General features: G+C 34.5%; 52 protein-coding genes, 3 pseudogenes and 1 riboswitch (1 of these 56 only partly in view). Of the genes and pseudogenes, 17 read left to right on the forward strand and 38 right to left on the reverse strand.

Going from position 1 to position 57671, the window contains the following annotated elements; translation table 11 throughout:
- Window positions 1–212: 212 nt before the first annotated feature.
- Genes NSS97_RS17705 through NSS97_RS17715 form a run of 3 tightly spaced genes read right to left on the reverse strand, consistent with a single transcriptional unit; the run spans window position 213 to window position 3194 of the window.
- The gene (locus NSS97_RS17705) at window positions 213–1121 is read right to left on the reverse strand and encodes an iron-hydroxamate ABC transporter substrate-binding protein (RefSeq protein WP_002014213.1); all 909 of its coding nucleotides are present in this window, start codon (window positions 1119–1121) and stop codon (window positions 213–215) included.
- A gap of 21 nt (window positions 1122–1142) precedes the next feature.
- On the reverse strand, window positions 1143–2159 hold the full coding sequence (locus tag NSS97_RS17710; RefSeq protein ID WP_044438880.1) for a FecCD family ABC transporter permease: 1017 nt from the start codon (window positions 2157–2159) through the stop codon (window positions 1143–1145).
- Window positions 2160–3194, reverse strand: a complete 1035-nt coding sequence (locus tag NSS97_RS17715) for a FecCD family ABC transporter permease (protein WP_044438883.1) — start codon at window positions 3192–3194, stop codon at window positions 2160–2162.
- Window positions 3195–3470: 276 nt separating this feature from the next.
- On the opposite strand from NSS97_RS17715, the gene NSS97_RS17720 reads away from it, so the two are divergent.
- Window positions 3471–4235 (forward strand): DUF817 domain-containing protein, encoded by a 765-nt coding sequence (locus NSS97_RS17720; RefSeq protein ID WP_002142605.1) that lies wholly within the window; start codon window positions 3471–3473, stop codon window positions 4233–4235.
- Window positions 4236–4357: 122 nt separating this feature from the next.
- Here NSS97_RS17720 and NSS97_RS17725 read toward each other — a convergent pair.
- The 3 genes and pseudogenes from NSS97_RS17725 to NSS97_RS17735 form a co-directional block, all read right to left on the reverse strand.
- Window positions 4358–5394, reverse strand: a pseudogene (locus tag NSS97_RS17725) (DUF4003 domain-containing protein).
- 279 nt (window positions 5395–5673) lie between these two features.
- A complete protein-coding gene (locus tag NSS97_RS17730) occupies window positions 5674–6129 on the reverse strand; it encodes a DinB family protein (RefSeq protein ID WP_002033453.1) in 456 nt (151 codons plus the stop codon).
- A gap of 215 nt (window positions 6130–6344) precedes the next feature.
- On the reverse strand, window positions 6345–7424 hold the full coding sequence (locus NSS97_RS17735) for a transposase (protein WP_341113649.1): 1080 nt from the start codon (window positions 7422–7424) through the stop codon (window positions 6345–6347).
- Between the two features lie 401 nt (window positions 7425–7825).
- Between NSS97_RS17735 and NSS97_RS17740 the strand changes: the two genes are divergently transcribed.
- Window positions 7826–8314 carry a DinB family protein gene (locus NSS97_RS17740; protein WP_044440046.1) on the forward strand — a complete coding sequence of 163 codons (489 nt, stop codon included), beginning with the start codon at window positions 7826–7828 and terminating at the stop codon, window positions 8312–8314.
- Between the two features lie 287 nt (window positions 8315–8601).
- On the opposite strand, the gene NSS97_RS17745 is transcribed toward NSS97_RS17740, so the two are convergent.
- Window positions 8602–9489, reverse strand: coding sequence for a LysR family transcriptional regulator (locus tag NSS97_RS17745; protein ID WP_341113653.1), 888 nt, complete (start codon window positions 9487–9489; stop codon window positions 8602–8604).
- A 122-nt stretch (window positions 9490–9611) separates the two neighbouring features.
- Here NSS97_RS17745 and NSS97_RS17750 point away from each other — a divergent pair, with 122 nt between their 5' ends.
- The gene (locus NSS97_RS17750; RefSeq protein WP_044440039.1) at window positions 9612–10577 is read left to right on the forward strand and encodes a quinone oxidoreductase family protein; all 966 of its coding nucleotides are present in this window, start codon (window positions 9612–9614) and stop codon (window positions 10575–10577) included.
- Between the two features lie 76 nt (window positions 10578–10653).
- Here the strand turns inward: NSS97_RS17750 and NSS97_RS17755 are convergent, their stop codons facing one another.
- From NSS97_RS17755 to amyS, 5 genes are all read right to left on the reverse strand, one after another.
- Window positions 10654–11106 carry a hypothetical protein gene (locus NSS97_RS17755; RefSeq protein WP_044440036.1) on the reverse strand — a complete coding sequence of 151 codons (453 nt, stop codon included), beginning with the start codon at window positions 11104–11106 and terminating at the stop codon, window positions 10654–10656.
- Between the two features lie 361 nt (window positions 11107–11467).
- Window positions 11468–12178 (reverse strand): histidine phosphatase family protein, encoded by a 711-nt coding sequence (locus NSS97_RS17760; RefSeq protein ID WP_044440034.1) that lies wholly within the window; start codon window positions 12176–12178, stop codon window positions 11468–11470.
- A gap of 160 nt (window positions 12179–12338) precedes the next feature.
- Entirely contained in the window at window positions 12339–12863 is a 525-nt protein-coding gene (locus NSS97_RS17765) for a GNAT family N-acetyltransferase (RefSeq protein ID WP_044440032.1), read from the reverse strand.
- 6 nt (window positions 12864–12869) lie between these two features.
- Window positions 12870–14771, reverse strand: a complete 1902-nt coding sequence (locus NSS97_RS17770) for an endonuclease MutS2 (protein WP_044440030.1) — start codon at window positions 14769–14771, stop codon at window positions 12870–12872.
- A gap of 531 nt (window positions 14772–15302) precedes the next feature.
- On the reverse strand, window positions 15303–16844 hold the full coding sequence (gene amyS, locus NSS97_RS17775; protein WP_044440028.1) for an alpha-amylase: 1542 nt from the start codon (window positions 16842–16844) through the stop codon (window positions 15303–15305).
- A gap of 216 nt (window positions 16845–17060) precedes the next feature.
- Here amyS and NSS97_RS17780 point away from each other — a divergent pair, with 216 nt between their 5' ends.
- Both NSS97_RS17780 and pepF read left to right on the forward strand, forming a co-directional pair.
- Complete coding sequence (locus NSS97_RS17780; protein WP_341113660.1) at window positions 17061–17852, forward strand: arylamine N-acetyltransferase family protein; 792 nt, start codon at window positions 17061–17063, stop codon at window positions 17850–17852.
- A 118-nt stretch (window positions 17853–17970) separates the two neighbouring features.
- The gene (gene pepF / locus NSS97_RS17785) at window positions 17971–19758 is read left to right on the forward strand and encodes an oligoendopeptidase F (RefSeq protein ID WP_044440014.1); all 1788 of its coding nucleotides are present in this window, start codon (window positions 17971–17973) and stop codon (window positions 19756–19758) included.
- Between the two features lie 48 nt (window positions 19759–19806).
- On the opposite strand, the gene NSS97_RS17790 is transcribed toward pepF, so the two are convergent.
- From NSS97_RS17790 to NSS97_RS17825, 8 genes are all read right to left on the reverse strand, one after another.
- Window positions 19807–20853: an agmatine deiminase family protein gene (locus NSS97_RS17790; RefSeq protein WP_044440012.1), complete on the reverse strand. Its 1047-nt coding sequence runs from the start codon at window positions 20851–20853 to the stop codon at window positions 19807–19809.
- Between the two features lie 96 nt (window positions 20854–20949).
- On the reverse strand, window positions 20950–22692 hold the full coding sequence (locus NSS97_RS17795; RefSeq protein WP_341113662.1) for an amidohydrolase: 1743 nt from the start codon (window positions 22690–22692) through the stop codon (window positions 20950–20952).
- An 81-nt stretch (window positions 22693–22773) separates the two neighbouring features.
- The gene (locus NSS97_RS17800) at window positions 22774–23595 is read right to left on the reverse strand and encodes a MerR family transcriptional regulator (RefSeq protein ID WP_044440008.1); all 822 of its coding nucleotides are present in this window, start codon (window positions 23593–23595) and stop codon (window positions 22774–22776) included.
- Window positions 23596–23639: 44 nt separating this feature from the next.
- A complete protein-coding gene (locus NSS97_RS17805) occupies window positions 23640–24617 on the reverse strand; it encodes an agmatine deiminase family protein (RefSeq protein ID WP_044440055.1) in 978 nt (325 codons plus the stop codon).
- A gap of 229 nt (window positions 24618–24846) precedes the next feature.
- Window positions 24847–25779, reverse strand: a complete 933-nt coding sequence (locus tag NSS97_RS17810) for a bestrophin family protein (protein WP_002087673.1) — start codon at window positions 25777–25779, stop codon at window positions 24847–24849.
- A gap of 178 nt (window positions 25780–25957) precedes the next feature.
- Window positions 25958–26377 carry a phosphate-starvation-inducible protein PsiE gene (gene psiE / locus NSS97_RS17815; RefSeq protein WP_002165314.1) on the reverse strand — a complete coding sequence of 140 codons (420 nt, stop codon included), beginning with the start codon at window positions 26375–26377 and terminating at the stop codon, window positions 25958–25960.
- Between the two features lie 176 nt (window positions 26378–26553).
- Entirely contained in the window at window positions 26554–27717 is a 1164-nt protein-coding gene (locus NSS97_RS17820) for an agmatine deiminase family protein (RefSeq protein ID WP_044440005.1), read from the reverse strand.
- A 285-nt stretch (window positions 27718–28002) separates the two neighbouring features.
- The gene (locus NSS97_RS17825) at window positions 28003–29130 is read right to left on the reverse strand and encodes a serine hydrolase domain-containing protein (RefSeq protein WP_016120598.1); all 1128 of its coding nucleotides are present in this window, start codon (window positions 29128–29130) and stop codon (window positions 28003–28005) included.
- Between the two features lie 261 nt (window positions 29131–29391).
- On the opposite strand from NSS97_RS17825, the gene NSS97_RS17830 reads away from it, so the two are divergent.
- Window positions 29392–29619: a hypothetical protein gene (locus tag NSS97_RS17830; protein WP_341113666.1), complete on the forward strand. Its 228-nt coding sequence runs from the start codon at window positions 29392–29394 to the stop codon at window positions 29617–29619.
- Window positions 29620–29713: 94 nt separating this feature from the next.
- On the opposite strand, the gene NSS97_RS17835 is transcribed toward NSS97_RS17830, so the two are convergent.
- Window positions 29714–30940 carry an MFS transporter gene (locus tag NSS97_RS17835; protein ID WP_044439999.1) on the reverse strand — a complete coding sequence of 409 codons (1227 nt, stop codon included), beginning with the start codon at window positions 30938–30940 and terminating at the stop codon, window positions 29714–29716.
- Window positions 30941–31052: 112 nt separating this feature from the next.
- Between NSS97_RS17835 and NSS97_RS17840 the strand changes: the two genes are divergently transcribed.
- Window positions 31053–31904 carry a LysR family transcriptional regulator gene (locus NSS97_RS17840; protein ID WP_044439997.1) on the forward strand — a complete coding sequence of 284 codons (852 nt, stop codon included), beginning with the start codon at window positions 31053–31055 and terminating at the stop codon, window positions 31902–31904.
- Window positions 31897–32406 carry a DUF3916 domain-containing protein gene (locus NSS97_RS17845; RefSeq protein ID WP_044439995.1) on the forward strand — a complete coding sequence of 170 codons (510 nt, stop codon included), beginning with the start codon at window positions 31897–31899 and terminating at the stop codon, window positions 32404–32406. Before NSS97_RS17840 ends, NSS97_RS17845 begins: the two co-directional genes overlap by 8 nt.
- A gap of 120 nt (window positions 32407–32526) precedes the next feature.
- Here the strand turns inward: NSS97_RS17845 and NSS97_RS17850 are convergent, their stop codons facing one another.
- Window positions 32527–34143 carry an FAD-dependent oxidoreductase gene (locus NSS97_RS17850; protein WP_341113670.1) on the reverse strand — a complete coding sequence of 539 codons (1617 nt, stop codon included), beginning with the start codon at window positions 34141–34143 and terminating at the stop codon, window positions 32527–32529.
- A 533-nt stretch (window positions 34144–34676) separates the two neighbouring features.
- Here NSS97_RS17850 and NSS97_RS17855 point away from each other — a divergent pair.
- The 5 genes from NSS97_RS17855 to NSS97_RS17875 all read left to right on the forward strand — a co-directional run bounded on the left by NSS97_RS17855 (window position 34677) and on the right by NSS97_RS17875 (window position 39238).
- Window positions 34677–35021 (forward strand): ArsR/SmtB family transcription factor, encoded by a 345-nt coding sequence (locus NSS97_RS17855; RefSeq protein ID WP_002033417.1) that lies wholly within the window; start codon window positions 34677–34679, stop codon window positions 35019–35021.
- Between the two features lie 18 nt (window positions 35022–35039).
- Window positions 35040–36038, forward strand: a complete 999-nt coding sequence (locus NSS97_RS17860) for a zinc-binding dehydrogenase (RefSeq protein WP_107886540.1) — start codon at window positions 35040–35042, stop codon at window positions 36036–36038.
- A gap of 177 nt (window positions 36039–36215) precedes the next feature.
- Window positions 36216–37682, forward strand: coding sequence for a protein adenylyltransferase SelO (locus NSS97_RS17865; RefSeq protein WP_016127388.1), 1467 nt, complete (start codon window positions 36216–36218; stop codon window positions 37680–37682).
- 276 nt (window positions 37683–37958) lie between these two features.
- Complete coding sequence (locus tag NSS97_RS17870; protein WP_107886538.1) at window positions 37959–39053, forward strand: response regulator aspartate phosphatase; 1095 nt, start codon at window positions 37959–37961, stop codon at window positions 39051–39053.
- Entirely contained in the window at window positions 39050–39238 is a 189-nt protein-coding gene (locus NSS97_RS17875) for a Phr family secreted Rap phosphatase inhibitor (protein WP_000592011.1), read from the forward strand. The genes NSS97_RS17870 and NSS97_RS17875 overlap by 4 nt, the downstream gene beginning before the upstream one ends.
- 47 nt (window positions 39239–39285) lie before the next feature.
- On the opposite strand, the pseudogene NSS97_RS17880 reads toward NSS97_RS17875, so the two are convergent.
- The 5 genes and pseudogenes from NSS97_RS17880 to NSS97_RS17900 all read right to left on the reverse strand — a co-directional run bounded on the left by NSS97_RS17880 (window position 39286) and on the right by NSS97_RS17900 (window position 42976).
- A pseudogene (locus NSS97_RS17880) lies at window positions 39286–39495 on the reverse strand (hypothetical protein).
- 350 nt (window positions 39496–39845) lie between these two features.
- The gene (locus tag NSS97_RS17885; protein WP_044439986.1) at window positions 39846–40451 is read right to left on the reverse strand and encodes an FMN-binding negative transcriptional regulator; all 606 of its coding nucleotides are present in this window, start codon (window positions 40449–40451) and stop codon (window positions 39846–39848) included.
- Between the two features lie 245 nt (window positions 40452–40696).
- On the reverse strand, window positions 40697–41044 hold the full coding sequence (locus tag NSS97_RS17890; protein ID WP_000415340.1) for a DUF4260 domain-containing protein: 348 nt from the start codon (window positions 41042–41044) through the stop codon (window positions 40697–40699).
- A 6-nt stretch (window positions 41045–41050) separates the two neighbouring features.
- Window positions 41051–42442: an FAD-binding oxidoreductase gene (locus NSS97_RS17895; protein WP_341113674.1), complete on the reverse strand. Its 1392-nt coding sequence runs from the start codon at window positions 42440–42442 to the stop codon at window positions 41051–41053.
- A 135-nt stretch (window positions 42443–42577) separates the two neighbouring features.
- Entirely contained in the window at window positions 42578–42976 is a 399-nt protein-coding gene (locus tag NSS97_RS17900; protein WP_044439983.1) for a DUF2871 family protein, read from the reverse strand.
- 254 nt (window positions 42977–43230) lie between these two features.
- Between NSS97_RS17900 and NSS97_RS17905 the strand changes: the two genes are divergently transcribed.
- A complete protein-coding gene (locus NSS97_RS17905; RefSeq protein WP_044439982.1) occupies window positions 43231–43734 on the forward strand; it encodes a GNAT family N-acetyltransferase in 504 nt (167 codons plus the stop codon).
- Between the two features lie 35 nt (window positions 43735–43769).
- Here NSS97_RS17905 and colA read toward each other — a convergent pair whose 3' ends face one another.
- Entirely contained in the window at window positions 43770–46685 is a 2916-nt protein-coding gene (gene colA, locus NSS97_RS17910) for a collagenase ColA (RefSeq protein WP_341113676.1), read from the reverse strand.
- Between the two features lie 203 nt (window positions 46686–46888).
- On the reverse strand, window positions 46889–47566 hold the full coding sequence (locus NSS97_RS17915) for an MgtC/SapB family protein (protein WP_002066498.1): 678 nt from the start codon (window positions 47564–47566) through the stop codon (window positions 46889–46891).
- 313 nt (window positions 47567–47879) lie between these two features.
- Here NSS97_RS17915 and NSS97_RS17920 point away from each other — a divergent pair, with 313 nt between their 5' ends.
- Window positions 47880–48398 carry a GNAT family N-acetyltransferase gene (locus tag NSS97_RS17920; RefSeq protein WP_088293380.1) on the forward strand — a complete coding sequence of 173 codons (519 nt, stop codon included), beginning with the start codon at window positions 47880–47882 and terminating at the stop codon, window positions 48396–48398.
- Between the two features lie 200 nt (window positions 48399–48598).
- Here the strand turns inward: NSS97_RS17920 and NSS97_RS17925 are convergent, their stop codons facing one another.
- From NSS97_RS17925 to NSS97_RS17945, 5 genes are all read right to left on the reverse strand, one after another.
- Window positions 48599–49507, reverse strand: coding sequence for a VOC family protein (locus NSS97_RS17925; protein WP_107886535.1), 909 nt, complete (start codon window positions 49505–49507; stop codon window positions 48599–48601).
- Window positions 49508–49582: 75 nt separating this feature from the next.
- A complete protein-coding gene (locus NSS97_RS17930) occupies window positions 49583–50374 on the reverse strand; it encodes an amino acid ABC transporter substrate-binding protein (RefSeq protein WP_002066495.1) in 792 nt (263 codons plus the stop codon).
- Window positions 50375–50385: 11 nt separating this feature from the next.
- Window positions 50386–51147 (reverse strand): amino acid ABC transporter ATP-binding protein, encoded by a 762-nt coding sequence (locus NSS97_RS17935; RefSeq protein WP_341113679.1) that lies wholly within the window; start codon window positions 51145–51147, stop codon window positions 50386–50388.
- Window positions 51148–51166: 19 nt separating this feature from the next.
- The gene (locus tag NSS97_RS17940; protein WP_002066492.1) at window positions 51167–51835 is read right to left on the reverse strand and encodes an amino acid ABC transporter permease; all 669 of its coding nucleotides are present in this window, start codon (window positions 51833–51835) and stop codon (window positions 51167–51169) included.
- Window positions 51836–51904: 69 nt separating this feature from the next.
- Window positions 51905–52011, reverse strand: a riboswitch (SAM riboswitch).
- 237 nt (window positions 52012–52248) lie between these two features.
- Entirely contained in the window at window positions 52249–53160 is a 912-nt protein-coding gene (locus NSS97_RS17945) for a VanW family protein (protein ID WP_002128453.1), read from the reverse strand.
- A 464-nt stretch (window positions 53161–53624) separates the two neighbouring features.
- Between NSS97_RS17945 and NSS97_RS17950 the strand changes: the two genes are divergently transcribed.
- Window positions 53625–53951, forward strand: a complete 327-nt coding sequence (locus NSS97_RS17950; protein ID WP_002087720.1) for a hypothetical protein — start codon at window positions 53625–53627, stop codon at window positions 53949–53951.
- A gap of 115 nt (window positions 53952–54066) precedes the next feature.
- On the forward strand, window positions 54067–55158 hold the full coding sequence (locus tag NSS97_RS17955) for a DUF3900 domain-containing protein (protein WP_002014380.1): 1092 nt from the start codon (window positions 54067–54069) through the stop codon (window positions 55156–55158).
- A gap of 312 nt (window positions 55159–55470) precedes the next feature.
- Here NSS97_RS17955 and NSS97_RS17960 read toward each other — a convergent pair whose 3' ends face one another.
- The 4 genes and pseudogenes from NSS97_RS17960 to NSS97_RS17975 all read right to left on the reverse strand — a co-directional run.
- Window positions 55471–55818, reverse strand: coding sequence for a hypothetical protein (locus NSS97_RS17960; RefSeq protein WP_002087722.1), 348 nt, complete (start codon window positions 55816–55818; stop codon window positions 55471–55473).
- 341 nt (window positions 55819–56159) lie between these two features.
- A pseudogene (locus NSS97_RS17965) lies at window positions 56160–57005 on the reverse strand (exonuclease).
- A 189-nt stretch (window positions 57006–57194) separates the two neighbouring features.
- Window positions 57195–57395: a cold shock-like protein CspB gene (cspB, locus tag NSS97_RS17970; protein ID WP_001179147.1), complete on the reverse strand. Its 201-nt coding sequence runs from the start codon at window positions 57393–57395 to the stop codon at window positions 57195–57197.
- A gap of 218 nt (window positions 57396–57613) precedes the next feature.
- Window positions 57614–57671: the 3' end of a WD40/YVTN/BNR-like repeat-containing protein gene (locus NSS97_RS17975; protein ID WP_002087724.1), read on the reverse strand. The gene runs 842 nt beyond the window's last position; 58 of the gene's 900 nt are visible here — the last part of the coding sequence; the start codon falls outside the window, past its right edge — the gene reads right to left on this strand; the stop codon is at window positions 57614–57616.

Here is a 57671-nt window from a genome sequence, read left to right on the forward strand (position 1 = left end):
TTTTTTAAATAGCGGGGACAATAATTCTAGCCTATTTATCCCCTTGTTCCATAAACTGTTTTTTTAACGGGATACTTACAATAAGCGCAGACATTGGCACATCTCCCTTGCATTGAATTAACTTCATTGTATAATTTTTCATTTATTCTAACAATAACAACAATAAAAAGACCCTCCAAATTTAGAGGGCCTTTCCTAATAGCAAAACTGTATTATTTCGTAAACATTTTCTCTGCTTCATCCATTGCCATTTTGTTACCTAAAGCAGAATAGTCAAGCCATGGTTGATCATTAATAATGTATACGTGCTTACCTTTAACAGCTTTTAAGTCTTTCCAAATTGGTGTTTCTTGCAGTTGTTTAAATGCTGCTTTCGCTTTATCGTCTCTGTTTACAACAACGAAAATAGCATCCGCATCAAAGTCAGGTAATACTTCTTGTGAAATTACTTCGAAAGGACGGTTTCCATCAATTTTCTCTACACCATTTGCAGGTTGTAACCCTAAGTCTTGAAATAGAATTGGTCCCATCGGTCTTTTCGTACTAAATACACGTAATTCTTTTGCAGTAACGCGAATTGCCATTACTTTTTCGTTATTACCTAACTCTTTATCTATTAAACTTTTTACTCGTTTTGATTGTTCTTCATAGTCTTGAATATATTTATCTGCTTCTTTCTCACGGTTTACAAGTTTACCTACTTCTTTTAAATGATCTCTCCACGTACCTTCATCTAAATTAAAAGTATGTGTTTTTGCAATTTTTTCGTATTTCGCTAAATCTTTACCAGCATATTTTTCATCAACATAAATTTCAGATGGCTTTAATTGAAGTAACGCTTCCATATTCGGATCTGTTACAACGCCAAGTTTCTTCGTATCTTTCAACTGTTCTTTCACGTGAGGTAAGAAATCTTTTAAATCTCCACCAATTACAGAACCTACCGGTGTAATTCCTAATGCAAGTAAGTTATTCGTTAAATGAATAGACATAGAAGCAATTTTTGGATCATTACTTTTTTCAGTTTTTTTAGTTGCCTCTTCACTAGATTTCGTTTGACCACATGCTGATAATACTAAAATAAACATAATGCTAAATAAAATAGTAAGTTTCTTTTTCATATGTTCTCCTCTTTGAAGTATTTATTTTGTTTTTGTAAGTAAATAAAGAAAATATGGCGCACCTAAAGCCGCTACTACTACGCCAGCTGGAATAGAGTTTGGCTCAAATAAAGATCGCCCTATCGTATCCGCGAGTACTAAAATAATCATTCCAATTATGCCAGCTAACGGAAGGAAATGTTGATATGTACTACCTACTAACTTTCTTGCGATATGCGGAGAAACTAAGCCGATAAAGCCAATTCCCCCTGCCATTGATACACTTGCACAAGACAATCCTACCGCTGTAGCTAAAAGCAGTAACCGTTCTTTTTGAACAGATACACCAAGTCCTGCTGCTACACTATCACCTAGTGACAGTGCATTTAACGTTTTAGATTTCAGCCATGCGTACGGAGTTAGTATCAAAATCCAAGGTAATAATGCTAGGACATGAATCCAATCTCTTCCCCACACGTTACCAACTAACCACCTAGAAGCGAATGTATACGTCTCATCATTTAACTTGAGCGAGAAAAATAACGAAAGTGCACTAAAACCAGCTGAAACTGCAATACCAACAAGAATAAGTCTAATGGGAAGTAAACCTTTCGACCGATCACTCGCAAGCAAAACAATAAGAAATGCAGCTAACACTCCTCCGCCAAATGTAAATAACGGTATTAAAATCGATGCACTCTCGTTAATAGAATGAAAGAAAGTAACAAATACAATAAGCCCGAAAGATGCACCCGAGTGTAATCCGAGAATACCAGGATCTGCGAGAGCATTCCGAGATAATCCTTGCAAAATCGCACCGGAAACTCCAAGGCCAATACCAGCTAACATTGTGATTATAATTCTTGGCATACGATAATCGTATAGCACGGTTGCACTCTCAAAATCACCATAGCCAAAAAGCGTTTGAATTACTTTGAGCGGTGCGATGCTCAGCGTCCCCGTATTTAAGCTAATCAAAATTACAGCGATACTTATACATCCGAAAATTGTAGTTACAGTAATAGCCCTCTTTTTATCCTTGTTAAAAAGATTCTTCACTTATAGCTCACTCCCAACTTTACGTGCTATATAGAGGAAGAACGGAACTCCAACAAGAGCTACCATAATCCCTATCGCAAGTTCTTTAGGAGGATTTACTGTTCTTGCCCCTAAATCAGCTAAAACTAATAACATAGCTCCTAATAATGCTGACATAGGAATAATTAGTCGATAATTAACACCTACTAATTTTCTAGCAATGTGCGGAATGACTAGTCCTACAAATCCAATGGAACCAACAGCTGAAACAGAAACACCTGCTAGAATCACTACCATAATCATCCCAAGTATTCTCGTTCGGTTCGTTTTTACACCTAAATTTGTAGCGACATCATCCCCCATGGATATGAGTGAAATAGATCGCCCTAGCGCTGTCGCAAAAACAATTGTTATGAGAATAATAGGCACTAAAAATTTCAAGTGTTCCCACTTAACCCCCGCAACACCACCAGCATACCAAAATGCTAAATCTTGGCTTAAGTCATAATAAATCGCAATACCTGAACTTAAGGAGTGTAAAAGCGCTGCCATAACTGCCCCTGCAATCGTTAACCTCATCGGCGTTAAACCGCCTGATGTTGCTGATCCAATAATAAAAATGAGTACTGTACTTAAAACTGCTCCAATAAAGGAGACAATCATTAAATAGGAATACGGCATATGCGGGAAAAAAGCAAAGCTAAGTGCTACTACAAACATCGCACCTGCATTTATTCCAAGCACTCCTGCATCCGCTAACGGATTTCGTGTTACCCCTTGCATTACAGCTCCAGCGACTGCAAAAGCAGCTCCTACAACTGCTGCGCCAATTACCCTTGGGAGCCTTAATTCATAAATAATTTGATGCTGTGTTAATTTCGGATTATAATCAAAAACCGCTGCCCACACAGTTTGCAAATGGATATCCTTTGCCCCAAATGCAACGGCTAAAAATATAGCTCCAATTAAACATATAATTGTTAAGCTCATGAAACATATGAACTTAATATGTATCCAGCGATTATTGCCAGCATGTACAGTAGACTTATGTAACATGTTTCATTTCATCCTTTATATTCAGTTGTTTTTTATAATTACTTTTTATTTATAATTATTATTGATAATAATTATCATTTTCATTTAGATATTATATCCCCACTTTTTTTAAATAGCAAACTATTTTTTTACTTTGTTAAACTATCAAAATACTTATTACAATTCCCTTCTAAAACTTCCAAATACATGCAAAATGACGTACTGTTTTATTTTCAAATTTGTAGTATACTAAGTTATTATTTTGATTTTTCAAATAATAATCCTGAAGGTGAAAACATGTTTTATGTAAAACAACTACTCTATTTTACTTATGAACAAGCATTATCCTGTTTGTTCCCTGTCGTTATTTTTTTAACACTTGCTCTTTCAAAAATCATTTCGATTCCAGGGCTGTACCGATATGATTTCATACTCATCGTATGTCTTCTTATGCAGTGGATTATGTACAAAACAGGTCTTGAAACAAAAGATGAACTAAAAGTAATTACTGTCTTCCACCTCATCGGCCTTTTACTAGAAATATATAAAGTACATTTCGGTTCATGGAGTTATCCTGAAGAGGCGTATTCAAAAGTTTTCGGAGTTCCGCTTTACAGCGGTTTTATGTATGCGAGTGTCGCAAGTTACATATGCCAAGCGTGGAGAAGATTGCATTTACAAATGCATCATTGGCCGAAAGCTATTTTTGCAATACCTCTAGGAGCAATGATTTACTTTAATTTTTTTACACATCATTTTCTATATGACTTTAGATGGGTATTAACTTTAATTTTATTCATTGTTTTCTTTCGCACATTTGTGGAATTTTCATTACGAGGCGTTACATATAAAATGCCGCTCGTACTCTCATTTTTCCTTATCGGATTCTTTATTTGGATTGCAGAAAACATCGCTACCTTCTTCGGAGCATGGCAATATCCAAATCAACGGGAAACATGGAGCCTCGTTCACTTAAGCAAAATTAGCTCATGGTTTTTACTCGTTGTTATTAGCATTATGATTGTTACACAACTCAAACATTTGAAGCAGTCGAAAAGATAATGCTGATTATGTAAAAACAGTTGGCCCATCACTCATTAGAGAGTGATGGGCCTTTTTTAAACCATCCTCATCAAAGGCATTATAGGTTCATCATAATTTACGAGAGCATAAGCAGTTGCACATTATGAACTAGTACTAGCAGAAGAGGTTGCTGCAGATGAAGCGGCAATCGTTGCCATCATAGCTGCCTGTTGTGCTTGTATGAGGACTTCTATCATAGTTTGTAAACCTGTGTTGGTAGCTTTACTTTCCTCACCTTTCTGACTTACAAACAGTTGAATAGCAATAAGAATATTCGTATCTGTATGCCAACGGAATAATTTCTCCCCCTGCAATTTTTCAATCAATGCTTTAATAGAATGAATCTCTTTTTCTCCATCCTCAAGTAACGCTAGTAGCCCGATAGCTGGATAATGCATCTGTTTCACTTTTACCTTTTCTTGTTTTAACAACTTCCATATGTTTGTACATTTTGCAACTAATATTTCTTCACGGACATCCTTCTTTAGTGAAAGAATATGACTTAAAAATTGAAGATCATTCCCTTTACGCAAACCAGCTTTCGCTAGTTTCTGATAAAGACGTTCTACTCGGTCCATAAGTGTTTCTACATTCTCTGATTGTCCTGCTAGTAAAACCGCGAGCGGATAATCATTTGTACCTGTAAGAAAGAGATGATCCTTTTTCATGCGTTTATATACTTGTATCGAACGCTGAATGTGCGTACCTTGCTGTTCATTTTCTTCTGTTAAAAGCACAGCTGCTGCGAGATAAGTAAATATACTCCGGCTAAAGCCACCAGCGACCAATTGTTCATATAAATCTAAAAACCTCTGAAAAGCTTCCTTGTAATCTGTAAAGTGAATATCTAATGTTGCGGATACCACAAAGCGATGATAAGACTTTAAGTATGAAAACATCCCTACCTGATTCTTAATATAACTACTAATTTCTAAAAAACGTCCGAGATCAAACAGTTTATCACTACCTGCATACATAGCAGCAATCATCATACCTGTTCGAGAATCACTCGTTTTCCATTTTAGTTCTCCCTTTAACTGTGCATATGTATGTGTGTATTGCTCCAACTTTTGTTCCAATGTAATCATAGTATTCCCCCATTTTCTAGTTCCTCTCTTTTATTATACGTATATTCCATATTTAGGAATACCCTATTTCATACAGATTTTGCAACCTTATACTTTCTTCTGTATTATTTTCAATATTTTTCTATTAATTAATACAAAAAAAATAATAACTACCATAAAACTTAGGATGTTTCTTTATCCTAATTGGTTGGTTTTCTTTCCTTCTTCATCAGCATCACGATGATTAGCGTTCATAATCCTTAATCCTTCAAGAAGTTCAACAACAAAAAAGGATAGATAATAAATTATCTACCCTTTTTTGTCTATATATTATTTAACTTTACCCAAAACTAAAGAGCCTTAATAATACGTTCCATCGCCTTCATTTGCCCAATATGGTCTGCTTCATGATAAAGCATCATACCGTATAGCTCTCCTACTGTTTCCAATCCTAGGAATGGCTCTGGAAGTTTATTTTCAAATGCTTCTGCTGGAATTTCTTGAATGCGCTTCGCTTGTTCTTTTAGTTGAACCGTTAACACTTCTAATGATGGCCCTTCTGTTTTCCATTTAGATGGTCTTGAACCATATCCAAACATACCTGGATATTCAGTTGGTAATTGTTTGAATTCTTTTCCAAACATGAAAACTTCTGCCGCCGTTAACACGTGACCGATATGCCAGCGAATTGTATTGTTAAAGCCCTCCGGCTGCGTATCCGCAGTTTTGTCATCTAACGTTTCCATAAATTGAAGTAATGCCCCACGCGTTATTTCAAATTGTTTTAAACCAATTATTCTATTCATTTTATCGTCTCCTTTTTTATGTACAATTTATTATGAACTAAGGATGTTAAACTTATTAAAGTTTCACCTTGTTTAATCTATCAGAAACAATTAAAAAATACATCTAATATGCTTATTGAGACTCCCACGACTAAAGTCGCAAGCCATTTCTGTTTTGAACAGCCTTCAAGATAAGGGCATCTCATTGCCCCTCCTAAACCAGACCATAAAGGTGCTTAGGCTGATTGACTGTTACCATCAATCACAGTTGCGTAGCGAATATTCATCGCTCCAACGATATCACGATGTGTCTTAAACCCACATGGACACTTGTATTTTCTATCTCGATCCTTATTCTTTTCAGCACATTTCGGACAACTTTGACTTGTATAAGCTGGATCCACATATTCAATCTGAATACCAGCTATCGTTGCTTTATAGGCAATACATTGTGCCAAACGATAGAATGACCAAGTGTGTAGATTTTTTTCGTTTTTACGGCTTGTTCTTGCCGTCTGTCTTATATTCGTTAGTTGTTCTAATCGAATGACAGAAATATGATTTGCAATCGCAAAATTAATAATCTCACGACTTATTTTGTGATCTTTATCTTGCATCCATCTTTGCTCTTTATCATCCATTCGCCGAATGGCTTTCACCTTTTTGTCTTTTCCTAACTTCTTACGAACACTACGAAACTTACGCTTCTTATATTTATTGTGCCTACCACTCCCAAAGAAACGAACCTTATCATCATCTGTGATTGCTACCGCGGGGACCTTGAGACCTAAGTCTACGCCTAAAATTTTCGTTCCTATCCTTTTATTGATAGGAAGTGTGACAGATATTTGGGCTATCCATTTATTTGATTTCTTTGTGATGCGAAGTGTACCTAATTTATGTTTTAACAGATTCAGATTACGATTGTTTTTATCACTTAATAAAGCTCGGATTTTTACACGAGTCGACTTTCCATTTACCTTAAATGGGATTGAAATATAAGTAGGTTCAAATGAATAATTTTGATTGTTCCATACACAAACAGGTCTCTTTAGAATTGGGATGATTTTATAATGGCTTTTCTTTACTTTTGTAGCAAACAAACTTTTCGCATCTTTAATCGCTTGATTTTTCACTGCACTTGGTATATTTGCTTCAATATCTTTTGTGCTTTTTTTCGTACTTTTCTTTGCTTCCACCATTTCCGATACAAGTGTATTTATAACTTTTATATATTCTTGACTGCTTTGTTCCAATAAACAGATTTGTCCTTTTGTTGGAATCAATTTCACTTTCACTGTTAGGGTCTGTGACATACGTTTCATCCCCTTGTTTTTTGATTTTCAACCTCGTGTTCATTTGATACATTTCTAGCGATCATAACAAAATCAGACGTGTTTATAAACTTTACAACTGTATGAAACGAGAAGGTTTTCCTCTCAAACACTTTGAAACATTCTTCTATCATCATTTATTTTCGGAAGGTTCCAACAAAAACATCCGAAGAAACTACCTATACTTTGGATACTTAAAGTACCACGAACCTTGCGATTTTTAGTGGTACTCCGTATCCAACCTCACTTTCATCCCATGCCTAAAGGCAATGGGCTTTCTTGTTCGGGAAAAGCTGTAAAAATAATACAAAGGTTCACTCCTCCTAAATATAGAATTACTTACTACGCATTTAGTTTAGTAAATAAAAGAGGAGTGTAATGGCATGTTACATGTTTTAAAACAACAATATAATCTTATTCGTTCTACAAGAGAAAATCTATTTTCGTTTTTGGAAGAAATCTCACAAGAAAAATTACATAGCACTGTTCCCAATTTCGGGAGCGGTAGCATTATAAAGACGCATATTCATGTAGCCGATTGCTACCGATACTGGCTTGGATCATTCGCATTCAAGCAAAAACGAGCAGATTTTTCATTCGCTAGTGATTATGAAATTGAGCATGCAGATGTCGAGAAAGTTCGTGCTAGATTTAAGTTAGTCGATGAGGTTGTAATGCGTTTTTTAGATGAATACAATGACCGTTGGCTCGAAAATATAGCAAATGAAGTGAAATGGCAAAAAGAACCTTGGAGCACAACTCCGCTATGGCTTTTAACTCATGCGGAAACACATGAATTTCATCATAAAGGTCAAATTGTATCAATGGCTCGTCACCTCGGATACACTCCGCCTGACACAGACCTTAGTTAGTTAATTACTGCAACTGAACTTAATAAAGTAAAACTTTAATCAGTGGGGGCTTTGTTCGTCCTCCACTGATTATTAGCCTTCACCAATCGGGCGTTTACGGGCAGTTGATCTCCCACCTAACTTCTTTGCTCCAGCCAAATTTTAAGATGGGAGTCTTACTGCCCACAAATAGCGGGATAAACACAAAAAGAAAGCGCATTTTTTGATTAATCTTTTTCAAAACATGCGCTTTCTTTCCGTAAATAAGTTAATCGTTTATTATATTACTTCCTCACTTATAACACCCGTTAATTAAAAGACTCCCTCGTCACCTCAATAAATTGCTGCAACGGCGCTGTCATCCATTTATCTTTATGCCAAGCAATTTGCGTATAGATCGGAGTGATTGTATTCTTTAAGACTAATTCCTTTATCGTTCCCTCTCGTATATCTTTTTCTACTACTATTGCTGGCAAAACTGCTATACCTAAATCTGCAATAACGCATTGTTTAATTGCCTCGACACTAACAAATTCAATCTTATTTGCTGGGTATACATCTTCCGCACGAAATAACTCTTCAAATAAAGTCCGATACGAGCAACCAAGCTCCGTTAGTAAAAGTGTCTCACTCTCTAAATCTTTTGTAGTAATCAAAGGTTGTTCAAGTAAATAATGCCCTGAAGCAGCTACTACTTTTAATTCTTCTTTCATAAGCGGCTCCACATGTAAAGCATCTTCTGTTTTACATTCGTCCAAAATAAAGGCAAGATCGACTTTTCCCTCCATCAATTGTTCCTTCGCATCTTTATTGGAATGCGCTGGTTTAAATATAAGCTTAATTTGTGGAAATTGCGCTTTAGACCTCTTTAATATAGAAGGAAGTCTATATGTACATTGGCTTTCTTGCGCACCGATTATTAACGTACCTGCTATTTCCTCATCATCTTTCACAGCCATTTTCGCTTCGTTACTGAGTGCAATCATCTTGTCGGCATATAGTTGAAACTTTCTGCCTGCTTCAGTTAAAAAAAGACGTTTTCCTAATCTTTCAAATAATGGCGTACCGAGCTCAGCCTCTAACGTTTTAATTTGCGCCGTTACACTCGATTGAGCAAAGTTCAATTTCTTCGCAGTTTGCGTAAAGTTCAAAGTGTCCGCTGCTACTTTAAATGTAATTAATTGTTTTATCTCCATTTATCATCCCTCTTTTCAATCGGTATTTCCGATTGATTTCATTGAAATAATCCTCTTTGTCTATTGATATTTGTATTGTATGATAAATATCATCGACAAACAATAAAATGGAGGTATTCCATATGAAAGCACTTTGTTTCGAACAGTTTGGAAGTCCAGATGTACTACAATATAAAGAAATACATGATCCAATCACAAATCCAAATGAAGTTCTTGTTCGCATGCAAGCAATCGGTTTAAATTTCGCTGATATTTATAGACGCCGCGGTGATTATCATCTCGCTGGTAACCCGCCTTATATATTAGGTTATGAAGGCGCTGGTATTGTTGAAAAAGTAGGAGCAGACGTTACTACTATCAATCCTGGAGACCGTATTGCATTTGCTGACGTTCCATTCTCAAATGCAGAATTAGTTGCCGTTCCATCTGAAAAAGCAATTACGCTTCCAGACTCTATTTCTTTTGAAACAGCCGCTTCTGTCTTATTACAAGGATTAACAGCACATTATTTAACGAAAGATAGCTATCAAATAAAACAGGGTGATATAGCTTTAGTACATGCCGCAGCTGGTGGTGTTGGTCAACTTCTCATCCAAATGATTAAACTACAAGGCGGAAAAGTAATCGGTCTTACGTCATCAAAAGAAAAAGCACAGATAGCCACGTTAGCTGGTGCTGATCACGTATTTTTATATACTGAAGCATGGCATACGAAAGTACTTGAATTAACTAATGGTGCCGGAGTAAATGTTGTGTATGAATCAGTAGGTTCTACTTTAGAAGAAAGTTTTAAAGCTACTAAAGTTGGTGGTACCGTTGTATTCTATGGAATGGCTGGCGGTAATCCCGCGCCTGTAGATCCACGTATGCTTATGGATACTTCAAAAACTTTAACTGGCGGAGACCTTTGGAACGTTCTTACTACGTATGAAGAACGCAAGCAACGCTCTACTCAATTATTTGATTGGATCACTGCAGGAGAATTAAATATCGCGAGTCCAACTACATTCGCTTTACAAGATGGTGCTCTTGCACATGAATTATTAGAGAGCCGTAAAAGTACTGGGAAGATTTTATTAATTCCGTAATCGTTCCACTTTAAAAAGGAAAGATAAGCATACTAAAAGAGCATCGGAATCGATGCTCTTTTAGTATGGAATTTTATTAGTTTCTTTTTATTCCAGTAATTTTCGGCTCATCATATGAAATAATATCGATGATATGGTTCAAACAAGGAATTTGATAGTGAACGAACTGCTCTTCAGGAAATATAAATTCAGCAATTGTTCCTGTTTTAACGAAATCCAAATATCTTGATTTTGAGTAAACTCTAAAAATTCTACCTTCTGAAATTTCGTAGTCATCCATTACAGTAAACGATTCATTAGTAACGGAGTAAGCAACATACGATTCAAAATCCAATTGCACAATTGGCAGATTGTCATCAACATCAATGGATGATGCTTCTATTTCAACCTCATCTGTAATTTTCGCGAGTCCCTTAGTTTTGTTAACTTTACACCTATCAATAAGTACCCTCAGTGAATTTTCTTCAGGTTCAAATAATTTGTTTAAATCTATATATCCTTTAAATTCCATCAAATCTTGAAAATCCATTATTCCCCCCCATTTTGAAAATCTATCTGAAACAGTTGCGAATCTCTTTACATTACTACTCAACCAAGATTTTATACACGTATTCTAATCAACTGTAACATAAATCATTGTACACTCTGACTTTATGTTGAAAGTGGTACTGTTTTTGGTACAAACTCAATGAAAAATGATTTAAATCAATAAAAAAGACCCTTCCGCTTATGCGAAAAGGTCTGCGATCTTATTTGTTATTTTGAGTAAAACTCCCTCTAAAGAGATTTCTCTCATTAAGATTTTTCTGGCTTCCTTTCATTCTGTCTCTTTGAGCTAACACTAGCATTTCGAAAGAAAGTAAATCTAAAAAGAATCGTAATACATCCTGTTATATTTCCACACTTTCTTTCCCTTTTGCAACATAACTCATATCTCCAACACACTCGACTGTGTATGTTCCATCTTGATATACAATCTTCGTCACACTAGCATTTTCCACTCCAAGTTTTGTTTTACTACTGTCTATCATTTCAATTAATGCAGTAATCAAAAGCCCATGAACGACAACTAAGACGTTGCCGCCTCCATTTTTAGCAGCTTCTTCACTAATTTTATCAATCTCTGTTTTTATACGAGTAGAAAATAATTCCCAATCTTCCGCCTGTTTCGTAGGATCTGCTGCTCTAATAAGATTAATCACTTCTTGAATAGAAAACTTCATGAGTTCTTCTGGTGATGCAACGCCCGCAGCTTTTCCAACCACATCCCACATATTTTCAAGTTTTTCACCTTCAAAAATACCAAAATTTAATTCTCGTAAATTTTTCCTTTGCTCAAGTTTTAAGGTGGATTGCTCACTATATTTTAATACTAAATTAGCAGTTTCAATCGCTCGGCCGCTATCACTACTATACGCATTCGCAAAATGAACATCTTTTAATCCTGTTCCTAAATTAGAGGCAACTTCCACACCTTTTTCTACTAACGGAGAATCTGCCCAACCTTGTGCGCGCTGGTTCGTATTTAATATTGTTTTTCCATGTCTTGTAACATATAACGTAACTACATTCTCATTGCTATCTGTTTCTCGCTTCTTCATTCTATTCTCTCCCTTTACATTTCTATATCAATTTTACCATCTCAATTATTCATTGAGCAAAATATACGTAAGTAGATCTGCTTAATAAAAAAAGCTATCTTTCTGTATATCCCTACAAAAAGATAGCATCTTTTATGATTACATTTCTTAACCGATACTCCTACTCAGTAAAAGCACTCGAATATTGTACAATTCCTTCTACACCTTCAAGAGCATTTTCTGTTAATTCCATTACCATAAACACTTCTTCAGGCACTTCAAATGGTGCTTTTATATTCCACTCACTTGCTTTTTTAAATCCAAATTTCGGATAGTACTCTGGATGCCCTAATACTACAACTGACCCGTATCCTAATTCTTTCGCTTTTTCTAAAGCAGCCGTGATAAGCTTTCCACCAATTCCTTTCTTCTGATGGCTTGGTGCTACTGAAACTGGTGCAAGTGCTAATGAATCTACAGTAGCCCCATCTTGTTCTATCGTAATTTTTGATAACATAATATGCCCGACTATTTCCTCATCTACTGCAACGATTGATAATTCAGGAATAAACGCGTCACATTCTCTAATACGTTTTACAAGTTCATGTTCCTTTTTATCACTAAATTCTTCATTTAAAAATGCTTGTTTTACAACTTCTTCTGTCTTACTATAATCATTTTTTTGTTCTTGTCTAATCGTTACCATTCTATATTATCCTCTATTCTTTCTTATTTCTTTTTCAATTTTACGAAGCGCTTTTTTCGATCCGCGCTCAATATCGTGTTGCATTTTTCTTTCTTTATAATCAACAAATAGTGTATTTAAATCATATCCTTCTGGGTATAATTCTTTCGCCGCTACCTCTAAAGTAATACGTTTCACATTCACTTCAACGAATTCACCGTTATAATATACAACGACATTATAGAAATTATCTTTTTCCTTATATACAATCCCGAAATCGTTATGATCTAACAAATTCACACGGTCGCCGATTTTATATTCATAGTCATTTTCTCTTTTTTCTTGCGCCATTTTCGGTTTTCTAATCTTACTTTCATTCACTTTTTCTATAGCGTATTCTTTATTTCCCATATACTCTTTCGCTCTTTGCAGTACATGTTCTCTCACATTCATTTTATTCGCAATCCAAAGTGCATTACTTTCACCTGATTTACCGATCACTAATTTATAAAGTGGCTCTAGTGTTTCACTATTAAATTGCATTGCTGCGTTCATAAAATCATCGTGCATTTCTGAAAAGCGTTTAATTTCACCGTAATGCGTACTCGCAATTGTAATACATCCCGCAAGGTAAAATTCTTCTAAAATAGATATCGCAAGCGCCGCACCTTCATTCGGTTCTGTACCGCTTCCTATTTCGTCAAATAACAGTAACGTATTATTATTTGACATCCTCATGATTTCAGAAAGATTTTTCATATGAGATGAAAATGTACTTAGTGCATTTTCGATACTTTGGTTATCACCAATGTCTACAAATATATTTTCGAAAATAGCAATTTCCGTTTCTTTATCTCCAGCGATGTGAAGGCCTGACATTGTCGCTAATGTTAACAATCCAATTGTTTTTAGCACAATTGTTTTCCCGCCTGCATTCGGCCCAGTAATAATTAAACTACGGTATTCTTGACCGATTTCAAAGTTTAATGGTACTACTTTTCCACTTAAAAGCGGATGCTTACAATTCATTAAATGAATGTAGCCATGATCATTTAATTTCGGCTCTATTCCATCAATTGATTTACTAAACTTCGCTTTCGCAAATACCATATCATATTGGCTAATCAATTCCATATTAATTTTTATATGATAAGTATTTTCTAATACCATTCCTGATAAAGTCGCTAAAATTTGATATTCTTCCATCGCTTCTTCTGCTTTCAAACCCGCGAGTTCCGCATTTAGCTTTGTAACCGTATGCGGTTCTATAAATACAGTAGAACCTTTTGCAGAAGCTTCAACAATACTTCCAGCAACTTGATTTTTATAGGAAGATTTAATCGGAATCGTATAGCGATCATCCTTTTTACTAATAAAGAATTCCTGAATATATTTCTTATTTGCACTACTATTTAAAAACTTCGTTAAACGTTCTTTTATTTTTCCGTCTACAGAATCAATGTTATTTCGAATTCGTTTTAACTCTTTACTAGCCGCTGCATCAATGCTATTTCCTTTAATTGAAAAGTTAATTTCCTCTTCAATACTTTTAAATTCAGTCATCGAATTTGCATAGGAAGCTAATACTGGTGCAAAAAATTCTTTATCTAACATAAATTTTTTAATCTTTCTACATCCACGTAAAAAGTCTGAAACACTCACTAACTCTGCTGGATCTAAAATCATCCCTTTTTCTAATTTTTGAATTGTACTAGCGATATTAGAAATTCCGAAGAAAGGCACATGCCCTTCTGCATCTACTATAGCTCGTGCTTCTGTCGTTTCATTTAAGCGATTTCTCACTACTTTTATACTCGTACTCGGCTCTAATTTATTTAATAATTCCTTACCTAATCCACTTACACAATAAGATTTCACTATTTCCATTAATTCGTTATATTGTAACTTTTCAAAAGTCATCGTATTCATTTTGTTTCTCCTCACTATGATTGGTCTTTATCATCAATGAAGATACCTACTCATTAGATTCCAATGAGTTCTACATTATTCAATTATCATGTTTATACATTAAAAACATATACAAAAAAGCTGCGGGGATACCGCAGCTTTTACATTTACAAGGCATGTGTAATAACATATGAGAAAATAAGCCATAAAAACAGATGGCAATCCCCTTATTACACGCTTTATAAAGTATTGTAGGTATCTTCATAGGTTTCGAAATAAATGCATGACAAAATTAGGGGTATGATATACATAAAAATCCCCTGGTCTTATCCGATTTATTTCATTAAATTTTTCCTATTTAGTACCTACCGCACTCACAAAAAGCACCTCTCATTAATTTATATTTTATGTTCATTGAAATCTAATTTATTGAAATCATCATACTATATGTTTTGTAAGAAGTAAAGGTGTCATACTTTAATAACTATGCAGAATGTAAAAAAGAAGAGGCGAACTTATATTTCAGTCTGCCCCTTCCTTTTTATCACAAATTTACTGCTGAATATATATTGAAGCTGAGCCTCCATTTACATGGAACTGCCCCCATCCATCTTTATTAATTGTTACAGTATTTGTTTGATTACCCGTAATATCGTACCATACTTCCCCAGCGTTATTCTTTCCAACATCCATCCACTTTGATCCTCCTGGTCCGTCCGAGAGTAATGCCGCTAAACCAGAATTAGCATGTACACCATCGCCTTCTCTTGTCCAGCCAATCACATCTGGATGGTCTAAATAATCACGCTGCGTACCATATGCAAAGTTTTTTCGTGCCGTCAAAATTGGATCAATTTTATCTTTTAACGCTGGAATTTCATAACTACTATTTCCGCTTGTCCCATAGTAATCACCATAGAAAACTGAAGGATAGCCCTCTGCACGAGTTAAAATAAATGCATATGCCAGCGGCTTAAACCACGGACTTACTACAGATTCCAATGACTGCCCAGGCTGAGAATCATGATTCTCAACGAGAGTAACTGCGAGTGCAGGGTGATTTTTCATTACTGTTCCATTTAAAATATTTCTCATATCATAATTCCCATTTCCTGTTGAAGCATAATGAAAATTGTAATGAAGCGGTGCATCAAACACAGATTGATTATAATTGACTTTCGCTAAATAATTGTTTAAAGCCTGAACATCATTTTGCCAATATTCAGCTACTGTAAACATTTCTTTCCCCGTTTGCTGTCTGGCATGATTTACCCAATCGCGTAAATATTCATGATCAATATGTTTAACAGCGTCCAAACGAAAGCCATCTAAATTTAATTCATTCGCATACCATGTTCCCCAATTTTTCATCTCATTCGCAACATCAGGATGATCAAAATCAAGATCTGCATACATCAAATAATCATAATTTCCATTTTCGCTAGACACTTCCCAATCCCACGCTTTATCTACACCCCTAAATTTATAAATTCGATTTAATTTCCTTCCTTCATCCCAATCCGTTCCGTCAAAATGATACCATTTCCATTTGAAATTTGAATAAGCATCTCCGCGCCCTGGAAAATTAAACCCCGTCCATGCACTAATTTGATAATCACCTGATACTTCAATATTTCGATTGTTACGGTCTACCTCAACAGCTGTTACGGTTTCAGTATAATCAGCCCCACCTTTATGATTCATAACTACATCACCGTATACGTCGATGTTTTGCTTATGTAAAGCGTCAATTGCAGATTTCAACTGTGCTTTTGTCCCATATTTCGTCCGCACCGTTCCTTTTTGATTGAACTCCCCTAAATCATATAAATCATAGGCCCCATACCCTACATCATTTTGCGAAGTCCCTTTATATGCAGGTGGTATCCATACAGATGTGATTCCTTTATGAGCTAAACTTTCAGCATCGGAACGCAAACGATTCCAATGATTCCCATCATTCGGAGCGTACCACTCAAAATACTGCATTAATGTTCCATTGTTCACTGTTGCTGCTTTTGTCTTATTTCCCTCATATATATTAGGAAAAAGCAAAATAAACAATAAACAGACTACCGTAATCCTTTTCAACATATTTACACCATCCCCTTCAAGAAAACGTTTGCATAATTTGTTAAAGTTATTATAATATTCGTTCTACAGTTAGTAAAGTAACAATCTTTTAATCTCTCACATTATTTTTCAAAATATGAATTCAACTATTCCACAAGTACCCCCTATAGTTTAAAATTCACATCGGATTCAAAATTGTTTACAATTTATCTATAAAAGCATAACGGAGGGATTTCTATGACCGACTTTCAAAAACAATTTTTCGCAAGATTAAATATAGAAGAAAAACACAAAGTTTCATTTGAAGATTTACCTAACATTATGTACGCAATGGCACAAACTGCCCCTTTTGAAAACTTAAATATTCTCGAAAACAACTTTAAAGAAATATCAAAAGAAAATCTAAAAGAAAAAATTTTAATAAACAACCGTGGCGGCCTTTGTTATGAATTGAATCCGGCTATGTATTACTTCCTTAAAGACTCTAAATTCGATGTCCATCTCGTTTCAGGAACAGTTTATAACGCTGCAAATTCTATATGGGCTGTAGATTCAGGGCATATCGCAACTGTTTTACAACATCATAATGAACTTTACTTAATTGAAGTAGGTTTCGGATCATATTTACCCCTTTCCCCTGTTCCTTTCTCAGGTGAGATCGTTCATTCTGTAACAGGCGACTATCGTATTCGTAAAGAAACGACTGAAAAAGGTAATTATATTTTAGAAATGCGTAAAAGCAATGAGTTTCTAGATCAATCTTCTACTGATGATTGGACAGTAGGTTATGCATTTTACTTGGAAGAAGTGGATGAAACGAAAGCAAATGCAGCACAAAAAATTATTGTTGAACATGAAGGTTCACCATTTAACAAAGTACCTCTTGTTGTAAAACTTACTCATGACGGGCACGCATCATTAACAAAAGATAGCCTTACAGTAACGAAAAATAGAAATAAAACAAAAGAAACAATTACAAAAGGGCAATATACAAACCTCCTTCATTCAACGTTCGGCATTACATTATAACTTTTAAAGCCTCGCCATTTCCGGCAAGGCTTTTTATTTTCCAGCAGGGATTTTTTGCAATTTGTTGTATTTCATAGTTATATAGGAATATAACTACATATTTAGAAAGGAAATGATTATGACTGAACTTAAAGATCGACTACAAGTAGCTGATAAAGAAAAATGGGATTTAACGGATATTTATCATACAATTGAAGATTGGGAAAGCGATTTTCATAAAATTGAAGTATTAACGAATGAATTACACAAGTTTAATGGAAATATTCACGATGGCAATAGTTTATTAGCTTATTTAACAAAGAGTGAAGAAATATCTAGCATAATATCTTTAATGTTCGCTTATGCACGATTACAATCTGATCTTGATACACGCGATACTGACGCTCAATCCCTTGTCGATAAAGTATCACAATTACACGTGAAAGTAAGTGCGGCTAAATCTTTCTTTTCTCCATTCTTACTTAGCGTAGATGAAAACACATTACATTCTTACATAGAAAAAACCGAAGGCTTACACTATTATAAAGAAGACTTATTTGAGTTATACCGTTATAAAAAACACGTTTTGAATAAAGACCAAGAAGAGATTTTATCACAAATGGGTGAAGCACTCTCCTCCCCACAGCATACATTTGGCATGTTAAATAATGCAGATATAATTTTTGGTGAAGTGACTACTGATGATGGAGAAAAAGTAAACTTAACACGTGGAATGTATTCAAAGCTAATAGAAGATGAGAATCGTGAGAAACGTGAAGAAGCCTATAAAGCTTATTACAAGCCATATGTTCAGTTAAAAAACTCTATCGCTTCTACTTTGTCCGCAGCTATTAAAAACAATGTTACTGTCTCAAAGCTACGAAAATATCCATCAGCTTTAGAAAAATCATTATTTGGCGACATGGTTCCGAAAGAAGTATATGAAAATTTAATTGAGACAACGAAAAAAAACATTCAATCATTACATACGTATAATGAACTTAGAAAAGAAAAATTAAATGTAGATGAACTACGACAATACGACTTGAGTGTTGATTTAGTAAAAGGTGTAAAACAAGACATTCCATACGACGAAGCGTTTGATATAATGATCGCGTCACTAGCTCCTTTAGGTAAAGAATATATCGAAACATTAAAAAACTTTAAAGATAAACGCTATATAGACGTGAGAGAAACACCAGGAAAACGTTCTGGCGCTTATAACTTTGGTGTATACGGTGTTCATCCTTTCATTCTTTTAAATCATCATGATGATTTAAATAGCCTTTTCACCCTTACTCATGAATGCGGGCACGGTATGCATACGCATTACTCACACGGATACCAACCAAGAATTTCTGCACACTATTCCATTTTTGTTGCAGAAGTCGCTTCTACAGTAAATGAAGTGTTATTAATTCATTATTTATTAAAAGAAGCAAAAGAAACGAACGTACGTAATCATTTAATTAACTACTTTATCGATAGCTTTAAAGGTACTTTCTTTACACAAATCATGTTTGCAGAATTTGAAAAAATTACACATGAAATGGCCGAACAAGGTAAACCATTAAATGCCCAAGTCTTTAGCGAAGTTTATGAAAACTTGTTTAGAGAGTATAATGGCGACTCTCTCGTATTTGACGAAGAAGTAAAATACGGCTGGGCTAGAATACCGCATTTCTATCGTCCATTTTACGTGTACAAATATGCAACTGGATTCGCTTCTGCAATCCAAATTGCTGATAAGTTATTGAGCGGCGATCCAAATGCTCAGAAAAACTATATTGAATTCCTTAAAGGCGGAAGTTCTGACTATCCATTAAACTTACTGAAAAAAGCTGGTGTTGATTTAACTACGCCAGAACCGATTGAAAGTGCACTAAATCGTTTTAGCTCACTTGTTGAAGAGTTTTCAGCATTATAAAAAGCATGCAGAGTATATACTCTGCATGCTTTTTTCATTTCGGTTACTTTATGCTAAATGTTGCTGTGTTACACAGTGAATCATACCACCATACGCAAACAGTTCATTTACATAAACACCGACAATTCTTCTTCCTGGAAACTGCCCTTCAATGATTTGAAGTCCTAACTTATCATGTTCATCACCATATATAGGAACTAATACAACTTCATTTCCAATATAAAAGTTCAAATACGAGCCCTTACAGTCTGCTTCTTTTACCACTTTTCTTGTTACCGGTACTGGGATGAGCTGAAATGGATTTCCATCTATATTTCTCGCTTGTCTCAATTCTTGATAATGCTTTTCGTACGCCTCCAAAAGGTAGGATTCACTCTCCCCAAAAGGATCATATTCATAAAGAATTGTATTTTCATTTACAAAACGCGCTGCCCCATCAATATGGTAATCCGTATCTTCATCATAATTATCCTCTCCGCGAATACCAGTTATCCATATAAAATTCGTTACTCCCAAATACTTCGTTAACTCTATTTCAATCTCTTCCTGATTTAATGTAGGATTTCGATTTTCATTTATAATAGAAGTTTTTGCCGCCATTAAGGTGCCATTTCCATCTATCTCTATTCCTCCACCTTCTATACAGACACTAGATTTAACTTTTGGAATGCTATACATTCCACTTATTTTTTCCGGAATAACAGCATCATTTTCATACGGATATTTATCCCCCCAACCATTAAATACCCAGTGCGTTAAGCAGAGATTGCCTTCCTTATCTTTTACAAAGATCGGTCCATTATCTCTTATCCAAACATCATCCGTTTCTTCAATTAAAAAATCAATTTTATCCATATCTACATTCGCTTCAATTAACTTAGATTGGACATGTACTTTTTCTTCCTCATCAAATACAACAATATGCACATTCTCACCGTAATGAAGCTCCTTTGCCATCGTTACCCAAATATCATCTAGCTTAGATCTGTAACCTTCACCTCTATGAGCTTTATCATGAGGCCATTGGAGCCATGTCCCCTCATGTTTTTCCCACTCAGCTGGCATATAAAACAAACTATTTTCCTTATTTCTCATACATGTTCACCCCTTCTTCGAATGTAAGTTCAGTCTAAACTTTGACATCGTGTTAAGGTCAACAGGAATATATTAACTACTTCATAAACCGATTCTTTATTTTCCCTTGTGATACACTACTTCTCCTTGTAAAACCGTCACTAAAACTTTCGCATTCGGAATCTTATCGACACTCATTTTAGTAATATCTTCATTTAGCAATACCATATCGGCTGATTTACCTACTTCAATCGATCCAGTAATTTTATCAAGACCTAATGCTTTGGCTGGCTTAATTGTATAAGCATCAATAGCTGCATATATATCAGATAAGCCTTTCTCTTCAATACTTAGCGCATTCGAAATTGTCACAAGTGGATTTAGTTCATTTACATCCCAATCACTACTAAGCGATACATTTGCTCCTGTTTTCCAAATGCGTCCTAACGGCATAATTCGTTTCATCTGTTGATCTGTAAAATACGTACTTGCCCAGCTTTGTTTAGGATCTTCCGCAAAATCATGGCCTACTTGGAAATCAGCGCTAATACCTAACTTAGCAAAACGATTTATATCACTATCTTCTACCATTTCAACATGCGTAAGCGTATAAGGCCGATTCGCCCCTTCTTTTTTCGCTGCTTCAATTGCATTTAAACTCTCTCTTACCCCGCCATCTCCAATCGTATGAATGAGTGCACCGTAACCAAGTTTATTAAGTTCCGTTAACCACCATTTCATTTTTTCTTCTGGAATATAGTTCAAACCGTACGGTGTTCCTTTAAACCACTCAAATTTATATTTTTCTAGTATTTTAGCTGTGCTGTTAATGCTAATTCCATCACTATACATTTTCACTTGATTAATAAGCATTCGAGATGATACATCATTACGCTTAATTTTTTTGAAATACTCCATTTGTTCTGCTTCATTTAAGTTCGGATATACCCACGGACGAAGTACTACTCGCGACGTTAACTTTTTCTCATCATTAACTTTATTCCAAACATCTAACCAGCCTCGTTTCCAATAAAGACGTCCATCGCCGACTGTAGTAATACCATTCTTCGCAACCTCATCTAAACCGTCTAACAAACCTTCATAATTTTTTTCAAAGAGATTGGGCTGGGAATTCCATGATTTTTCCATCACGATATCCCCTGCTGTATCATACAGAAGCCCGAAAGGTTCTCCTGTTTCTGGATCCCGGATGATTCTTCCGCCTTGCGGATCTTTCGTCTCTTTATTTATTCCCGCTACTTCCAATGCTTTTGAGTTAACCCATACAGAATGAGAAGTTCTTTCCATAATTAATACAGGGTTATTAGGAAATAACTCATCAAGAACTTGTAATGGCGTTTGTTGTTCTGATTTTTCGTCCATATCTTTTAACAGCTCTTCCAAACTAAATCCTGTTCCGCTTATCCATTCACCATCTTTCACATCTTTTTTACAAGCCTTTAAATACGAGCGTTGTTCTTGCAGCGCAGCATCCGGTGAAACACTACAATTCCCTGCTGCTGGTGATTTCGCCTCAAATATATGATTGTGATTGTCCACAAAACCAGGAAGAATAAAACGCCCTTGTAAATCCACCACTTTCGTATCTTCATTTATAAATCCTTCTACATCTTTGTTTGAACCAACAAATGTAATTTTCCCTTCTTTAACGGCTACAGCCTCTACAATGTCTTGCTTGTCATTTGAAGTATAGATTGTACCATTTTTAAACACTACATTTTTTGGCAACTGATTTGGTAGAACGAAGCTACCATTCTCACCTTCTCCTACTCCAGGAGTACACGCTGAAACCCATGTCATACTTAGAATCAGACAAATAATCATGATTGTTCTTTTCATATTCTTTCTCCTTTTTATTATGATGAATTACTTACATAAATAGAATAAGGATTGACATAATGTTAATGTCAATCCTTATTCTCATTCTATTTTCGTAACTAAAAAACAAATTTGTGTGACATACTCTTCGACTAAACAATCACATTCAGGTCCCTTTATGTAGACCTCATATGGTGAACCATCTATTACATAACCATTTCTTTCAATCCATTTTTCTAACGCAATATAAGCGTAGCCTATATAGTCATAACTTCCATAATGCATAGTAGTAACGATTTGATGTGGATTTAATTTTTTTATTTCATATTCTTGTACTACATCTTTATTGTTCCCATGCATGACCGGAATCCTTAATTCAACATCACTTTCATTTGGAATATACTCTTCATCATAAAAGACCGTAGAGGGCGAACCAACCATTTGTAAGTTATGCTTTTGTACTTTTTCATATAAGTCATAAAAATAATCATCCATATCATCTATATTTATTTGCAGTCTTTGAGCAATTACTGTTATTTCATTTCTCATTCCAATAAATATATCGTAATTTCTATGACAAGCAGTATTTAAAGCATGATTCATATTTACCATTTCATTCATTTCTGAAATGACCTGTAAATTTTGTTTCACCTCATGAGACAACTCTATAATTTGTGATTGCATATGTTTAATAAATGAATCTTGATCTGATGATTGAAGAATTATTTTAATTTTCGGTAAAGGGAACTTGTACTCCCTTAGCTTTTTAATTTTCAACGCTATTTCAAGCTGTCCTTGCTCATAATATCTATATCCATTTACCGGATTCACATATGCTGGTTTCAATATTTCCTCTTTATCATAATGCCTTAACATTCGTGTACTCATTTTACAAATCCGTGAAAATTCAGTAATTGTATACATATAAATACCCCTTGAATACATTTTCTTATATATAAGCTTATTTATTAAAACCAATCAAATATTTTTCTGATTGAAGAACCTTCATTCTGATCGTTCAGCCTTTTCATTTTTGAAGGTAACAAATGACTAGGACAATACCACGTTAAACAATTCATCGCGCCTCCCATTGTCGATATTTCTCCTACATGACTTTGAATAACTTGTTTCTCAGTATGCTGTTGAATATATCGTAAAACTTCCTCATCTTTAGCTAATCCAAACTTAGGAACGTAAAGTGTATCACATGTTTCTAATATATTCATATATAAACCTTTCGCTGACGCTATCTCTTCATCATATTGACCCTTCTCTGTATATGACGAAGGAACAACTATAAATTCAGCCTCTGGCATTTGCTCTTGAATAATCTCTTGAACCTTATATCTAAATTCATGATCCCCTAAAAAATCACTAATAAACATTTTATGTTCATCAATAAATTTAACCATCCCGTCTGCGTGTGCAAGTACATCTCCCTCTTCAGCAGGAATAATAATAACCCGACTCACATCTAAATCCCATTCCAGTTGCTCTATAATTTCTTCTTCCGTCCAATCATAATTATCATCAAATATGCGTTCCGTTAATATAACGGTATCTTTTTTATTCCAAATAAGATTTCCACCGTCTAATATCAATGGAGATGTCACATATTCAAAGTCGTTTTTTTTCAACCATTTATTAAATTGTTGATCTAAATATCGTCCTTGATCTTTCGGTAAGTAATTTGGTTGATATTTGAATTTAACTAGATGATTTGTTACAACTGGTGCAACATCTCTTAGCCAAATATCATCATACTCAAAAAAGTTTGTATGAAAGTCTTGCTCTTCAACAGATAAAGATATAAGTTGATCGGTAAATGCTTTATTTTCATTTAAGTATTCATTAAAATAAATAATGTCTTCATAAAATGGTCGATAATATTCATTCGATTCATCTGGTATTGCAGTAAAAATAATGCCACTATGTTTTTGTTCCATATTACTTACCTCGCTTTTTAATAATGATTGAATAACTGTTTTCAATAAGCCAACTATTCCCCAATTCATTTCTCTTTTCATTACAATTTTTGAAACGTGCACATTTCATGAATGGATTATAGCACGGAGAAATATTATATATTTATATAAAAAATATAAAGCCGTCGTTAAGCCATAAACTGACTCTTGACAAGATTTTTAAATTTTAATCGCCGTACACAATGACGGATTAGATAATTTTTTTATCAAGATTCAAATCCATTACTTCTAATAGAGCGTTTTGATTATATAAATTCACTAAATGTGTTTCTACCCCTATGCAAATCCCTTCTAGCGGAAGATCGTTTGGATCCTGACCAAATGGATCCTCAATTTCAACCCCTATTGCTTCAATCCCTATAAATGCAAAACTTATGAACGTAGTTGCAAGTACTGTAAACCATCCAAGACTATCAACAAGACCAATCGATAAAGTCCCGCAAAATATGAGCAGTAAAATTTTAATATGAGCAAAATATGCAAAAGGAATAGGCGTTGTTTTGATCCGATCACATCCACCCACAGCCGTAAGCAGAGTATTCAAATCAGCTTCCATATTAATTATTGCATTTGGGTGAATTTGACCCGTTTTCAAACCTTTTGATAGTATAGTTTTTAACATAAAAACTATACTAATCGGTAAATGAATAGACTCAGCCAACATTTCTTTTTCCTTCTCAGAACAAATATCAAACAATGCTTTTATTTCGGATAAATCTTTTTCGTCTCTCAAATGTCCTTTCGCTATCTTTGGAAAAGCAATTAACAAATGTAAAAATTTTAATTTTTCCTGATCCGTCTTTTTCCCTTCAGACTCCCAATAACATAAAAAACTAACTGCCAAATTTCTAGTACAAGCACCAACCGTTCCAAATAACTTTCTACCTTCCCAATACCTATCATAGGCAGTGTTAGTACGAAAAACTAACAGTAGACCTAAAGCTCCTCCAACAATTACCCAAGGAGTTTGATTAATTTTTATTTCTACATAATAATAATTAATCACAGTTACTATCGTTGAAATACATATATATAATAAAATTTGCGGGAAAATATCTCTTATAACTGTTCCCTTTAATGTAAATATTTGATGTAAACTATTTTGATTATTGTAATGAACCATATTTACAAAAACCTCTTTCCTTATTAACCTTTTATTCTTTTAAATTATGAAAGTATACAATTAAATAGTAGAATCATAAACCCTATTATTATAAAACTGGTTAAGATTATTTCTTTCAATACTGTTACTCCTTTTTACCAAAAGATAAAACATCTTTTTTGATTTAAACAACAAACGTTCACTCTTCTAAATCACGACGCATTATTTTAGAATTTGCAATGAATAAAGCACTAATTAATACAAGAATCGCGCAAGCATATATCAATGAATCCATTGGACTATCATGGTCTATAATAATTAGACGAACAATAGCCGTAATACCTATATATATAAAATAACGTAATGGAAAATGAAAGTTCATTTGAAAATACTTTATAATCATTACGATGAATTCAAAATATAAAAAGAATACGACAATGCTATCAATTAAATGATAACTAGATTCCTCACTATTTAATTTAAGTTCTTGTATAAATTGAATGACTTCTTTCATAAGAAACACACTTAAAACAATTCCCAAACAGATCAAAGCTACATTTATAATGTACTGTAGAACGATAGGGAAAAACGAAAATACTCTTTTTAAATTCTTTAACACAAACATTTTTATCCTTTTCCATATAAAACAATAATAACAATATACTTTTATTTAATTATCGTTACATTAAAATTATACATTCCTATCTTGTTACAGATGTTAAAACAAGACAAAATAAGTAAAGATAGCATTTCACCTATTTTGTCTATAAAGCAACATAACGAAACTATAATCGATTACTTCAATTGAATCGGTTGTTGCTGTGTCACACAATGGATCATTCCGCCATTTTTATAAAGCTCTCTCACATCAATTCCCACTACTTTACGATCCGGGTATAATTTCTGAATCGTATCGTTTGCGATTTTGTCATTTGGATCATTATAGTTAGGCACCAATATAACTGTATTACCAACATAATAATTGATATATGACCCCTTATAATCTAGAGTTTTTCCACCTTCTAAAGTAACTTTATCTTTACTAAGCGGTAAGTATTCGTACTTATATTTCTGTCCTGAAGCATTTTTTGCATCTAACAATTTATCCATATCTTTGTTTGACAAGCCCCATTCAGCCAAGTCATCTTCTGCCATCGTTACGATTGTAGATTTATCATGGAATTTAGCAAATCCATCAATATGAAAATCAGTAATATCTAAATTAGGCACTCCATCTAACCAAATAAAGTTTGTCACCCCAAGGTCACTTATATATTTTTCAATTTCAGCTTCTGATAAATCAGGATTTCTATTTTTATTCGTTACTGCGCTTCGAGTTAATAAAGCAGTCCCATTGCTGTCTAATTCAATTGCGCCACCTTCAAGGACAAATTTCCCCCAATCAATTCTTTCAATCCCTAATTGTTTACTAACATTCTCACGTATACGGGCATCATTTTTATATGGAGTTTTCTTTCCCCAACCATTAAATGCTGGATCTAATATTTTCAGATTTTTATTATTGTCATAAACAAAAATCGGTCCACTATCTCTTGCCCACACATCATCAGTAGGAGCGATAAAGAAATCAACTTTATCCATATTCAGCCCTTTATCTATTAAAAGCTTATTGATTCGCTCTTTCTCTTCCTCATTATATGCAACAATGTGGACTTTTTCACCCTCAGTTAAAGCACTTGCCATCTTAATCCAAATAGGTTCAACTTCTTGTTTATACTCTTGACCATATGTGTATTCATGAGGCCATTGTAGCCATGTACCTTCATGTTTATCTTTTTCATCCGGCATCGTATATTTTCCAGCGTTTTTCTGTACCTCTACTTTTTTATCCTCTTTCTCTTTCCCTTTGGCATTTTCATTATTCCCTTCAAAAGAACATCCACTAATAATCGTTGTAGATAATGTAGCTATTAAACAAAACTTTACTATTTTTTTCATTTTTCAACCTCCTGTTCATGTCTACAATACTGTAAGGCTTAACATAGTGTGAAGCTCAAGCTTTTTCATCAATGTAAAAATTACCAATTATTCTTCCGCATGATAATCACATAATTTCAATACAAATAGATGACATTCACAAAATACACTTCCTATATTTAACATCCATATCATTTAACTTCCTTCATAAATTTATTCTAATACTAATCCCCTCTCATACATGCTTGTTCACTAAATAAAAAAATCGGTATTGATAATTTTATATCAATACCGATTTTTAAATAATTATTTTCCTTCTATTAAATCATTCGCTAATTTCCTAAACTCTTGATTAAATGTATCATTCATACCATTTTGTACGTTAGAGAATAATATTACAAACGTTCTTTTATCCCAGTTAAAATTATTAAAAGTGTTCCAGCCAGCTAATACACCGTGGTTATGATAATAATCTGGGTAAATATAGAAGCTAAATCCATATTTTCTCGCAGGTGATACTGTAAACATATCTGATAAGCTTTGTTTAGAAATCAGCTTTCCATCCATAATAGCCTCATCTAATCTTTTCATATCTTCAACGGTCGTATACATTTCACCACAACCATACAGCCAGTTCATTTTTAAGCGGGGTGTAGCTATTAACTCATTATCTTTTTTCGTGTAACCTTCTGCTAAGAAAATATCTTCAGGGAGAGTTGCACCCATACCAGATTCATTCATTTCAACAGGAGTAAAAATGTTTTCTTTCACATATTCAGCAAGCGGTTTATTCGATATCTTTTCTACAATATACGCAAGTACCATATAATTATAATCTGTATATTTCCATCCTGTCCCTGCAGGAAATTGCAACTTTTGCGCTCCAATCCACGTTACTAACTTTAAACGTGATGCCGCATCAACACTACCTTGTCCCTGATCTGGTAACCCGGACGTATGTGTTAACAAATTTCGTAACGTAATGTTTTTATCTGCTGGAAACGATGGAATATACTTATTTACATTGTCTTCAATATTCAATTTCCCTTTTTCTCTTAGCTGTAATATAGATATTGCAACTACCGTTTTCGTTATGGAACCGATGCGATATTTTGTTCTTGGCGTTGTTAAAACTTTATCTTTTATATTCGCATACCCGTAGCCTTTTCGTAAAACCACATTATTTTTATCCGTTACGAGAACCGTTCCGTTAAATCCTTTATCTTTTAAATATTGATCGAGTTTCGTTGCTGCAATATCATAACGTTTTTGCTGATTCGCATCAACTTTCGGTTGAACATTTCCAACTTTATCCTCAAAATTTGAAAATGCCTTCAAACTGTATTTCTTTTCTTTATTTGCATGTATGAGTGCAGCGACACTCCCACAAAAAATAGCAAAAACAAAGAAAGCGATTAACCATTTCTTAAACATATGGGAACCCTCTTTTATCTAGTTTCACTTTATACTTTTCCATTCTATTCTATATCTTTTAGTTTTTAAATATCTTATAATCTATCTACTCTATTATTCCTCATAGTAAACTAGATTCCTTTTTCTAACGTTCAAATTTTAACTACTCTCTATTGTAGTTCTTTTTTACAAAATTTCCACCTTACAATCGGATACATCCAACCTTAATTTAAATTTTTTATGTAACATTCGTTACACATTAACAAGAATGGAGGCGTTAATTTGAAAAAGACCGATAAGCGCAATCGTTTAGATGATATGATGTTTCATTATCGAGTAACAAAAAACAATATAGTTTTAATTGAATATCGCGGAAAACAGATTATGATTTTAAAAGGAAATGATGCTGAAAAATTTTTAAACAAAATAAATCGGACAAGTAACGAAAAAGAAAAACAGCTTATTATGGCTAAAATTACAGGTAATTTCAAAAGAGGAAATGAGCGTTAATGAAAACGAATCTCATTTCTAAATTGATTATACAGCATATAAAAAAAGAAATGTCACTCTCACGACATTTCTTTAGATTTTCTTCATAAAAGATTTACATTTTTAATATTCGTTTACTTTTACATAAACTCACTGCTGAAACGCTTAGTAATGCAGCTATCCCCATCCATGCATATGTGTAGCCTTTTCCATCTACTATATAACCAAACAAAGCAGGTGCAAAGATAATAGCAATTTGATTAAGTGTAAGCGCAAAACTCACTGTTAGACCAACCAATTCCTCACTTGCAGACTCAGCAACTTCAACCATAAAAAGACTAAACCAACCGATCGCAAAGAACCCTAGCATTCCGCTCATCACAAACAATGCCTCAAGTGTCATTGTGTTTATACTCATTACAACAACTAAAATTAAGCAAAAAGATATACATACAGTTATTAATAAAGGTGTACGACGATCACCTTTGTAATATGTATCACTTATTGTAGCTAATATAATTCGACCTATCATTCCTGCAACTAGCATAACTGAAAATACTTTCCCTGCTACAATAGGTGTTATCGATTTTTCAATGACTAAAAATTTTATAAAATGTCCGACTAATATCATTTGTAAAGAAATCATGTAAATACCTGTAATAAAAATTGGATACAGCTCTTTTTTACATATTACCTTTTTTAACTGCATCCAAAAAGAAATACTTACATTTTCTTGGCTCGTGTGTTCTCGTACGTACGATTCCTTATAAAATATGAAAAACAATAACCCGCCTATTATACATATAGTTGCAATTACATTTATCGTATAAGCTAAACTAAATTTAATTGTAAGCAAAGGGATTATTACTCCTGCTAACGCCCCACCAATAGGTATACCAGCTTGCCGTATTCCCATAGCTAATCCGCGAATCTCTTTCGGAAACCATTTCAAGATTACTTTACTTCCCCCTGGCTGGGATACACTATAAAAGGTCCCTATTAAAAGAAGAACAAATAATAACCCAATAAATCCCCTTGCCGTATGAGCAAGTAACAGCGCCCCACCAAGTAATACAGCACTCGCTCCAATTAATATTCTTTCGTTATATCGATCAAGTAACCTTCCGGCAAAAAGCATACAAAACAGCGGACCAATATTTACAGCACTTATTAACAACCCAACCTGCATATTCGAAAGTGCATATTTCTCTTTCCAAAATAACGCAAGTACCCCTACTCCATATGTTATAAGTGTTGCACTTGCCTGTGCTACCGTTGCCAAAGTTAACATGATCCATTTATTAGAACTACTGTACTTTTCAATTTTTTCTTCACTTATCAACGTTATCTCCCCCATATCCCTTTCATTGTATGAAGGTTCTGATATCATGTAAAATAAGTGTTAATAATAGAATCCATCAAAAAAATTGATACCTTTTTCGGGGTGATAATAAATGGACATAAAAGATTTAACGGTTTTTTACGAAGTTGCGACAGTAGGAAATATATCTCATGCTGCTAAAAACTTAAATTATGTACAATCAGGTGTAACGATGCGTATAAAACAACTAGAAATTGAGTTAGGTGTGCCTTTATTTTATCGAAAAGGAAAAGGCGTTACTTTAACTTCTAACGGAGAAATTTTATTAACATATGCAAAACAAATCATCCATCTAATCGATCAATCCATTCAAGCTGTCCAAAGTAACGGAACCGAGCCAAAAGGCACGTTAAAAATCGGGTGTACAGAATCGACAACAGCCGTTCGTCTCCCGCCTATATTAACGACCTATTATGAAAAGTATCCAGAAGTTGAATTGATTCTAGAAACAAATACGACAGACCAATTAACTCAGCTCGTTTTAGAGCGAAAACTAGACGGGGCTCTTATCGCTGGAAATATTCAGCATACTGAACTTCATACACTTTCATTTCGAGAAGAAGAACTCGTTCTCATTAGCAAGACTCCTCTATCTTCCTTTAAAACAATAGAAGAACTGAATTTACTCGCTTTTAGTCAAGGTTGTTATTACAGAAAACTATTAGAAAACTGGCTTCAAGAAGAAGGGATTTCACCTAAAAGAATACTAGAGTTCGGAACAATTGAAGCAATACTTGCATGTGTAAAATCAGGTATGGGTACGGCTATTATGCTGAAATCTATTATTCCAGATTACGAACATGGTTTATCTTTAAATACATTACCAAATCACTTTAGAAAGGTTCCTACTACCTTTATTATTCGAAAAGATATTTTCCACTCAGCTGCCTTGCAAAAATTTATGGAGATGATCAACAATGCGTGAAAAAAAAATACGCGGAATGAACCGAAAAACAAAAACTCTTATAAAAAGAATTGAAGACTCTACTAAAGCATTTCCGTCTACTTTCTATAACGATGAATACTGGCATATGCCTTTACCAGGCTCTCAAGCTTTTATCAATTCTAGTACAACACCTAGGAAAGTAAAGCGATTGTGCATTCAAACCCTGTTAAATCAAGCGAATCAATTAATGACAATGAAACCGAACGATACAAATACATATCGAGTCGTTGTTATGATCAAAATAGCAAGCTTATGGAACTCACAAATCATCATATTTAAAAACGATGACTACTTTCAAAATTTTTTCAATAGAGATAACGAATTTCAAAAATGGATGCCTCTTTCCAATGAGTCCGACTTCAGGCATGAATGGAAAATATCAATTTCTAACAGTGTCCAAACATTGTATTTCCAAGAGATAATCAATGATGAAGATGGATTTTTCGAAGAAGAACTTTCGTTTATCGGAGAGTTATCATAATCAAATAATATCAACGATTTTTCGAATATATCCACTTTCAACTTACAATATTTTTATTTTGTAAGTTGAAAGTGGATTGTTATAAAGCACCGCTTGTGAAATACAAGCAGTGCTTCTTATTTAATTACACAATAAATTGTTCATTACTTCTTCAAGTAATACGTTCGGCTTTAATACCTCATTTTCCGTACGCCATCCAATAAATCCATCTGGTCTTATTACTACCGCTCCTCCATTTTCTATCCCGTATAGTTTTCTAAAAAAGTTACCTTGATCGATAAAATCACCAGTTAAACCTACCTGATACACTTTTATCTTTACTCCTAATCCAGATGAAACAACATTTGCAGCTTCAGTCCAAGTACTAGGCTCTGCTCCAGTAAGTAACACAAAGTTGCTACCAAATAGATCAAGTATAGAAACTTCTTTTCCTTCATAAGTTCCCCAAAAATGTGGCGCACGCGTTCCCGGGCGTCCGTTCAAATCAACTATATTCATTCTATGCGGTGTGTTACATTCGTCTATAATTGCTTCTGAGCAATACTGATAACCAGCAGTGACAGCTAAACTATCCATATTACTCAAATTACCTTCCTCTCTATTCGCAGCACGAAATAATATACTACTCGCATGGTCCGTCGTTAATTTTGCAACAGGATATCTCTCGTTATGATACGTTTCTAACAATTTTGGATTTGCTTTCCCTTTTATAACAGCCGCTAATTTCCAAGCTAAATTATGTGCATCTTGTATTCCTGTATTTGAACCGAATCCTCCTGTTGGCGGCATAATATGCGCCGAGTCACCAACTAAAAAGATGCGATTTTCCTGAAATTTTACCGCTGTACTTTCACTCGCTTCCCACGGTAAAACACTTACTATTTCTGGCTTAATATCCGTACTTCCAATTGCAGTTTGAATAATTTGTTTACAGCGTTCTATAGAGAAATCCTCTGGTCGCTCCCCTTTTACTGGATCATAAGCTACATGATAAATCCATTTACTTTCGTTATCGACTGGAATAAGCGCACCAATTACTTCTGGATGAAGTATCATAGTAAAACCGAATGCGTCTCCTTTAATAAATTCACTCAAATCCGCTTCAAAATATATGTTCATATAATAACCACCGATTGTACCACGGCCCTCAGTTAGAATACCTAGCTGTTCACGTATTTTACTTTTCGCTCCATCTGCTGCAATTACATAATCACAATGAATCATGCTCTCTTCTTTCGTGTCACGATTTCGAATAGTTGCTATTACTCCGTTCTCATTTTGTTCATAAGAAACCAGTTCATGATAAAAAGATAGCTCTCCGCCTAATTTTTTCGCGCATTGTAACATCATCTCTTCTAAAGTAATTTGATAACAAGCAGTTTGTTTTGATGGGCTAATCTCTTCCACTTTACGAAATGAATTTTCGTTATTTTCATACTGCGCCGCCCTTATTTGTTCCAACTCTTCATGCTTTACCTCAGCTATTGTTTGAACTGCAATTCTTCCGTGACAATTCTCTAATGCTTTACCAGCTAATCTAATTCCTTTTTCTAGACCCAGTTCTCGGAATAATTCCATTGTGCGAAATGTAATTCCACCCGCTTTCGGATGAATCGCAGTAGACGGATGCCTTTCAATAAGTACATAATCAATGTTATGTTTCGCAAGAAATAATGCAGACGATAATCCTGATAATCCCCCTCCAACAATTAAAACTGGTACATGTTTCGATTCCATACATTTTCCCTCCACATATATTCTTCTGAGCTCAGTGACATAAATATAATCAAAAAACCAACAAAAATATAGACTTATATTTCATTTTGAATTATCATATAGATAGATTACGCCCCAAATTACTTTTATCCTTTCATACATCTACAAATCACTTAATTTGTGTGTGTATGAAAGGATAAAAAAGAAGGCCCTACTTTACTTTGAACTATTCTCTGATATAGACATCAAAAATAATAAAAACATTATAAGCGGTCGTAACCTTGTAAATTATACAAGGTTACGACTGCTTATTTTATTGTTAAATGGCTACCCTTTATCCTCGGCAGACATCGTATTGTTAAATCATTTTCTACCTTTCAACTCCATTATTTTCTATTCCCTATAATAACTACTCCATAATTTTCAATACGTAAAAATGGATTCGTCTCGATTTTCTTTCTCAATATTGCAGCTCATACAACATTCATGTAGCATTACCGTATCGATGTAATGGTTCATCATCTTAAACCTTTCGACTAATTATTGGAGGTATAGTGATTGAAATGAATAAACAAGAACAATTAAATGTTATTAAAGAAGATTTTATTAATTGTCAAAAAGTATTAGTAGCAATTGGTGACGAAACACGTCAAGCTATTTTGTTAGTTCTAATGAAAACAGAATGTCAAACTGGATTACGTGTTGGCGAAATCACTAAACAAACACACCTTTCTCGACCAGCAGTATCACATCACCTTAAGATTTTACGAGAAGCTGGTATTATTTTAATGCGTAAAGAAGGTACAAAGAACTTTTATTATATTGACATACGTACAAAATTAGGATTATTAAAAAATCTTGTATTAGATATTGAGAAGCTACTGCAAAACTTTTATTGAACTTTGGAGGTATAAGAAATGAGAGCAATGGTGATTGATAAGTATGGGAAAGTTCCAATGCGCATGACTGAGATGCCCACCCCTGAAATAAATCAGTATGAGGTGCTCGCAGAAATTCATGCAGCTAGCATTAACCCAATTGATTTTAAAATACGCGATGGAAAAGTGAAGTTGTTACTTAAATATAAAATGCCCCTTATTCTTGGTAATGACTTTTCTGGTGTCATTGTAAAAGTCGGAACAAAGGTGACTCAATTTAAAGTTGGTGATGAAATATATGCACGTCCAAGAAAAGATAAGATCGGTACTTTTGCGGAATATATAGCCATTCATGAAGATGATATAGCCCTAAAACCGAAAAATTTAACTTTTGAGGAAGCGGCGTCGATTCCTCTCGTTGGCTTAACATCATATCAAGCATTACATGACATCATGCAATTACAAAAAGGACAAAAGATTTTGATTCACGCTGGATCCGGCGGTGTTGGTACTTTCGCAATTCAGTTAGCAAAAATAATGGGTGCCACTGTTGCAACAACTGCTAGTGAAGCTGGTGAAAATTTAGTAAAGTCTATTGGCGCAGATGAAATTATTAATTACAAAAAAGAAAAGTTTGAAGATATACTGAAAAATTATGATGCAGTATTTGATACACTTGGCGGTACAACACTTGAAAAATCATTCGATATTATAAAAAGCGAAGGGAACATTGTTTCCGTTTCAGGAATGCCGAATGCTCGCTTCGGTAAAGAATTTGGTTCAGGATTTTTCAAAACACTCTTATTTTCATTAGCAAGCAAAAAACTTACTGCACTTGAAAAAAAGCATAATGCTCAATATTCGTTTTTGTTTATGAAACCAAGCGGAGATCAATTACGTATAATTGCAAAGTATATTGAATCTGGACAAATCAAACCTATAATCGATCGCATTTTCCATTTTGAAGATACTCAAAAAGCAATGGAATATTCAGAGTCTGGAAGAGCAAAAGGAAAGATAATTGTAAAAATCAAATAATAATAAAACTCCATTTTTTTAAAATGGAGTTTTATTATTTGCTGTTAAATAGACATAGTGCAGTGAAGTCCTTACAATAGATTTCAAGGGGAAATATCATATTATACTTTTAGCTAATTTTACAAAGAATACATACGTACAAATACATAATAAAAAAATAAACAAGGAGGAGATAAAATGACTAAAAATAATGAAGCAGGTTGGAATTTAGATAATAGTTATACAACTTTACCACAATCATTTTATACAGAAATCCCCCCAACTCCTGTACACTCACCGGAGTTAATTAAACTAAATAATTCTTTAGCAATATCTCTTGGCTTTAATCCTGAGGAACTAAAAAAGGACGCTGAAATCGCCATTTTAGCTGGTAATACTATTCCAGAAGGAGCTCATCCACTAGCTCAAGCGTATGCTGGGCACCAATTTGGTCATTTCAACATGTTAGGAGATGGTCGTGCCCTTTTAATTGGAGAACAAATTACTCCTTCAGGCGAACGGTTTGATATTCAATTGAAAGGTTCCGGTCCAACTCCATATTCGCGCCGTGGTGATGGTCGCGCTGCACTCGGTCCAATGCTACGTGAGTATATTATTAGTGAAGCGATGTACGCGCTTGATATTCCAACTACTCGCAGTTTAGCAGTAGTCTCAACTGGCGAAACAATCTATCGCGAAACGAAGTTACCTGGAGCTATTTTAACTAGAGTTGCAAGCAGTCATATACGCGTTGGAACATTCCAATACGCCGCAGCTCGAGGCTCAATCGAAGATCTCAAAGCTTTAGCTGATTATACGATAAAAAGACATTATCCAGAGGTTGAATCTACTGAAAATCCATATGTCGCACTACTACAAGAAGTCATTAAGAGACAAGCAAGCCTTATCGCAAAATGGCAACTCGTTGGCTTCATTCACGGCGTAATGAACACTGACAATATAACGATTAGCGGTGAAACGATTGATTACGGTCCATGTGCCTTTATGGATAGTTATAATCAAGGAACAGTATTTAGCTCTATTGACACACAAGGCCGTTATGCATACGGAAATCAACCATATATGGCTGCATGGGATCTCGCACGTTTAGCTGAATCTTTAATACCGATACTACATGAAGATGAAGAAGAAGCACTAAAAATTGCACAAGATGAAATTTCAAAGTTCAGTGTGCAGTACGAAAACAATTGGTTCCTCGGAACGAAGAAGAAATTAGGACTATTTAGCAATGAAGAGCAAGATCAATCACTTATTGAGAAACTTTTAAAAGCAATGGAAAAATATAAAGCAGATTATACAAATACATTCCGTGCATTAACTGACAATATATTAGAAAATGCACCTTTATTTGAAAGTCCTGAATTTAAAGAATGGTACGAGCTATGGCAATCTCGGTTAGAAAGACAAAAAGAATCGAAAGATGATGCATACAAATTAATGAAAAATAACAACCCAGTAATCATCCCTCGAAACCACAGAGTAGAAGAAGCACTAGAAGCAGCTGTTAAAAATGGAGACTATAGCGTAATGGAGAAACTTCTTCAAGCTTTAGCAAATCCTTATGAATATTCTCAAGAACAAGCGGATTACTGCACGCCTCCAGCGCCGTCGAATCGTCCTTATCGTACTTTTTGTGGGACGTGATTGTTTAATATGTAAAAAGGTGTGTTCATACAAATTGTGTGAACACACTTTTTTTATACACTTCCCTTTTAAACAGATAGACTGAAGCATCTTATAGTTATCCTTACTATATTCCACACTCCCCTCCCTTAAACTAAAGAACAAAACTGACTTTATTCCAATTTGTTTAATAATAAATCCACTAAACAAATATTGAGAAATATAAAACCCCATTTCTAAATATTATTATTTTTGATAATATGTTTTATAAGAATATTCAAAAAGTGAGGGGATTTCATGAACGTTCAACTACAAGGTAATGAACAAATTACAAAACTATTTAATGATTGGTATTTAGCTATGCTAAAGCAAGATGTTTCACAGGCGACGAATTTAAAGCATGAAATTGAGGAAAAGGAACTACATTTTAAAGAAGACGAAAATTTAGCATTATACTATTCCTTACTAGATTTTCGCTATAAAATTTTAACAGCTAGTTTAAGTATTACTAAAGATAGTTTTGATAAGATAGATTCTTATACCATCTCATCTAAACATCCACTTTCTTATTACTATAATTTGTTTAAAGCGATTTATGCTACTTTAACAACAAATTATAACTTAGCGAGTAAACATTATGAAAAGGCAGAGAAACTATTAGTCAATATTTCAGATAAATTAGAGGAAGCAGAATTCAATTATCGATTCGCTATCTTTAATCAACATTTTTATAAACCTATTGAAGCAATTCAGCAAGCAACAAAAGCCAGAGAAATTTTCATTACTGAAAAAGGATTTGAAATAAAATTAGCGCTTTGTGACAACATAATTGGTTCTTCATGTGTATTTTTAAAACAATATGAACAAGCAGAGGAAAAATTCAATTCTGCTCTTTCTATTTTACAAAAATTCAACGAGAATGCTTTAGTTTTAAGTGTTCGCAATAATCTAGGTTGGCTCTATGCAAGTCAAAACCTTTCTCCTCTAGCAATTCGACATTTATCAGAAGTTACAACAAAAATACCTACACATTTTAAAGCGACCTTTTTACAAGCTAGAGAACATTCTAAACTTGGTGAAATAAATATTGCGGAAGAACTTATTAAAAAAGGATTAAAAGTTTGTACAGAACTAAATAATGAAGAATATATACTTCATTTTAAAAATTTAAATTCATTTAACAATAATGAGTCAACTGAAGATCTAGAAAAAATTATTCTTGAAGGAATTACTTATTTCGACAAAGAATCTTTATATAACTACACTCAAGAGTATTCAGAGAAACTAGCTGTTAAATTTTATGATGAAAATAATCATATAAAGGCGAGTGAATATTTTCATAAAGCGTTACAAGCAAAAGAAAAAACGTTTGAGAAAGGAGCTCTAAAATGATTAAAAAAATTAGTTCTCTCGTTTTAGGATTATCTGTTATTGGTATTGTGTCTATTGGAATAAATAGTTCATTTACATATCAAGCAAGTCATGCCGATCTTCCTGCACCACAAAGACCTGATTTTGTTCAATCAGTTGACGTTAGTAAAGACTACAACACGACAACAGCTGAAAAAGCACTTTAAAAAATGAAAGACCTTCAATTAAGAAGGTCTTTTTAAAATGCGCTTATTTAGTTAATATAATCCAATATTTTTTCATAGCCAAATGGTAACACCCATGATACTAAACAGCCTATCATAATTGAAACACTTAATAAAAAAATAAATTTCCGAAATGATATATCATTCCTCTTTTACCCCGTAAAACAAGCCTTTGTTATAACAAAAACAGTCATCATTATGATAGTCGCTGAAAAGATGGCTACTAAAAACACTTCCATTTTGTTTCCCACTATAAAATATCCTAACTTTAATTTTACCATTAAATGAGTATAACAAAGACAAACTATTTCTTAATATACGGTTTTCTATATGCCTCCGACGGGATTCGAACCCGTACTCCTTTCGTAAGCATAGGCTAAGGGGAACACGCTTCCCTACGGAATTTCACCGACAGGAGTTTCACCTGTCTCAGCTTATTTGCTTTTCGGTGCTTCTGAAACCTTCGCCTTGCGACCCGGTTCTACACTGTTTTCCGGCGCTCTTCCCTTCTAGAGCTACGGAGGCAGTTTTTCTTTCAAGTAAAAGATATTTCTACAAAAATAGAAATATCCCTTTACTTCATATGAAATCACTCTATTTCTTTCATCAAATCAGCAATCCCCCTACTCCCCTCACTACCAACTTTCTCAAGTTCCTCCACAACTAATTTCCGTCTTTGCCCAGAATGATTTTGACTTAACTTCGCTTTTCCTTCTATTTTATTTATCTTTATTTTGAACCCAACTATTCCCCTACTTAATCCTTCCATATAATTCGGATCTACATCATTCAGTGAGTACGTGCTCTTTGGATTTTCATATTTATGTACTAAATCTTGAAGAGAATCTATTAATTCCTGTTCATCTTCAACAATTTCTAACTCTCCATATACATGGACCGCAACATAGTTCCATGTTGGTACTGCTTTATTTGTTTCATACCATGACGGAGAGATGTAACTATGTGGTCCTTGAAAAACAGCTAACACTTGTTGATTTTCACTATCTTTCCATTGCTCATTTGGACGTGCAAAATGCCCGGATAAAGTAAGTGTTTCCCTATTTAACAATAACGGTAAATGCGTTGCGTACGGTGCTCCGTTATGTTGAGAAAATAAAGTTGCAAAGCTATTTTGTTCAATAATTTCGTACTTCGTCTCTTCATCTTGTATAGTGAAATGTTTTGGTATGTACATAAGCTCCCTCTTTTCTTATCTTCTTATTTCTCATTATATTTACGAGATTTATTATTTGGCAGGGGCAGATTGTAATTGTTTTATAAGGTCAGTTCATATAGTAAAACCTCTTCTTCAAAAACAATAGGTGGCATTATATGATTTCTGCCACCTTAGTCTATTTTCGTATTGATACAAACTCTTCTATTCAACTATCCTTCATAGCTTTTTCTAATACATATTCAATGAATTCCGTTTTACCTAAGCTATAACCTCTGAATATGCGTATCCTTAAAATCAGTTTCATACTTCAATCCATACCCAAGCATTCGATCCATTCCAATATGTGCTGTCCATATTAAACCAACCATTAAAATTGTATCCATCTTTAAATAGACCCCTATTAAAACAAGTAATATTGATATGATATATGTGTGAAATAGATTATAAATTTGTGCACCAACACGTTTGTTAATAGCGTACGCCACCATTGCTAAATCAGGTGCAAAAAGTAATACGATAAATAATAACCAACTAAATCCACATAATGCATATATATAAATCGCAGCTAATAAGACGACCAATCCTTCAAAGTGTATAATTCGTTTCTCCAAAATTCATCATTCCTTATCTGCTAGCTTGAAAATTTTATTCGGATTTAAAATATTTTGCGGATCAAGAGCTTTCTTTATTTTCTCCATTACCAATAATGCCGCACCATGTTCTTCTTCTTGATACTTCTGCTTTCCTATTCCAACGCCATGCTCTCCTGTACAAGTTCCGCCACGCTTAAGAGCATACAGTACAATACTTTCATTTATTTCGTCCGCTTTTTTCACTTCATCTTTATCATTTGGATCAATCATTAAGAGCACGTGAAAATTCCCGTCTCCTACATGGCCAAGAATACCACCAACAAGGCCCACCTTATCTAACGTCTCTTTCGCATTTTGAATCGCGCCAGCTAACTCTGAAATTGGCACACATACATCTGTACTCATTAGCTTTTTACCAGGGTAACTATGAACGTAAGAATAAGCTAAGTTATGTCTTGCATCCCATAATTTATTTCTTGCCGCAGTTTCAGTTTCAAAAGCAACTTCTTTACATTTATGATCAAAAACAATTTCCTTCGTAAACTCGATATCTTGCGTTAATCCCGCTTCATTTCCGTGAAACTCTAAAAACAGTGTTGGTTCTTCTCTGTAATTCGTTTCGTTATAATGATTTACTTGTTTCATAGATAGTTCATCAACAAGCTCTATTCTCGCAATTGGAATACCAGCTTGTAGTATGTTAATAACAGCTTCTACTGCATCATTTATAGTTGGAAACGATGCTCTCGCAGCCATAACATGTTCTGGTATGCCGTATACTTTTAATGTTAGCTCTGTAAAGCATCCAAGCGTACCCTCTGATCCTACGAAAATACCATTTAAATGATAACCTGATGATGACTTCGCCGCTAAATTGCCAGTATGTATCACTTGCCCATCAGCAAGCACCACTTCTAAATCACGAACTTGATCACGCATTACGCCATACTTAACCGCTGTCGTTCCGCTCGCATTCGTAGCAGCCATGCCTCCTAACGTTGCATCTGCACCTGGATCTACACTAAAAAACAAACCGTACTTTTTCAATTCTTTATTGAGCTGAGAACGAGTCACTCCTAGTTGTACTTTCACAAGAAAATCTTTCTCTCTTATTTCAAGTATTTTGTTCATTAATGAAAAATCAACTGTAATCCCCTTTTCATAAGGAATTATATGACCTTCTAAACTAGAACCTACTCCAAATGGAATGACAGGTTTTTTATGCTCACTCGCTACTTTCATTATTGCTCTAACCTCTTCCATCGTTTTTGGAAAAACAACTACATCAGGTAAACTACTATTATGGTAAGATTCATCTTTACTATGTAACTCTCTTACTGTCTTATTAACCACTACTTGATCTTCAGGAAGTACATCCTTTAATTCATTTACTAATCGCTCAATTGTTATTTCCATTACGCACTCTCCTTTTATATTATTTACTCTGCATTAATTATACCATTTTTATACATAATAATCAGAATAGTTAGATTCCTGAGGTTTTATATAAAAAAAGAACTTGCAGTATTCCCTACAAGTTCTTTTTTAAAACTATATTTTAGACGATTTTTTCAATAAAATCATAAACCAAACTAAAGTAAATGCCATCAGAGAATGAGAGAACCCTACAATATAAGTTAACCCTTTAAAGTCCGCTCCATTTAGTTGAAGAAGTCCTCTCGCTGCTAGCGAACCTAACATTAAAGTTAATGCGATATTATGTAAAATAAACCAGTTATTAAATCCTTTCACTTCATGAAACGCGAATACTTTCGCTAATCCTAAAGCAATTAAAAAGAAGAAAAAGCCAAGTACTAACGTATGCGTATGCAAAAGATTTAATAAAGTAGAGCCTAAAATCCCTTTATATTTTCCATACTCCCTAGCAAATATTCCTGACAATAAACCGATAATCAAATAAGTAAACGATGCATTATATAATTTCTTCATTATGTACCTCCTTAAGTAGAATGTGTAGTATGTCATATTTAGTAATAATGATAGTTATATAGTAAAAACTCCTAGTTTCCTAGGAGTCATTGTATAAGTATCTCACTCTTTACAATCAATCCTAATTATAAAATATCCTTTTATACAAAACAATCGAACTTTATGTGAACAGTAACTCTCAATTAAAATAACTTGCACTTTTATTTCGCACAATCCATACTAATTGTTATAACTTTTAAAGGGGGTGCAATAGATTGATAGTTCTTGAAACTGAAAGACTCACTCTTCGCTGGCTCGATGTAAAAGATGCTCCGTTTATTCTTGAATTAGTAAATGATCCTGCATGGATTCAATTTATTGGTGATAAAGGCCTTAAAAACTTAGAAGATGCAAAAAAATACATCTTAAACGGACCCGTCGATATGTACAATAAAATGGGCTTTGGTCTTTACTTAGTTGAACGAAAAGAAGATCTCACTCCACTTGGTATGTGCGGCCTTATTAAAAGAGATTCATTAGAAGATGTTGATATCGGCTTTGCTTTTTTAGAAAAATTCCGTTCAAAAGGGTACGGCTATGAATCAGCTGCTGCAGTAATCGAATACGGTGTACAAAAGCTCGGAATGAAACGAATTGTAGCAATTACTTCTATAGATAATGTTGCTTCAGGCACGCTGTTAGAAAAAGTAGGATTGCGATTCGAAAAAATAATTTCAGACTCAGGAGAAGATCTAAAATTATTCGGGTATAACGCATAACAAAAAAGGGTCGCCATTCATGGCGACCCTTTTTTTCACTTCACTTCTACCGTATAATTCCCTGTTCCACCACCATACTGGTATACATGTAAATAGTACTTCCCTGGATACGTATAGTAACTACCTACTAATTTATTTCCTTGTTGCTGTGCATACGTAACATAATTATTTAAATCTGCTTCTGAATAAAGAACCCAGTTTACTCCGATATTATTTTCCTTCGTTACATTAATTTGAAGGTTTTTCGCAGTTTCTATATTTATTTCAAAGTAATCACTCGTATCACCGTTTCCTAAACTAGCACGTAAAACTTGATTTAACTGCAGTTTATTTGCCGTTTGGAATGAATTATTTGGCTCTTTTTCTACACTGTTATCTTCTTTCTTTTGAACCGTTACACTTGTTGTAGCAGTATTAGTTAACCCTTTATCGTCTGTTACTGTTAATTTCGCTGTATACGTCCCTTCTTTTGTATAAACGTGAGTTGGATTTTGTTCATTACTTACAGTACCATCACCAAGCTCCCATTTATAAGAAATAATTTTCCCATCTTCATCTTTTGATCCATCGCTTTTAAACGAGATCGCTTCATTCGTATGTCCGCTATACGGACCATTTATAACCGCGACCGGCGCTTTATTCACAGCACCTTCTTCTGTATTAATACCGTGGAACACAACATCATATTCAAATTGCCCTGATGCATTTACACGGTAATTCACGAAGTAAGCTGTTACTGTTTTATAGCCTGTCCATTCTTTTGCACTTAAACGTTTTAACGTATCATTTACATTTTGCGTAATTGTTTTCCAGTCTTCATATTCTCCTTTTGCAGCAGTACCTGTATACGTTCCTTGCAGTGTAAATGTATTAAAGAATTGTGATTTATTTTTCTTTACTGATACATTACTTAATTTTGCTTCCGCTGTAATTTCTGCGGCAATATCTGAAACTGGTTTCGGTGCATGAGTTGCTAAATAATCATCTGACACTAACGGAACATTATATTTCTCACGATTGTCTACTAACATTTGCATATAGTCTTGATACTCTTTATTTAAATTCGCATCTTTACTTAAAGCAGAACGGTATGCATCATATGCTGTTACATCATTTTTCCTAATAAGATCATGAACTTTATCAAACATATCGTATCTCTTATTGTACATATACGATTGTAAAGCAAAGGAATAATTGTAGAAATCCCACGTTCCATACTTTGCATTTAACGTTCGCTCTGCCGTATAACGTTCTGCTGGATTCGAAGATAGTCCTCCTATAATGCTCTTTCTTGGAACGACGTTGTCCGTTCTCGTTGCACCTGCAAAAAACTCAGCATTCCCTTCTTCAAACCAAGATAATCTCTCATTCTCATACATCTTACCTTGTCCCCAAAGTCCTGGCACTTCATATCTACCTTGTAAATAATGCGTGAATTCATGTCGGAACAATTCTTCTAAACTATAAATACTTTCTTCTGGCGTACGTTCATAAGTAAAGAACGTACCTGTTCCTTCTATATAAAGACCGCCGTTATTCGTTTCATACCCGTACAATTGACGATTAAATTGATATTCAGCCGGGCTATTATAAATAACCATCGTTAATACATCATCTGGATTTCCTTTTTCTAACGGTTGGTCACTTTCAACCGTACGATGGAATTGTGCCTTCACTTCTTTTGCTGCCCAATATAAACGTTTAACTTTCTCCTCAGTCACTTTATCTCCCGCTTTTAAAACAATTGCACCATCATCAAACGTATACGTTTTCGGCAAATACTTTTTCTTCCCATCTTCTCGTATTTGATCTAAATTAACAACGTTACCGTTTGCATCTTTCCCGCCATAATTCGTCGTAATTTGCTCAGCTGCTACGAAATATTGCTCACCTAAATAAGGATAGATTTTCATCGCATCTGTTACAACTTGTAATCCTTTTGTCCCTGTACTATGGAATGTGCCGAGTCTACCTGTATAATAAATGCCATTATTAATAAGCCATCCGTTTTTCTCTGTAATCGTTCCCATTAACGCAAATCTACTTAACTCATTAATATAACTATCTATTTTTTGGTACCATACTGTATCTTTCGGTGCTTTTCTCGTATCGTACAAATACGATTGAATATCATAATCGACACCTTGCATAATATCGTAAATCGCATTTCCGGCTGAAAGATTATCTACCAATGTAGAAAAATTATCATTATATTGCTTAAAAATCTTTGCAGCCGATGTTACCGTTTCCACATCACTCGAAGCATTTCCTATTAATTTCCCATATGATGATACAACTTTATTTTGTTCTAACGTACCGAGTTTGAAATTTGGATTGTTCGCAATCGTTTTTAATGCAGGTAAGCACTTGTCATGATAGCTACGTTCATTTAGTTTACTTAATTCTGTATTATAAAACCCTAAATAAAACCCTGATCGCAAAACTTCCACTAATGTCTCAATCCCTTTTGAATCGTCTTGCGTATAAGCCTGTCCTTGCTGCTTCAATTTATCAATAATTGCCTGCATCCTACTATCATTTTGATAGAATGCAAGACTGTCCTTATTAAACTGAAATAGCCCCGTAATTTGCTCCCAATCGATTGTTACAAGTAAATCTACTAATTGTTGATTGCTTAATTGATTTAATTCAGCAATTGTATAAGTTTTCGCTACAGCTAATTGCTTACTTTCCTTTTTTACTTCAGGCGGTCTTTGCGATAAATCAGCAAATTGTAGCCTTTTCTCAAAAGACTTGCTTTCTAATACTTTCGATGAATGAGCTAATTCTTCCACGGGCAGTTGTACACCAACCGGCTCCACTTTTAGCACATTTCGATATGAAACTTGCTCTCCCTTAGTATCTTCCGCCAATATGCTTCCTTGAAAACTCCCTAACATTAAACTAGCAAAACTTACCCCTACTAAAACTTTTTTTGAATAGCCTTTCATGCTCTCCCCTACCTTACATTTTTTAGTGTCCCGCTCCATTATTTTACTATTCTGACTATTTATTCTGTATTGAGAAAAAAGAAGGGAACGTTCACACATGTATCCATTCAAAGTGAAATTAACACTTGACTTCACATGTGATTTATGTCAAAAAAGGATAGATAATAGCGAAATTCCTGCTACATCTATCCTCTATTTCAACACTATGATTTTAACTTTATAAACGTAATTTCCGGCAATGTTTGCATATGCTGAATAAATGCATTCTTTTCTTCTGACGATATATTTTTCAATTGCATTCCTACCTTATAAACTATTTCTGTATCTTGCTGTAAAGCTTCAACTTCATATGAAAGTATTGGAATACCTTTCACTCGTAGCGTCTCTACTATTTGTTGTACCGCTTCGTGTTTATTTATACACATTTGCACTGTTATATTTTGCGGAAATAAAAATTGCACCTTAAAAATACGACTTACAATCTCTAAACCAATCAAAACGAGAATCATCGCTCCAATCCCTACAACATACATACCTGCTCCAATTGCTAGCCCTATTCCTGCTGTAGCCCATAAACCAGCCGCTGTCGTTAATCCTTTCACTGCCTGCTTTTGAATAATGATTGTACCTGCACCTAAAAATCCAACTCCACTAACAACTTGCGCTGCAATCCGGCTCGGATCAAGAGCCATATGTTCTTCAAACACAATATCTGAAAAAGCATATTTCGAAACGACCATTATTAAAGCACTCCCTACGGCTACTAGGAAATGTGTTTTTAATCCAGCTTCTTTTGAGCGAATTTCCCTTTCAATACCGATTATCGCCCCTAACAAACCAGCAACACCGATTCGTATAATAAAATCAATATGTAAGCTCACGAGCACTTCCCCCTTTTATTCATTATAGAGAGATAAAACAAAAATTATCACATGCATCTACCCATCGATATAAAAGCATTTTATTAAAATACATTTAATATCCCAGTGATTTTATGTTAATATTTTAAATATTAACATAAATAAAACAACCTACTTCTCATACAAAAAAACTTTAAAGTTCAACGTCTAACTTATTTTCAGTTAAAAATGGCATATGAGTTGCGTGAAATGAGGTTGAGAAATCCAGGAAACGCTTTCATTTTATATCATAATTTTTGTGAAATAAAACATAAATAAAAGGAGCTTACTAACAATGAACATCTCTTTACTTACACCTACTACCGATTTACAAGAAGAATATTTAGATTTTTATAACGAATGGAAAGATAGCGGTGAAACGATGATTCCATGGGTTATTTCAAAAAATCCTTCTAATTTCACGGCAATGATTCAAGAATTACACGACGCACATAACGGAATAAATATTCCTGAAACTTGGGTACCAGATTCTACTTATTGGCTCGTGACAGATGAAAATAGAGTTGTAGGAGTTGTTAATATACGTCATAGTTTAACTGATCATCTATTTAATGCTGGTGGTCATATCGGTTATGGTATTCGCCCTTCTGAAAGAAGAAAAGGTTATGCTACAAAGTTACTAGAGTTATCATTAGAAAAAACGAAAGAATTAAACATCACGAAAGCACTTGTCGTTTGCGACGAAGTGAATACTGCTTCAGAGAAAACGATTTTACATAACGGTGGTCTCCGTGATGATGATTTCACTGAAGAAGATGGGAATGTTGTGAGAAGGTATTGGATTGAGCTCTAAATAATCAAAAACAAGCCAGAAAGTGATTAAACACTTTCTGGCTCCTTTTATCCCGCGTTAACGGGCAGTACAACTCCCACCTCAAAATTCAGCTGGAACAAAGAAGTTAGGTGGGAGATTAACTGCCCATAAACGCCCGATTGGTGAAGGCTAATAATCAGTGGGGGATGAACAAAACCCCCACTGATTAAAGTTTCACTTTATACTGCTTCTATTTCAAACTGGACTGTAATACCACTTGGGTCTACTACAGTAAATCCATTTGTAGTTTCATTTATTTCATGTTGTTTTTCTATTAATCTTTCTTTCACTTCATCTAACGCTTCTTTATGCGGTAGTACTATCGTATACACTTTTAGTCCAGTTGCATGTGCTGGTGGATACGGATTATTTACTCCGTTCCACGTATTTGCACCGATATGGTGATGATACCCTCCTGCCGAAATAAATAAGCAATCATCTTCACGCTGCTGCACTTCAAAGCCTACTGTTTCTACATAAAACTCATGTGACTTTTCTACATCAGCTATTCGTAAATGGACGTGTCCAACCACCGTTTCGGCTGGTAAGCCATCAAACTCATAATTAACGAGCGTTGCCAGTTCTTTTAAATCAAGTGGCGTACTTCCTCCTGGCCCTTCTCCCCACTGACCTCGAGGGCGATCTGCATAAATCTCGATACCATTCCCCTCTAAATCTTGTAAATAAAACGCCTCACTATACGTATGATCACTTGCACTATTAAATCTTGAAATTGGCAAAATTTCATTTGAATATGTATAACGCCCTTCTTGCTCAGCTGGACTATCTATTACGTTCTTATTACGAAGCACACCAAATAATGCCGAAGCAAAAGCCTCACGAGTCGGAACCAAAAAGGCAACGTGATATATACCCGTCGTACGCGGTTCTTGTAGCGCTGCATCTTCCAACTGCTCAAGAACAAGTAACGTATTCTTACCACCTTTTCCTGTTAAATATGCTTTATTCCCCTCTTGCTTACTTACCTCTAACCCTACTACATTCTCATAAAAAGCAATTTGACGCTCTAGATCTTTTACTTTAAATGCAACATGACCAATACGTGTTTTCGGATGAATTTGTACCATGAATAACTTCCTCTCCAGTTCCCTTTAGTTTTTTATGTAAGTTGATAGGCAATAGCCGCATTCAACGAATACACCTTAATTTTGTTTTTTTGTAGCATCAACTTTTAGCCATTTTTTCGATATGTCACTTAATGTTCCATCTTGCTCTAATTCTTTTAACGCCTTGTTTATATCTTCTAACTTTTCACTCTTTTTCGCAAATGGAAATGCAATCTCTCCCCATTCAAGTGGGCCAAATCCAACTTTGACATTATCTAGTTTCGCCTTTGTTATTGTTGTTTCCACTTGAACTTTATCATTATAATAAGCATCGACGCGTCCGAATCCTACTTCGTTCAATTCCGCCGTTGGGTCCTCTGAGTACGTTTTAATCGTAAAAGCATTATTTTTATTTAAAGCTTTTAACTCTTGCTCTCCTGCTGTACCAAGTCCAACACCTACAGTCTTTCCTTTTAGATCCTCTAGCGATTTAATTGTATTATTATTTTTCTTCACCGCAAAAACAGAACCTGAATACACATACGGGATCGAAAAGTCATATTTCTTTTTTCTTTCCGGAGAAACGGATAATTCATTTGCAATCGTATCAATACGGCCTGAATCTAATAAACCGAATAATCCTTCAAAATCAGAAACATTCCATTCTACTTTATATCCAGCTTTTTTAGCAGCCGCTTCAATAATTTCAGCATCAAAACCTTTTACTTTCTCACCCTCTTTAAATATAAATGGGCTACGACCTGCAGAAGTCCCAACTTTCACTACTTTTTCATCTGTCTTTTTACTTGCTGCATTAGAACCACATGCAGACAAAGCTCCAACTGATAGTGTTAATGCTAATGTTAGTAATAATGACGATTTTCTCATAACTCTTCCTCCTAAATAACGAAATGATTTCCTTCTTCAGATGCATTTAATTGCCGTAAAAACTTTTTCGTACGTTCATTTTGTGGGTTTCGAAAAATCTCTTTTGGCGTTCCCTGCTCTACGATAATTCCATCAGCCATAAAAATAACGCGATCAGCCACCTCTTTTGCAAAATTCATTTCATGTGTAACAATAACCATCGTTATATGTTGTCTTGCCAAGTCTTTAATAACTTGTAATACCTCATTAACTAATTCTGGATCAAGTGCTGAAGTCGGTTCATCAAACAATAATACAGCTGGATTTAAAGCCATTGCCCTAGCAATCCCTACCCTTTGCTGTTGTCCACCTGATAACATCGTCGGATAAAAATCTTCTTTATCAGCTAAGCCTACTTGTTTTAATATTTCTCTCGCTATTCCATTTGCCTCTTCTTCACTTTTTTTCTGTACAACCGTTAATGCTGTTGTAATATTTTGCAATGCTGTTTTATTTTTAAATAAATTATAGTTTTGAAAAACCATAGCTGTTTTTTGACGTAATTTTATGATTTCTTTTTGATAAAGTTTCTTCGTATGAATCTCTAAATCTTCAATTCTAATACTGCCATCATCCGGTTGTTCTAATAAATTTAAACATCGTAGTAATGTCGATTTCCCTGAACCAGAAGGTCCAATAATTACTACCACTTCCCCTTTTTTTACAGTAAGTGAGATTCCTTTCAGCACTTCATTATGTTTGTAAGATTTATACAAATTTTTCAACTCAATCACATATATCACCTCATTTCTCTTATAAATACGGTGCATCAAGTTTCTTCTCCAACCTTTTCTGTCCCCAGCTGATTACGATTGTAATAATCCAATACACAATCGCTACCGCTAAATAGCTTTCCATATAACGATACGATTGTGCAGCCAGCATTTTCGCTTGTGCCAATATTTCAGCCACTCCAAGTGCAAAAGATAACGAAGATTCTTTTAACAATCCAACAAAATTATTTCCAAGTGACGGCACTGCTACACGAATAGCCTGCGGAAAGATAATTTGTCGCATCGCTTGTGCTTTTGTCATTCCAACTGATAAACAAGCATCCATTTGCCCTGATTCCACAGCATTTAATGAACCTCGAATGATTTCTGACAAATAAGCAGCATTATTTAAACTGAGGCCAATTAAAGTTGCTTGCATAGCTGTAAGTACTGTAAAAGCCGGAGATATTTGTGGCAATCCGAAATATAACACAAACAATTGAACTAATAACGGTGTCCCTCTAAAGAAAGAGATATACACCCTTGCAATTGGATATAAAAATTTCGTTTTGTTTTTTGTAATGATCGCCAAGCCAATCCCTATAAAGAAAGAAATAATCATTGAAACTACAGTAATCCCTAAAGTTATGTATACATACTTAAATAATTGCGGAAAACTTTCTAAAAAATACGCTACATCAAATTTCACTCTATTCCCCCTCTCTAAACAAAAAACTCTTCTTACACATATAAGAAGAGTTGAATGTTAATCCATTTCCCTTCATCTTCCAAACGCCTTTTACGTTTGCTGGAATTAGCACAGTGCTTTTTTAGCCTGTTGCTGAGATTTCACCGGGCCAGTCCCTCCATCTCTCTTGATAAGAAAACTAATAAATTTTTCCATTTATTTAGTTGTTATTATGAAGAATACAGTTAAAATCAAACAATGTCAATAGGAAAACTAAGAATTAAACTCAACCCTTTTTCGAACATACTAGTAATACATCAATTTACTATTCTTAATAAACTGTACACAAAAGCCATCTCCTCTGAAATTCAGAAGAGATGGCTTCAATTATAGAAACTATAAATATTTTACTTTATTATCCTTTAACTACATATTTATTTCATCTTATGTACTTCAGCAACTAACTTTCCGCCTTGAATGCCCATATAAAGCTTAACAGGAGCATCATTCGTATTTTCAAATACTAAATCTAAATATGGATACGCAATTGTAGCATCTCTTCCCTGAGGGACATAACCTACTGTTTTAGAATGTGTAGTTCTCTCTACCATTTTCAAACCAGCTTGATCTGCTGCATTGTATAGCGTTGATGATGTTTGACAAACGCCACCACCATAACCATCTACTAATTTACCATCTACAATTTCTTTACCTAATTGATATCCTTTATCTGGCGTTGTATCACCGATTAATGCATTGAAAGAGAAACTGTCTCCTTTTGCTAATACAACTCCATTTATGCTCGCTGCCGACAAACGAATATTCTCAATACGGCCACCTGCTGATCCACCTAAATTCGTTTCATATCTACCAATTACCGTGCCACTTCCTTGCGCATCACTTAATGTTGCGGTAGGCTTTTTCTCAACGATAGGTAACTGATATGAAGAATCCCACATACCAACGTTTAATAATTTATCTACTAATTCTTTTTCCATTAATTCAAAAGAAGGCTTTCCTTCTTGCCATGATCCATCAGATGCTATACGTGAAGGGACCATCTTTTTGTCAACACTTTTCCCGACTTCACCTGCAACCTTCGTTACGGATTTTTTGAATTTCGCCTCATCTTCAAAATAACCTAAACTCGATAAGTCTATTTTTTTCACTTCAGTACCAGTACGCCCATCCACTAAGCTAATTGAATCCTGTACATCAGCCTTAGCCTCTACAACATTCCCACCAAAATCACTTACTAATGCCACATCACTTACTTTTGTACCACAACCACTTACTACAGCTACGCATAGCACCCCTACTAATATACCCTTTATTTTTCGGAACAATATACTCTCTCCTTTTCCCCAACATTATTTCTTATGTATTATTTCATTTTTATGTATCTTTTGTTACAATCATTTTACAATATATTTAGAAAATGTTACAAGTTGTTTTTTACTCTATTAAAATTACTCTTTTCTTTTGTAAATGTCTATACATATTTATATAAATTTTCGAGTTTGATAAAATTGTAACTTTTATGCAACCTATCTCCATCCAGTATATACCATTCAACAGATGAAATACAAATGTAACACCCTTTCATTTCACCTCTCTATTCACCTGCATGCTTCAGAAACCGCAATACCGCTTTCTCATATGTGATCATTATTAACAACTTAAACCGAGCTTTTATCGGTAAAAACAATTATTCACTTCAGGTATATAGGTATTTGCCGTGCCACTACTCCGCTTTTGCACATACATTATGATGAATTTAACCTATTATAAAGAAATGGAGGATGTTTTTATGTATCCCTACAATCCTTATGATCCATATAACCAATATGGTTACCAACCTCAGTATGATTTACAGGCACAATACCAACAATATATAGATCAAACAGAACAAGTTAATCCATATGATCAAAATCGACAATTTCAACTTCCAATCTCTTTCCCTGGTACTGGAAACCGTCAATTAGAAAGACGAGTAAATGAGCTTGAGCAAAGAGTACGTCAACTAGAAAATACAGTTGAGCGTCATACGCGTAGATTAAACCGCTTAAATCAGCGTTTACGTACAGTAGAAAACAGGCTAAATATTCCATTTTCAGCATTAGAAGACGGATTTTAATTTCGAAAATAACAAATATATAAGGAAGGGGCTCCCCCTTCCTTATATAAATTGACGAAAGTTTTTTCCATCTCTATACTGATAAGAGTTAATGAAATGAAACAAGGTGATAAATATGGATTTTGAAATAAATTTTCTTTCCTTTTATGTAGTACAAGTAGAAGGAAAAGGTGAAGCAGTTGATAAACGCTATAAACATTTTCAAACATTAGACGCTGAAGAGTATGAAGATAGCTCTTTAAAAGAATTTTTGAATGGTGAATTATTAAAAATTTCAAAGCGAAAAGTAGAACGTCACGCAAAAACAGAACAAGCCCCAACAAAGATCGGTCGCTTTATTGTAGAAGAAGGTCATGAGCTCGATTCAAACCCTCATTACAACTTATTTAATCGTATTCGTTTTGCAGAAACAAAAGAAAACTTCAAAGATATGAGCGAACCTCTCGTTTATACATACCTTGACACAAGCGCTGTACGTGGTGGTGTGTTTTTAATCGCTCAAGCAAAACTACGCAAATACTTTGATGATCCATTCGTATTCGTAATGAAATGTGACTTCGAACCAAAGGTTGCTTCCATTTCTGATGAATCAACACTTATTCGTAACGTTGAAATGGCCATCACAACAAAGAATATGAAATCTATCCAGTACCCATACATGCCTGAAGAAGGTATGGTGGAGCCTGGCGAACTAAAAATACACCAAGCATCACACGCCCGCTACTTTGAAGACTTCTTAAAATTCGTCGAATACGAACGCTCTATGCCTGAAATTATGAAAACACAAGTAATGGACATGGTATACGACCAAATTGAAGATGTATTTGAAGAAGGTACTGAAGAACGTGAACAGTTCGACCAAGCGATGGAAGTATGGGCTGCCAGTCCGAAACGCGAAATTATGGAACAATTTTCAACAGAAGAAGTAATGGAAGCTACCGCTCAAATCGTCGAGCACGCCCCTGAAGTGGAATTAAAGCTAAAAGCAGATCATATCTCTGTGAAGGCTTTGCTTGCTGATTTCGGAGACCTAATACATATTGCAAAGGTAAACGACCGATATGTATTAATGATTGAGGCTGATACACTTACGTTTGAGAAAGGCTTCTCTCCAATTGAGTTTTTGAAGCCGGATGAATTACAAGACGTAATTGAGCGGATTGAGAATAAACAGCAGTATTCTTATGATCCGAATGGGATTGAATAAATGCTTCCATATACCTATTTTTACTGAGCTCTATTAACAAGCGCTCTTTTATTTGGGACATAGTTGACATTTATATTAAAAACCGATTCTACTAAGAATCGGTTTTTCTTCTTTATAACAAATATGCTTATTTTTAAAAATATTTTTGCTCCAAGATGACATTTCTTGTAGAATCAAGCAGATTCCTTCCTTGTTGTACAAGCGTATTTCCATGAGAGACATCTACTTCAATATTTCTAGTTGACCAAGTCCTTCTATAAGTTTTTGGTGTTTTTCCTTTTAGTCATTATGTATGTTGTTAAAATGAAAATTTCACTTTACTACCTCAAATTTATTGTACTCGTAAAAAGATAATTGAAAACGATATTCCGGATGCTCTCTCACCCAATCGTAGGCTTCTTCTAAAATATCCATTTTATTTTGCACGTCATTAAGTTCACTACATTCGTTCCTTTTCTGTTTACATAGAGGACAGAACCCACCCACTATCTCGGCATTCATCGCACGAATCGTTTTACTTTCTAAGTCAACTACTAGACGAAGAATAAGAGAATGCTCCGCTTTTGTAGTCACCATCATTTCAGCAATTCCATCCTCATTCCAAAAGACACCATTTAATTCCATCTGTACGGTGACATCTTTGATTTCCAAGTCTATCACTATCACACCTCCCTTGTATAAGACTCTTACCTTACTCTTCGATTTTAATCTTTAATACACCACGAGCTAAAGATATATTAAGATTTTTCCAATTCTTCTTCTTTGCTATGAAAGGAAGTGTAATTAATGCAAATAGTGTGGTAAATATTATCAAAAAAACTAAAACAGTTAAAATGTTAAAGATTGCTTCCATTAAACTACACTCTTTTCTATGTATATCCGTACTAAAAACAACAAAATATTCCATTAACAATACAGGACAAGCCGTGAATTTTCCAACTAAACTTCAGCAACTTAATCCTGAAGTCTAGTTGTACATATGAATAAAATAAATTTTATTACTAACTTTCTTCTACTACTTTTTCCATCACAGCCAAATAGCTAAGCTGCCGCTCCGCTTTTCTCACCGCAGTAGGAAAGTGTTTTTTCAGAAGTTCTACTGCGGATTTACTTATATAATATCTTTCCGTTATACTTTCCCACGTGTCACTACTTTCAAATGCACTCCATACAAAAGGACGCTCTGTATTTTTTCTCAGTTCTTTAAACACCCATTTCCGCATCCTTTTTTTCGCTTTTTCTGTTAGTTTTCCGTTCTTTACAAGTTCAAGCTCACCATGTCTCTTGTATCGCTTGTTAATATCTCTCTCGCCATATACTTTCAGAAAGATATTTGCTGTATTCTCAGCATCTGCTAAAGCCCGGTGCTGCTTCCCTTCCCACGTTAAGCCGAGCTGATCCACTGCAAATTGTAAACTTGGTGTATGCTCAAATAATTCTTCATACGCCTGAAAAACAAATTTTTGCACATCAAATCTGCTCTCTTTTTCCATACATGGGCATTCTACACCGTATAATGTACAATCTTGAGATAGAAAACGGTAATCTTCTTTTCCCCATGAAACAAATATAGAATCTTCTCCGATGAACTGAATAAATTTCTCTATAATTTGAGGGAAATTCCCTACACCTATTAAATCTTTCTTTGTAATTCCAGTTAATTTTGTTGTATGACGAGTTAATGGGGCACTTGGTTTTACTAACTCTGAAAATTCTCCAATAACCTTCATTGTACTCACATCTATTTTTACAGCTCAAATATCAACTATTTCTGACGGATCTTCTGATTTATACGGCCTAAAATTCCTTTCAATATCAAACACAATGAAGTGTGTAGCGTTTTTCAATTTATTTACCTCTTTCTAAATTCCTTTTCACACACATACTTTATTTTCAGTATTTATATATTAATGCACTTTATGCATGAAAAACTTCGCATAAAAATCAAAAATTCAGTCTTATTATTACATGTACATAGGAGGATATTCAATAAAAACGCAAAAAAAAAGAAGGGCAAGCCCTTCTTTTTTTCATAATTACTTCTTGTTTACGTTTGTAGCTTGAGGTCCACGGTTACCTTGTTCTACTTCGAAAGTAACTTCTTGACCTTCTTCTAAAGATTTGAAGCCGTCGCCTTGGATAGCTGAGAAATGAACGAATACGTCTTCTCCGCCTTCAACCTCGATGAAACCGAAACCTTTTTCTGCGTTAAACCATTTTACTTTACCGTTTTGCATTTAAAAAATCCTCCTACAATGTACCTATATGTACATATTCATTTTCAACCACTTTACAATAATACATCATATATTAAAAAACTGCAACCCCAGAGGAGATTTAACATTGCTATCCTCCTCGGAAGTTACAGCTCATTTAAATCTCTATATTATTAAAAGTAAAATGGTTTAAAGTAACTATATCATACCAATATAATAAAAGTAAAGTTTTTTTAAAGTTATACAGCTTTTTTTTTCCACTGCATCGTTTTTAATTCACCTGATCCAGCTACAACA

Origin of the sequence: Bacillus sp. FSL R12-0074, from assembly GCF_038005725.1 — a bacterium.
Taxonomy (GTDB): Bacteria; Bacillota; Bacilli; order Bacillales; family Bacillaceae_G; genus Bacillus_A; species Bacillus_A mycoides.

What these genes read in the sequence shown, in the direction of transcription:
- NSS97_RS17705 (WP_002014213.1), bottom strand. Translation starts at nt 1,121, where the DNA reads ATGAAAAAGAAACTTACTATTTTATTTAGCATTATGTTTATTTTAGTA.
- NSS97_RS17715 (WP_044438883.1), bottom strand. Translation starts at nt 3,194, where the DNA reads ATGTTACATAAGTCTACTGTACATGCTGGCAATAATCGCTGGATACAT.
- NSS97_RS17720 (WP_002142605.1), top strand. Translation starts at nt 3,471, where the DNA reads ATGTTTTATGTAAAACAACTACTCTATTTTACTTATGAACAAGCATTA.
- NSS97_RS17730 (WP_002033453.1), bottom strand. Translation starts at nt 6,129, where the DNA reads ATGAATAGAATAATTGGTTTAAAACAATTTGAAATAACGCGTGGGGCA.
- NSS97_RS17735 (WP_341113649.1), bottom strand. Translation starts at nt 7,424, where the DNA reads ATGTCACAGACCCTAACAGTGAAAGTGAAATTGATTCCAACAAAAGGA.
- NSS97_RS17740 (WP_044440046.1), top strand. Translation starts at nt 7,826, where the DNA reads ATGTTACATGTTTTAAAACAACAATATAATCTTATTCGTTCTACAAGA.
- NSS97_RS17745 (WP_341113653.1), bottom strand. Translation starts at nt 9,489, where the DNA reads ATGGAGATAAAACAATTAATTACATTTAAAGTAGCAGCGGACACTTTG.
- NSS97_RS17750 (WP_044440039.1), top strand. Translation starts at nt 9,612, where the DNA reads ATGAAAGCACTTTGTTTCGAACAGTTTGGAAGTCCAGATGTACTACAA.
- NSS97_RS17755 (WP_044440036.1), bottom strand. Translation starts at nt 11,106, where the DNA reads ATGGATTTTCAAGATTTGATGGAATTTAAAGGATATATAGATTTAAAC.
- NSS97_RS17760 (WP_044440034.1), bottom strand. Translation starts at nt 12,178, where the DNA reads ATGAAGAAGCGAGAAACAGATAGCAATGAGAATGTAGTTACGTTATAT.
- NSS97_RS17765 (WP_044440032.1), bottom strand. Translation starts at nt 12,863, where the DNA reads ATGGTAACGATTAGACAAGAACAAAAAAATGATTATAGTAAGACAGAA.
- NSS97_RS17770 (WP_044440030.1), bottom strand. Translation starts at nt 14,771, where the DNA reads ATGAATACGATGACTTTTGAAAAGTTACAATATAACGAATTAATGGAA.
- amyS (WP_044440028.1), bottom strand. Translation starts at nt 16,844, where the DNA reads ATGTTGAAAAGGATTACGGTAGTCTGTTTATTGTTTATTTTGCTTTTT.
- NSS97_RS17780 (WP_341113660.1), top strand. Translation starts at nt 17,061, where the DNA reads ATGACCGACTTTCAAAAACAATTTTTCGCAAGATTAAATATAGAAGAA.
- pepF (WP_044440014.1), top strand. Translation starts at nt 17,971, where the DNA reads ATGACTGAACTTAAAGATCGACTACAAGTAGCTGATAAAGAAAAATGG.
- NSS97_RS17790 (WP_044440012.1), bottom strand. Translation starts at nt 20,853, where the DNA reads ATGAGAAATAAGGAAAATAGTTTGTTTTATATGCCAGCTGAGTGGGAA.
- NSS97_RS17795 (WP_341113662.1), bottom strand. Translation starts at nt 22,692, where the DNA reads ATGAAAAGAACAATCATGATTATTTGTCTGATTCTAAGTATGACATGG.
- NSS97_RS17800 (WP_044440008.1), bottom strand. Translation starts at nt 23,595, where the DNA reads ATGTATACAATTACTGAATTTTCACGGATTTGTAAAATGAGTACACGA.
- NSS97_RS17805 (WP_044440055.1), bottom strand. Translation starts at nt 24,617, where the DNA reads ATGGAACAAAAACATAGTGGCATTATTTTTACTGCAATACCAGATGAA.
- NSS97_RS17810 (WP_002087673.1), bottom strand. Translation starts at nt 25,779, where the DNA reads ATGGTTCATTACAATAATCAAAATAGTTTACATCAAATATTTACATTA.
- NSS97_RS17820 (WP_044440005.1), bottom strand. Translation starts at nt 27,717, where the DNA reads ATGAAAAAAATAGTAAAGTTTTGTTTAATAGCTACATTATCTACAACG.
- NSS97_RS17825 (WP_016120598.1), bottom strand. Translation starts at nt 29,130, where the DNA reads ATGTTTAAGAAATGGTTAATCGCTTTCTTTGTTTTTGCTATTTTTTGT.
- NSS97_RS17840 (WP_044439997.1), top strand. Translation starts at nt 31,053, where the DNA reads ATGGACATAAAAGATTTAACGGTTTTTTACGAAGTTGCGACAGTAGGA.
- NSS97_RS17845 (WP_044439995.1), top strand. Translation starts at nt 31,897, where the DNA reads ATGCGTGAAAAAAAAATACGCGGAATGAACCGAAAAACAAAAACTCTT.
- NSS97_RS17850 (WP_341113670.1), bottom strand. Translation starts at nt 34,143, where the DNA reads ATGGAATCGAAACATGTACCAGTTTTAATTGTTGGAGGGGGATTATCA.
- NSS97_RS17860 (WP_107886540.1), top strand. Translation starts at nt 35,040, where the DNA reads ATGAGAGCAATGGTGATTGATAAGTATGGGAAAGTTCCAATGCGCATG.
- NSS97_RS17865 (WP_016127388.1), top strand. Translation starts at nt 36,216, where the DNA reads ATGACTAAAAATAATGAAGCAGGTTGGAATTTAGATAATAGTTATACA.
- NSS97_RS17870 (WP_107886538.1), top strand. Translation starts at nt 37,959, where the DNA reads ATGAACGTTCAACTACAAGGTAATGAACAAATTACAAAACTATTTAAT.
- NSS97_RS17875 (WP_000592011.1), top strand. Translation starts at nt 39,050, where the DNA reads ATGATTAAAAAAATTAGTTCTCTCGTTTTAGGATTATCTGTTATTGGT.
- NSS97_RS17885 (WP_044439986.1), bottom strand. Translation starts at nt 40,451, where the DNA reads ATGTACATACCAAAACATTTCACTATACAAGATGAAGAGACGAAGTAC.
- NSS97_RS17895 (WP_341113674.1), bottom strand. Translation starts at nt 42,442, where the DNA reads ATGGAAATAACAATTGAGCGATTAGTAAATGAATTAAAGGATGTACTT.
- NSS97_RS17900 (WP_044439983.1), bottom strand. Translation starts at nt 42,976, where the DNA reads ATGAAGAAATTATATAATGCATCGTTTACTTATTTGATTATCGGTTTA.
- colA (WP_341113676.1), bottom strand. Translation starts at nt 46,685, where the DNA reads ATGAAAGGCTATTCAAAAAAAGTTTTAGTAGGGGTAAGTTTTGCTAGT.
- NSS97_RS17920 (WP_088293380.1), top strand. Translation starts at nt 47,880, where the DNA reads ATGAACATCTCTTTACTTACACCTACTACCGATTTACAAGAAGAATAT.
- NSS97_RS17925 (WP_107886535.1), bottom strand. Translation starts at nt 49,507, where the DNA reads ATGGTACAAATTCATCCGAAAACACGTATTGGTCATGTTGCATTTAAA.
- NSS97_RS17930 (WP_002066495.1), bottom strand. Translation starts at nt 50,374, where the DNA reads ATGAGAAAATCGTCATTATTACTAACATTAGCATTAACACTATCAGTT.
- NSS97_RS17950 (WP_002087720.1), top strand. Translation starts at nt 53,625, where the DNA reads ATGTATCCCTACAATCCTTATGATCCATATAACCAATATGGTTACCAA.
- NSS97_RS17955 (WP_002014380.1), top strand. Translation starts at nt 54,067, where the DNA reads ATGGATTTTGAAATAAATTTTCTTTCCTTTTATGTAGTACAAGTAGAA.
- cspB (WP_001179147.1), bottom strand. Translation starts at nt 57,395, where the DNA reads ATGCAAAACGGTAAAGTAAAATGGTTTAACGCAGAAAAAGGTTTCGGT.